Annotated in this window: 38 protein-coding genes, 6 tRNA genes, 1 rRNA gene and 1 riboswitch (2 of these 46 cut by a window edge); of the genes, 3 read left to right on the top strand and 42 right to left on the bottom strand. The window is 33.0% G+C overall.

Going from position 1 to position 45,000, the window contains the following annotated elements; genetic code table 11:
• The 14 genes from tsaD to CCC31_RS12080 all read right to left on the bottom strand — a co-directional run.
• Positions 1–43 carry the 5' end (the start) of a tRNA (adenosine(37)-N6)-threonylcarbamoyltransferase complex transferase subunit TsaD gene (gene tsaD / locus CCC31_RS12145; protein WP_363348601.1) on the bottom strand. Its footprint begins 977 nt before the window's first position, so the window shows 43 of its 1,020 coding nt (coding positions 1–43); it begins with the start codon at positions 41–43; its stop codon lies beyond the left edge, outside the window.
• A 12-nt stretch (positions 44–55) separates the two neighbouring features.
• Positions 56–967, bottom strand: coding sequence for a ribonuclease Z (locus CCC31_RS12140; RefSeq protein ID WP_178515548.1), 912 nt, complete (start codon positions 965–967; stop codon positions 56–58).
• Positions 968–1,078: 111 nt separating this feature from the next.
• Complete coding sequence (locus CCC31_RS12135; RefSeq protein ID WP_117910453.1) at positions 1,079–1,345, bottom strand: hypothetical protein; 267 nt, start codon at positions 1,343–1,345, stop codon at positions 1,079–1,081.
• A 94-nt stretch (positions 1,346–1,439) separates the two neighbouring features.
• A complete protein-coding gene (rimI, locus tag CCC31_RS12130) occupies positions 1,440–1,877 on the bottom strand; it encodes a ribosomal protein S18-alanine N-acetyltransferase (protein ID WP_022089641.1) in 438 nt (145 codons plus the stop codon).
• Between the two features lie 33 nt (positions 1,878–1,910).
• Positions 1,911–2,639 (bottom strand): tRNA (adenosine(37)-N6)-threonylcarbamoyltransferase complex dimerization subunit type 1 TsaB, encoded by a 729-nt coding sequence (gene tsaB, locus CCC31_RS12125; RefSeq protein WP_178515549.1) that lies wholly within the window; start codon positions 2,637–2,639, stop codon positions 1,911–1,913.
• A 2-nt stretch (positions 2,640–2,641) separates the two neighbouring features.
• A complete protein-coding gene (tsaE, locus tag CCC31_RS12120; protein ID WP_117910382.1) occupies positions 2,642–3,061 on the bottom strand; it encodes a tRNA (adenosine(37)-N6)-threonylcarbamoyltransferase complex ATPase subunit type 1 TsaE in 420 nt (139 codons plus the stop codon).
• Positions 3,062–3,259: 198 nt separating this feature from the next.
• The gene (locus tag CCC31_RS12115) at positions 3,260–3,856 is read right to left on the bottom strand and encodes an ECF transporter S component (protein WP_022089644.1); all 597 of its coding nucleotides are present in this window, start codon (positions 3,854–3,856) and stop codon (positions 3,260–3,262) included.
• Between the two features lie 110 nt (positions 3,857–3,966).
• A riboswitch (FMN riboswitch) is annotated at positions 3,967–4,097 on the bottom strand.
• Between the two features lie 59 nt (positions 4,098–4,156).
• Positions 4,157–5,485 (bottom strand): aspartate kinase, encoded by a 1,329-nt coding sequence (locus CCC31_RS12110; RefSeq protein ID WP_022089645.1) that lies wholly within the window; start codon positions 5,483–5,485, stop codon positions 4,157–4,159.
• A 136-nt stretch (positions 5,486–5,621) separates the two neighbouring features.
• On the bottom strand, positions 5,622–6,827 hold the full coding sequence (locus CCC31_RS12105; RefSeq protein ID WP_022089646.1) for a homoserine dehydrogenase: 1,206 nt from the start codon (positions 6,825–6,827) through the stop codon (positions 5,622–5,624).
• A 125-nt stretch (positions 6,828–6,952) separates the two neighbouring features.
• Positions 6,953–8,065, bottom strand: coding sequence for a peptide chain release factor 2 (gene prfB / locus CCC31_RS12100; RefSeq protein ID WP_022089647.1), 1,113 nt, complete (start codon positions 8,063–8,065; stop codon positions 6,953–6,955).
• Positions 8,066–8,258: 193 nt separating this feature from the next.
• Positions 8,259–10,829 (bottom strand): preprotein translocase subunit SecA, encoded by a 2,571-nt coding sequence (gene secA / locus CCC31_RS12095; protein ID WP_147586688.1) that lies wholly within the window; start codon positions 10,827–10,829, stop codon positions 8,259–8,261.
• Positions 10,830–10,973: 144 nt separating this feature from the next.
• Positions 10,974–14,885, bottom strand: a complete 3,912-nt coding sequence (locus CCC31_RS12090) for a glycosyl hydrolase family 18 protein (protein ID WP_290851819.1) — start codon at positions 14,883–14,885, stop codon at positions 10,974–10,976.
• 561 nt (positions 14,886–15,446) lie between these two features.
• Positions 15,447–15,983 (bottom strand): ribosome-associated translation inhibitor RaiA, encoded by a 537-nt coding sequence (gene raiA, locus CCC31_RS12085; RefSeq protein ID WP_022089650.1) that lies wholly within the window; start codon positions 15,981–15,983, stop codon positions 15,447–15,449.
• Between the two features lie 645 nt (positions 15,984–16,628).
• Positions 16,629–18,014 carry an SH3 domain-containing C40 family peptidase gene (locus tag CCC31_RS12080; RefSeq protein WP_022089651.1) on the bottom strand — a complete coding sequence of 462 codons (1,386 nt, stop codon included), beginning with the start codon at positions 18,012–18,014 and terminating at the stop codon, positions 16,629–16,631.
• Between the two features lie 515 nt (positions 18,015–18,529).
• Between CCC31_RS12080 and CCC31_RS12075 the strand changes: the two genes are divergently transcribed.
• Entirely contained in the window at positions 18,530–19,258 is a 729-nt protein-coding gene (locus tag CCC31_RS12075; RefSeq protein WP_022089652.1) for an SDR family NAD(P)-dependent oxidoreductase, read from the top strand.
• A gap of 362 nt (positions 19,259–19,620) precedes the next feature.
• On the opposite strand, the gene CCC31_RS12070 is transcribed toward CCC31_RS12075, so the two are convergent.
• From CCC31_RS12070 to CCC31_RS12035, 8 genes are all read right to left on the bottom strand, one after another.
• Positions 19,621–20,424, bottom strand: coding sequence for an aldo/keto reductase (locus CCC31_RS12070; protein WP_022088078.1), 804 nt, complete (start codon positions 20,422–20,424; stop codon positions 19,621–19,623).
• Between the two features lie 119 nt (positions 20,425–20,543).
• Complete coding sequence (locus CCC31_RS12065; protein WP_022088077.1) at positions 20,544–22,409, bottom strand: hypothetical protein; 1,866 nt, start codon at positions 22,407–22,409, stop codon at positions 20,544–20,546.
• Positions 22,402–25,305, bottom strand: a complete 2,904-nt coding sequence (locus CCC31_RS12060) for a glycosyl hydrolase family 28-related protein (RefSeq protein ID WP_290851813.1) — start codon at positions 25,303–25,305, stop codon at positions 22,402–22,404. Before CCC31_RS12060 ends, CCC31_RS12065 begins: the two co-directional genes overlap by 8 nt.
• Positions 25,306–25,549: 244 nt before the next feature.
• Positions 25,550–27,415, bottom strand: a complete 1,866-nt coding sequence (locus CCC31_RS12055) for an ABC transporter ATP-binding protein (protein ID WP_290851811.1) — start codon at positions 27,413–27,415, stop codon at positions 25,550–25,552.
• Complete coding sequence (locus tag CCC31_RS12050) at positions 27,408–29,672, bottom strand: ABC transporter ATP-binding protein (protein ID WP_290851809.1); 2,265 nt, start codon at positions 29,670–29,672, stop codon at positions 27,408–27,410. The genes CCC31_RS12055 and CCC31_RS12050 overlap by 8 nt, the downstream gene beginning before the upstream one ends.
• Position 29,673: 1 nt before the next feature.
• Complete coding sequence (locus CCC31_RS12045) at positions 29,674–30,144, bottom strand: MarR family transcriptional regulator (protein WP_290851807.1); 471 nt, start codon at positions 30,142–30,144, stop codon at positions 29,674–29,676.
• 149 nt (positions 30,145–30,293) lie between these two features.
• Positions 30,294–30,602 (bottom strand): GIY-YIG nuclease family protein, encoded by a 309-nt coding sequence (locus CCC31_RS12040; protein WP_147586678.1) that lies wholly within the window; start codon positions 30,600–30,602, stop codon positions 30,294–30,296.
• Between the two features lies 1 nt (position 30,603).
• Positions 30,604–31,968, bottom strand: a complete 1,365-nt coding sequence (locus CCC31_RS12035; RefSeq protein WP_147586677.1) for an MATE family efflux transporter — start codon at positions 31,966–31,968, stop codon at positions 30,604–30,606.
• Between the two features lie 385 nt (positions 31,969–32,353).
• On the opposite strand from CCC31_RS12035, the gene CCC31_RS12030 reads away from it, so the two are divergent.
• Positions 32,354–33,877, top strand: a complete 1,524-nt coding sequence (locus CCC31_RS12030) for a 4Fe-4S dicluster domain-containing protein (RefSeq protein WP_147586676.1) — start codon at positions 32,354–32,356, stop codon at positions 33,875–33,877.
• A gap of 166 nt (positions 33,878–34,043) precedes the next feature.
• Positions 34,044–34,349 carry a thioredoxin gene (trxA, locus tag CCC31_RS12025; protein ID WP_022088069.1) on the top strand — a complete coding sequence of 102 codons (306 nt, stop codon included), beginning with the start codon at positions 34,044–34,046 and terminating at the stop codon, positions 34,347–34,349.
• An 83-nt stretch (positions 34,350–34,432) separates the two neighbouring features.
• Here trxA and CCC31_RS12020 read toward each other — a convergent pair whose 3' ends face one another.
• The 20 genes from CCC31_RS12020 to CCC31_RS11920 form a co-directional block, all read right to left on the bottom strand.
• A complete protein-coding gene (locus tag CCC31_RS12020; protein WP_022088068.1) occupies positions 34,433–34,681 on the bottom strand; it encodes a glycoside hydrolase family 30 beta sandwich domain-containing protein in 249 nt (82 codons plus the stop codon).
• Between the two features lie 154 nt (positions 34,682–34,835).
• Positions 34,836–35,825, bottom strand: coding sequence for a 2-hydroxyacid dehydrogenase (locus CCC31_RS12010; RefSeq protein ID WP_117910395.1), 990 nt, complete (start codon positions 35,823–35,825; stop codon positions 34,836–34,838).
• Between the two features lie 340 nt (positions 35,826–36,165).
• On the bottom strand, positions 36,166–36,465 hold the full coding sequence (locus CCC31_RS12005) for a hypothetical protein (RefSeq protein WP_022088241.1): 300 nt from the start codon (positions 36,463–36,465) through the stop codon (positions 36,166–36,168).
• A 13-nt stretch (positions 36,466–36,478) separates the two neighbouring features.
• On the bottom strand, positions 36,479–37,096 hold the full coding sequence (locus CCC31_RS12000) for a hypothetical protein (protein WP_117910396.1): 618 nt from the start codon (positions 37,094–37,096) through the stop codon (positions 36,479–36,481).
• Positions 37,077–37,628 (bottom strand): hypothetical protein, encoded by a 552-nt coding sequence (locus CCC31_RS11995; RefSeq protein ID WP_290851800.1) that lies wholly within the window; start codon positions 37,626–37,628, stop codon positions 37,077–37,079. Before CCC31_RS11995 ends, CCC31_RS12000 begins: the two co-directional genes overlap by 20 nt.
• Positions 37,625–38,143 carry a sigma-70 family RNA polymerase sigma factor gene (locus tag CCC31_RS11990; RefSeq protein WP_290851798.1) on the bottom strand — a complete coding sequence of 173 codons (519 nt, stop codon included), beginning with the start codon at positions 38,141–38,143 and terminating at the stop codon, positions 37,625–37,627. Before CCC31_RS11990 ends, CCC31_RS11995 begins: the two co-directional genes overlap by 4 nt.
• A gap of 380 nt (positions 38,144–38,523) precedes the next feature.
• Entirely contained in the window at positions 38,524–38,934 is a 411-nt protein-coding gene (locus CCC31_RS11985; RefSeq protein WP_260979128.1) for a hypothetical protein, read from the bottom strand.
• A 38-nt stretch (positions 38,935–38,972) separates the two neighbouring features.
• Entirely contained in the window at positions 38,973–39,242 is a 270-nt protein-coding gene (locus CCC31_RS11980) for a winged helix-turn-helix domain-containing protein (RefSeq protein ID WP_260979129.1), read from the bottom strand.
• A 471-nt stretch (positions 39,243–39,713) separates the two neighbouring features.
• The gene (locus CCC31_RS11975; RefSeq protein WP_260979130.1) at positions 39,714–41,054 is read right to left on the bottom strand and encodes an AAA family ATPase; all 1,341 of its coding nucleotides are present in this window, start codon (positions 41,052–41,054) and stop codon (positions 39,714–39,716) included.
• A gap of 185 nt (positions 41,055–41,239) precedes the next feature.
• Positions 41,240–41,413 carry a hypothetical protein gene (locus CCC31_RS11970; RefSeq protein ID WP_158574541.1) on the bottom strand — a complete coding sequence of 58 codons (174 nt, stop codon included), beginning with the start codon at positions 41,411–41,413 and terminating at the stop codon, positions 41,240–41,242.
• A 144-nt stretch (positions 41,414–41,557) separates the two neighbouring features.
• Entirely contained in the window at positions 41,558–41,953 is a 396-nt protein-coding gene (rpsI, locus tag CCC31_RS11965) for a 30S ribosomal protein S9 (protein ID WP_022088247.1), read from the bottom strand.
• A 23-nt stretch (positions 41,954–41,976) separates the two neighbouring features.
• Entirely contained in the window at positions 41,977–42,405 is a 429-nt protein-coding gene (gene rplM / locus CCC31_RS11960) for a 50S ribosomal protein L13 (RefSeq protein WP_022088248.1), read from the bottom strand.
• A 300-nt stretch (positions 42,406–42,705) separates the two neighbouring features.
• A complete protein-coding gene (locus tag CCC31_RS11955; RefSeq protein ID WP_260979131.1) occupies positions 42,706–43,155 on the bottom strand; it encodes a DUF3592 domain-containing protein in 450 nt (149 codons plus the stop codon).
• Between the two features lie 70 nt (positions 43,156–43,225).
• Positions 43,226–43,309: transfer RNA gene (locus CCC31_RS11950), tRNA-Leu, on the bottom strand.
• 22 nt (positions 43,310–43,331) lie between these two features.
• A tRNA-Val gene (locus tag CCC31_RS11945) sits at positions 43,332–43,404 on the bottom strand.
• A 31-nt stretch (positions 43,405–43,435) separates the two neighbouring features.
• Positions 43,436–43,509: transfer RNA gene (locus CCC31_RS11940), tRNA-Ile, on the bottom strand.
• Between the two features lie 5 nt (positions 43,510–43,514).
• Positions 43,515–43,587: transfer RNA gene (locus CCC31_RS11935), tRNA-Thr, on the bottom strand.
• 46 nt (positions 43,588–43,633) lie between these two features.
• Positions 43,634–43,705 (bottom strand) — tRNA-Glu (locus tag CCC31_RS11930).
• Positions 43,706–43,742: 37 nt separating this feature from the next.
• Positions 43,743–43,814 (bottom strand) — tRNA-Asn (locus CCC31_RS11925).
• A gap of 108 nt (positions 43,815–43,922) precedes the next feature.
• Positions 43,923–45,000 (bottom strand): 23S ribosomal RNA (locus CCC31_RS11920); it runs 1,810 nt beyond the window's last position.

Genomic DNA, 45,000 nt, shown 5'->3' with positions numbered 1-45,000 from the left:
CATCACAAGAACTTTCTATAGCTAATATCTTTACTTCTTTCACTTTTATACCTCGTTATTCTTCTTCAAATTTCAAATCGACTGACATTCCATCCTTGCCTGCTTTAGCATTCGGGAATATTTTTGTGACTGTATCCATGTAAAGCTGTGGTTTTACAAGTGACGGACTATAGTGAGTAAGCCACATTTCATTCGGATTTGCTTTTTTTGCAATAGTAGCTGCTTCCTTAAAAGTCATATGCTTATATTCTCTAGCTTTTGCTTCTTTATCAGGTTCTCCATACATGCCTTCACAAATAAACAAATCGGCTCCTGTTGCTGCTTCAACAATCGCTTGAACAGGTCTTGTATCAGTTGTATAAGTAACCTTAAGACCCTTTCTTCTTTCACCCATAACCATATCCGGAGTATATTTTTTATCTTCATAAATTATTGTTTCTCCTTTTTGGAGCAATCCCCAACATTTAACGGGTAAATTAAGTTCTTTTGCTTTTTCCGGATTAAATCTTCCTTTTCTGTCTATTTCAATTGAATATCCAAAACATGTTACATTATGCTTTACCTTAAACGCGTTGATTTTGTATTCTCCAATATCAATTATTTGTCTGTCGCCGCTTAATTCGATAAAATTAATTTCAAATGGCAATTCTTGAGCTATCATTCTCAAAGCCTTAACAACTTTTTCAAGACCTCTTGGTCCTATCATAGTTAATGGTTCTGTTCTTTCTGCATTTCCCATAGTCAGCAGCAATCCCGGCAATCCACTTATATGATCTGCGTGAAAATGTGTTATGCAAATAACATCTATAGGTTTAAACGACCAGCCTTTTTGCTTAATAGCTACCTGTGTGCCTTCCCCACAGTCTATCAATATATTACTTCCATTATATCTGCACATTAAAGCTGTAAGCCATCTTCTTGGAAGCGGCATCATTCCTCCTGTGCCTAACAAACATACATCCAGCATAAATTTCTCCACTTTCTATAAAAGAATTTTTTTAATAATTCTTTTAATACTCTTGTTAACTCTATGTTGTATAATAGCACAAAGACTTTTTTATGAAAAGGATGTAATTTTTTATACCTGTTCTAACGTATAGTAATCATCCTCTACTGAAATATATTCTGTAACGTCAACCGGATATTTAAATAACGTAGTTATCGAATCATAACATTCTTCACATAAATCCATTGTATGCATCTGTAAATCCTTATTAGAAAAATAACCCCATTTTCCCTGTAATCTAATTATTCCTTCCGTAACTATTCCATTTGTCATCTGCATTTTCTTTCCACATTTATGACAAAAAATTTCATATTTACCTTTGCTATTCATCTTTTTCATATTTTTAATCCTTTCTTTTGATGCAATCATCATATTATTTTTTTCGACAAAAAAATAGTGGAAACCTTTGGCATTCCACTATCTAGAAGTATATTTATATTTTTAATAGCATTATAATTGCATCTTCTACCGGATGTTTATAGTATTTTTTTCGTTTTGTAATACTTTGAAATCCAATTTTTTCATATAAAAATATTGCGGCTTCATTACTTTCTCTAACTTCAAGCATTATTTCCTTAATTTGTTCACTTTTAGCATCTTTAATAGCCTCTTTTAGCAACTGCTTAGCCACACCTTTTTTTCTCTTATCTTTTTTTACAGCTACATTCGTAATATCAGCGGAATTCATAACCTTATAAACGCCACAATATCCTATAACCCCTTCTTCCTCTATAGCGACATAAAATGCAGTATTATCTAATTCTAGCGAATCTTTAAATGCTTTTTGTGACCACGGAACAGAAAATATGCTCTCTTCAATCTCCGCTACCTGGGCTATATGCTTTTCGCTCATCTTTTCTATTTTTACCATATTACCCTTATCCTTTATCTCTATAAAACCAAATTATGAAAACTGTTTTATTTTTTCTTCCTTCTTTTGCTTTTCAAGCATTTCCCTTTCAGCCTGTGAAAGTCTCAAATAATCAGGTCTATGTTCACTAGCCTCCTCTATTTTTCCATTTTTATAATATATTTGTGCCAAAGCTGCAAGTGACGATGCTCTTTGTCTGTTCATATGGCATGGGGCATATAAATGCTCAGTTTTCATTTTTTCATCTATAATTTCTCTATATGCAGGCACTCCATCTCCCAAGAACATTACTGTTTTTCCTATCTTATCTAGCTCATCAATCAAATCCTCTACAGAAATTGCGCACTGTTCTTTTAATATTTTCATATGTGTCTGTTCAAAGTAATATATTCCAGTGTATACCTGTTGACGTCTTGCATCCATAATCGGACAAATAATATAATTGCTGGAATAAAAATTATATGCCATAGCATCGATTGTCGGTACATTTATTATCGGCTTATTAAGTGCTAATCCAAATCCTTTTGCTGTAGCGCTTCCTATACGTAGTCCGGTAAATGAACCCGGTCCTCCTGTTATTGCTATAGCGTCTATAGTTTCCATGTCCAATTCTATCATTTTGCTAATTTCATCTATCATTGGCAACAATGTCTGCGAATGTGTCTTTTTAAAATTTATTGTATATTCTGCCGTTAATATATCATCTGTTACCACTGCAACTGATGCCACTAACGAAGAACTGTCTATTGCTAATATTCTCATCTTTATTCCACCGTTATCTTTCTATAATCTAATCCTTTTTCTAAATTCTTTTCTATCAAAACTGTTGATGCATTGTCAGGAATCAGTTCACTTATGAGTTTCGACCATTCTATCAGACATACTCCTTCTCCAAAGAAATAATCCTCATATCCTAATTCATACATTTCCTCAGGGTCACCAATTCTATATACATCAAAATGATACAACGGAATCCTGCCTTCTTCATATATTTGTACAATTGTAAAAGTTGGACTATTTACGCATTCTTTTATGCCAAGTCCGCTTGCAAATCCCTGTGTAAAAACAGTCTTTCCAACACCTAAATCACCATTTAGGCAAATTATTTGTCCTGCTTTCGCAGATTGTCCTAACTTTCTCCCAATCTCAAAAGTTTCATCAGGCGAATTTGTTTCATATATCATAAATTTTATTCCTCTTTTCTTTTATGGCAAAACATATTGTAATGCCAGAGTCAAAAGGTCTAAGCCCATATGAGCTTTTCCTACACAACAAAAACATTTGCATAACAAACAGCAAATATTTGTCAAAACAAAAAGATATTGTTTATAATCACCACATAATTATAAACAATATCTTTTTACATTTCAATTTATTTATTTCTAGAGTTTTTTTATAAATGTGCTTATTCTCTTATATAATATTCCTGTTACAATTCCAACTATTATTCCTTTAAATACATTAAATGGTGCTACTGCAACCCAAACAAAGCTCCATTTATCTTTAATTATCGGATTTACTTTTGCTCCTTCTTCTATAATTGCTTCTAACGGCATAAACTTTTCATAAAACGGTAGCATTACATAATAATTAAGAATTGCGCCTGCAACTGCCATTAACACAATACCAACTACTATCCCTATGAATGCTCCCTTTTTAGATTTCTTAAATTTATATATTATTCCCGCCGGAACAACAAGGCAACATCCTATGCAAAAATTTGCCAATTCTCCAACATAACCTGTTGTTGTCCCTTTAAGTAATATTTTAAGCACAATCTTTATAGCTTCCATAATTATTCCTGATACAGGTCCCATAATAAATGTTCCTATCAAAATAGGTATCTCACTAAAATCAAGCTTATAAAAAGACGGCGCTATAAACACTACCGGAATTTCTATAAGGACCATGAGTATTGCAGCAATAGCCGCGAAAATAGCCATCAACGCTAAATTTTTTGTTGTAAATAATTTTTTCATTTAATTTTACTTCCTTTCTGAAAATTAATATATTATTTATACAGAGCAAAGAAAAAAAGCACCTGGTTCAGGTGCTTTTCATGAGATTATTAATATCATAATTATTAATCTTATTACTTCTCTCATCCAGACTTTACTGTCGGCTATGGAATCACACCATATCATGCCTTTCGGCTCGCTGGCTTATATGCATTGCATAAATACAGCCGGTAGGGAATTTCACCCTGCCCTGAAGAATTATATTTAATATACGGTTAAAAATATTATTAACACGGTTTTATTCCGCATCATATACTCTATTTACTGGTTAATGCCAATGAATCTCTTGTAGATTGCCTTTATTGCTACTTCAAAATCTTCTTCTTCAACACCAACGATAATGTTAAGTTCTGAAGAACCCTGGTCAATCATCTTAATATTTACTCTTGCATCAGCTAATGCTGAGAATAAAATTGCTGCAGTTCCTCTTGCACTCTTCATTCCTCTACCAACTACTGCTATAAGTGCAAGATTACTTTCGATATAAATCTGATCAGGATGTACTCTGCTCTTAATCTCGTCAATAATAGCTGTTTCCTTGCCTGCTAATGCTTCAGTTGCAATTACAACGCTCATTGTATCTACACCTGATGGCATATGTTCAAAACTTACATTACTCTTTTCTAATGCACGTAATACGTTTTTACCAAATCCGATTTCGCTATTCATCTTATCTTTTTCTATATTAATTACAGACATGCCTTTCTTACCTGCAATACCCGTAATAATATGATCGCAATGTTCAGCTGACTCAGAAACAATCATTGTTCCTCTATCTTCCGGCTGATTTGTATTTTTGATGTTTACAGGAATACCTGCTGCTCTAACAGGGAATATAGCATCTTCATGCAATACTGTTGCTCCCATATATGCTAATTCACGTAATTCTCTATATGTGATAGTCTTGATAGGTTCCGGATTGTTAACTATTCTAGGATCACAAATAAGACATCCGCTAACATCTGTCCAGTTTTCGTATAATTTAGCTTTAGTTGCTCTAGCAACTATTGATCCTGTTACATCAGAACCACCTCTTGAAAATGTCTTTATTGTTCCATTTGGCATAGATCCATAAAATCCAGGTATTACTGCCTTGTTTGTCTTAGCAAGCTTTGGTGCCAATTTTGCTTCTGTCTTAGTCCAGTCAAAATTACCCTGATCATCAAAGAAGATATATTTTCCTGCATCGATAAAATCAAATCCTAAATATTTTGCTAATACTTTACTGTTGAGATATTCTCCACGGCTTGCAGCGTAATCACGGCCTGCCATATGAGCAAATGCGCCTTTAATTATCTCAAAATCTTCATCAAGGCTAAAATCTTTTAATCCTAAGTCTGCAATAATATTGTTATATCTGTCTTTAATCATCTGAAAATATTCGTCAAAATTTTCGCTTTCAGATGCTAATTCATAGCACTTATATAACATATCTGTAACTTTAACATCTTCAATAAATCTTTTTCCAGGTGCAGATGCAACTACAAATCTTCTTTCCGGATCAGACAATATTATGTCTGCAACCTTTTTAAACTGTTTTGCATCAGCAAGTGAACTTCCACCAAATTTAACAACCTTTGTTTCTTCCATTTTCTTTCAATCCTCTCACACCGAATTACGGCCTTTATATTATATATGTTTTTTTATTATAAATTGCTATCAATTATTATTTACATAAACATTAATCTGTTAATGCAAATTTAACTTAATTTAATATCCCTTAATATTATTCTTCAATTCTTATTCTTGTAATAATATTCTCTAATTTTTCTGATGCAGCCTTAAATTCATCTTCTGACATCGGTCTTGTAACAAAACCAATTTCATTTTCAATTCCTGCATCTATGTATGTTACATTTTCAAACGCTTCTTCAATCTTATCTTTTTCATCACCTTCAACACGAACAAAGAAAGACTTTCTTGATTTGCCAAATTCTAATAATTCTAACTTTTCTTTATCCCATATAACTGTCACAGGAATATTCAAATGTCTTACAGCATCTACAACGTCTGATACAACTGCACTTGCTGTTGGAAGTTTTCCTGCGCCACTACCGATAAATACTAAATCACCAACCATGTTTCCTCTTACTAAGATTCCATTTACAACGCCTTCAACGTTAAACAATGGATGACTTGGTGATAATAATCTTGGTGTTACAGATGCAACTATTCCGTTTGCCTCTTTTTTACATTTTCCTAATAACTTTATAGATTTTCCCATAGCTGCCGCATATTTAAAATCTATATCTGTAATATTTGTTATTCCTTCTGTATATACATCTTCAAAATCAACTGATTTGCCATAAGCAAGTGATGCTAATATTGCTATCTTTCTAACTGCGTCAAATCCTTCTATATCTGCTGACGGATTACGTTCTGCATATCCTAATTCCTGTGCCTGTGCTAATACTGTCTGGAAATCTGCACCTTCTTTATCCATTTTTGTAAGGATATAATTTGTAGTTCCATTTAAGATACCTGCAATCTCACAAATTTCATCTGCTGTAATATGCTGATTTAACGGTCTTATAATCGGTATTCCACCTCCAACACTTGCTTCAAACAAGAAGTTTCTGTTGTGGTCTTTTGCAATCTGAATTAACTCTGCGCCATATTTAGCTACTAATTCTTTATTTGATGTACAAACACTCTTGCCTGCTAAAAGTGATTTTTTCACAAAATCGTAAGCTGGTTTTAATCCGCCCATAACTTCAATAACAATTTCAACTTCATCATCTTCCAAAATAGTATTAAAATCATGAACCAATACTGATTCACATGGGTCACCAGGGAAATCTCTAAGGTCTAAAACATATTTTACGTTTATCTCCTGTCCTGCTTTTTCCCCAATCAATTTTTTGTTTGTATCTAAAATTTCAAACACTCCGGAGCCTACTGTTCCGTATCCTAAAATTGCTACATTAATCATTATCTCTTCCTCGCTTGTTTCATTATCATTGCTTATTTGCATAACAAATTTATGTATACACTTTCAAAATTTTAACATAGTTAATTTTATACTGCAACTTATTTTTCGTTACTTTGCATACTAATTTATTTTCCCTGTATACTATTTTGCTTTAAATATGCATTTATAAACTGGTCTATATTGCCATCTAAAACACTACTTACATTCCCTGTTTCTTCATTTGTCCTATGGTCTTTTACCATAGTATACGGTTGCATTACATATGATCTTATCTGACTTCCCCAGCCTATTTCTTTTATTTCTCCTCTGATTCCTGATTTCTTTTCCTGTTCTTCCTGCTGTTTTAAAAGATACAATTTAGCTTTGAGCATTTTCATTGCTTTATCTTTATTTTGCAACTGTGAACGTTCATTCTGACATTGAACTACTATGCCTGTTGGTAAATGAGTAATTCTTATTGCCGATGAGGTTTTGTTAATGTGCTGTCCACCTGCTCCACTTGAACGATATGTATCTATTCTGATATCATCATCATTAATTTCAACATCTAAGTCTTCTTCTATATCAGGCATTACATCACATGAAGCAAATGAAGTCTGTCTTTTTCCTGCTGCATTAAAAGGAGATATTCTTACAAGTCTATGAACACCTCTCTCTGATTTTAAATACCCATATGCATTTTCTCCATTAATCTGCACAGTTATGGATTTTATTCCCGCTTCTTCACCCTCTAGAAAATCTAAAACCTGAGTTGTAAATCCTTTACTTTCAGCCCAACGCGTATACATTCTATACAACATACTTGTCCAATCACAGGATTCTGTTCCACCTGCCCCTGCATTTAACTTTAATATTGCATTATATTTATCATATTCACCTGACAAAAGAGTTTTTATCTTTACTTCATCCACTTTAGAAGCAAATTCATCCATTGAACTTTTCGCCTCTTCAGCAATTTCTGCATCTTCACTCTCTTCTCCCATTTCTATTAAGACTAAAATGTCATCATACAAACTCTTTAAATTATTATATGTTTCTATTGAATCCTTTAAATTTTTGAGCTCTTTCATATATTTTTGTGCTTTGTCCATATCATCCCAAAAGCCCGGAGCTTCCATTGTTCTTTCTAGCTCAATGATTCTTTCTTCTTTATTTTGCAAATCCAAAGCATCTTTTATTTCGTCTAATTCTTTTTCATATGGAGTCAATCGATATTTTATTTCATCTAATTCTATCATCACTCTCTCCTATAATATGTATTGCCCCCTCCCTTCGGTCAGTGGCTATTCGTCGGAAACATTTATAGGAAAAAATGAACTTCGTTCATTTTTTTCTCCTATATTTTTAACAGATATAATTTACTGTTTCAATTTATTGCTTTACTTTCTGTTAACACTAGGAAAGGACAGGTGTTGTCCTGTCCTCTTCCTCTTAATGTGTTCTTCCACAGCAATGTTTATATTTCTTACCAGATCCACATGGACAAGGATCATTTGGATATACCTTAGCAACATCTCTGTGCTTTGGCTTTTTAACTCCTTCATCATCCTTATTTGTTCCGGTAACCTGAGCAACTTCTTCTCGCTCAACTTTTTGTTCTACCTGAAGATGCATTAACATTTTTATTGTTTCAAATCTGATATTAAGAATCATATTTTCAAACATTTCGTAACCCTGCATCTTATATTCTACAACAGGATCTTTCTGTCCATAAGCCATAAGGCCTATTCCCTGTTTTAACTGATCCATATCATCGATATGATCCATCCATTTTCTATCAATAACCTTTAGAAGAACAATTCTTTCAATTTCTCTTATCTGTTCGGGTTCAGGGAATTCTGCTTCTTTATCTTCATATAATTTAACTGCTGCCGCCTTAAGTGTCTGCTTAAATTCAGCCTTTGATAAATTAAGGATTTCATCCTTTGTCAATGAAAGCTTTATTGGCATAATTTCAAGAATACTCTGATTCAATCCAGCAAGATCCCATTCAGATGATGGCTGATTATCTCCAATGTAAGTATCAATTTCATTTTCAACTACATCTGTAATCATCTTAACAATGGCATCTCTCATATTATCGCCGTTAAGAACTTTTTCTCTTTCTGAGTAAATAATTTCTCGCTGTTCATTATTTACTTTATCAAATTCTAATAAGTTCTTTCTAATACCAAAGTTATTTCCTTCAATCTTCTTCTGAGCTCTTTCGATTGTTTTGCTTAATGACTTATGCTGAATTTCTTCATTCTCAGGAACTCCTAATGCATTAAACACAGACATAAGTCTTTCTGAACCGAACAATCTCATTATATCATCTTCCAATGAGATGTAGAATTTAGATTCACCCGGATCTCCCTGACGTCCTGAACGACCTCTTAACTGGTTATCAATACGTCTTGATTCATGCCTTTCTGTTCCAAGTACCTTTAATCCACCTGCTGCTCTTGCTTCATCATCAAGTTTAATATCTGTACCTCTACCTGCCATATTTGTAGCAATGGTAACCGCACCGTGACGTCCTGCTTCTGCTACGATTTCAGCTTCTAATTCATGATACTTAGCATTTAAAACTTTATGAGGAATTCCCTCCTTCTTTAATAATGCACTTATTTCTTCAGATGCATCTATGTTAATTGTACCAACCAATACAGGCTGTCCCTTAGCATAGGATTTCTTTATTTCTTCTATAACTGCATGTAATTTTTCTTTCTTTGTTTTAAATACAGCATCATCATGATCAATTCTTGCTACAGGTCTGTTTGTAGGTATTGCTACAACATCCATGCTGTAAATATCTCTAAATTCTTTTTCTTCTGTAAGGGCTGTACCTGTCATACCGGCTTTCTTATCATATTTGTTGAAGAAATTCTGGAATGTAATAGTTGCAAGTGTCTTACTTTCTCTCTTAACTTTTACATGCTCCTTAGCTTCAATCGCCTGATGCAATCCGTCTGAATAACGACGGCCCGGCATAATACGTCCTGTAAATTCATCTACAATGAGAATTTCATCATCTTTTACAACATAATCCTGATCTTTAAACATAAGATTATGCGCTCTTAATGCTAAAATCATATTGTGCTGCAATTCAAGATTCTCTGCATCAGCATAATTGTCAATATGGAAGAATTTTTCAACCTTCTCAATACCCTGAGCAGTTAATGTTACAATCTTGTCCTTTTCGTTTACAAGGAAGTCGCCATCTTCTTCAATGTCAACACCCATAATAGCGTCCATCTTACTTAATTCAGGGCTTGCTGTACCTCTTTCCATCTGTCTGGCAAGAATATCACAAGCTTCGTACAACTTAGTAGACTTACCGCTCTGACCTGAAATAATCAAAGGTGTTCTTGCTTCATCAATTAAAACAGAGTCAACTTCATCGATGATACAATAATGTAATCCTCTCTGTACAAGCTGTTCCTTGTAAACGACCATGTTATCTCTTAAGTAATCAAATCCTAATTCATTATTTGTTATATATGTAATATCACAATCATATGCTGCCTTCTTAGCATCATGATCCATATCAGCAGTAACACATGCAACAGTTAAACCTAAGAATCTGTGAACCTGTCCCATCCATTCAGCATCACGGTTTGCAAGATATTCATTTACTGTAACAATATGAACTCCTTTTCCTTCCAAAGCATTCAAATATGCCGGAAGTAAACATGTCTGTGTCTTACCTTCACCTGTTTTCATTTCTGCAATTCTACCCTGATGAAGAATAATACCACCTAAAAGCTGAACTCTATAGTGTTCTGTATTAAGAACTCTTCTCGCAGCTTCCCTTACTACCGCAAATGCTTCCGGAAGTAAATCATCCAAAGTCTCTCCTTTTGATAATCTATCCTTGAATTCTGTCGTTTTATCTTTAAGCTGTTCATCCGACAATTCCATCATAGCCGGTCTGTAGCTTTCAATCTTATCTAGCGTATGCTGATTTCTTTTAATCTCTCTGTCACTATAAGTGCCAAATACTTTACTAAATGCGCTCATTATATACTCCCAATTATGTATTTCTATGATAATAACGTTTCAATAACCTTATAATCACACTAGCATATTGTATCACTTAAGAGTTTTTTATTCAACATATTATCCCCTGCATACTGTTACTATTTTGTAAAATATTTGTTAACATCACACTTGTTTCCATACTCCCCACTGTCCACAAGTTTCAGGATTCTCACCAACTGTCCACCATTTAGCCTGATATACTTTGCCGTTATAGTAAACTCTGTTTCCATTTGTATATACAGTATTACTATCCCATGTTGGATACCGGCTTACATTTTCTGTTGTTTCAGGTGTCTTTGTTGTAACCTCAGGCGCTTTTGTTGTAGTTGTTGTCTCTGATGCCTTTGTTGTAGTTGTTTCAGGTGCCTTTGTTGTTTCAGGTGCTTTTGTAGTTGTTTCCTGTTCCTTTGTTGTAGTTGTTGTTTCTTCCGGAATAGTCTGTGTTTCTTTTTCAACTGTAAAATCAGCTATGTTACATGCTCCTCCATTTACAACTAAAGTTAATTTATATGTTCCTTTTGCTGCAAAATTAATTGTAACTTTATGACTAATAAAGTTTGTCCATGAATTGCTTGCTGTAATTGCCATTGTTGCCGCATTATTATCATTTAACTTCACAATTATGTTATCTGCATTATATTTGCTATCTCCGGCAGCTAATTTCAAATCAACTGTATAATTACCCTTTGAAGGGACTTTAATATAATAGTCTAAATATGATCCATTTGTTAAATTTCCTGCATATGTTGTATTATCAAATGTATTCATTGTAATTGAACTTGTCTTTCCACCAAACGAATCTACTTTTACAGTTCCCGGTACCTGCGTTACTGTAGCTTTTCCACCTGTACCAACAATAGCCGTAGCTGATTTGTAAATTTGGTTCAACAAACTATATGTAGCATTTTTACTATCCTGGCTAATTTCCCAAATCATGATACCACCAGCATTCTGTGCTGCAAATGTAGCTTTCTTAGCCATTGTATCTAAACCATTATAGTAAACTGTTGTTCCGTTAATAACTGCTGAGTCTTTATATGCATTTACTGAATTATTAGCAACTACATCTGCATATGACGCCCAGTTAGGTCTTTCATAGAAAGGTACACCTAGTACAATTTTAGACGCGTCTACTTTTCTTGTTGAGTTCCAATAGTTAAATGAATTTGTAAGTAAGCTATATGGTGAATGTCCTGCTCCACTATCTCCGTCATATGCCATAACATTAATCCAGTCAACCATGTTAAGAACTTCATCAGTCTGATATGTTCCACTGGTAGCAGCAACTGCTGACGATAATGTCAATCCTCTCTGTGTTAATCCTTCTCTCAAATATCTCATGAATGACGTAAATTGATTTGCCGAACTTGCTGTTGGATATTCCCAGTCAATATCAACACCATCGAATCCATACTTATCAACTACTGATAAAATACTATTTGCAAGGCTTCTGCATTTTGCGTCAGTATTTGTTGCTTTTTCAAATGCATACTGGCACAAACTTCCATCTGAATATGACCAGCCTCCAACTGCCATTTCTACTTTTGTTCCACTATTATGAGCTGCCTCAATCAAACTGTTAATTACATTTGCAGAACCATCTACAGAATCAAGTACACCTGATGCATTTGGCAACGCAAATGAATATATTACTGTAGTTAATTTATCCCACTGAATGCTTGATGTAATATCTCCATACCAGTTTGGATAGTACGCTACTGCTTTAAAATTGTTTCCATATTTGCCCTGTGTGTCAGGTACATCTACATTTACTTCAGGCTCTGAATCATCCTGAGTTTCATTTCCATAAACTTCAACTTCCCATATAGAATATCCATAAGGGAGCGCTCTCTTAACACCCTGCATCTTTACATATCTGGCCTTTACTCCATTAAGAGATACTGTTGTAGTTCCTCCTGTCTGATTATTTAATGTCTTTGCAGTTGTCCAGGAAGCGCCATCATTTGAAATTTCTATTCTGTATTCTGTTGCATAAGCTGCTTCCCATTTAAGCACCATATTATTAATTTCATATGTCTTACCCAAATCAATACATGCCCACGCATTATCTGCAAAGTCTGATGACCATCTTGTTCCATCATCACCATCAACTATATTTTTTCCTGTAAATGTATCATTTTCGTTTCCTGAAACTGTTACTGTTTTGTTCTTTGAAATTAATTTTCCTTCAGTCTGTGGTTTTGTCACAGCTTCAGTTATTGTTTCTGTTACAGGCTGTGTAGTTGTTGTTTCAACTGTTGGCTGTGTAGTTGTTTCTTCAGGTTGGCTATTTCCAGGAATTGCAGATGCATTAGTTGCTTCCAGTGCAAACTTTTCCCATGTTCCAACTGAAGTTCCACAGGCATGTAATATTCCTGATGTTGTATCATTTATATCTGTCTGAACATAATAATTATTTAAATATGTTTTAATCGCATATGTTCCATCACTCTGTTTTTCAACATAAAATTTTTCCCATGTTCCAATTGCATTACTTCTTGGAATTACCGGGTTTTCTTTATCTGTATCATCAAAAACAGCGCATAAATATTTATTATTTGCTCTAGACTGGAAAGATACTGTTCCATCTGAATTATAAATAACTCTAAATTGTTCCCATGCACCGGCAGAATCTCTGTTAGCTACTAAATTAGACTGTCCATAATTATCCGCACAAACATATTTGTTATTTATAGTTGCCTTAATTGAGAAATAATCCACATCTGTTAATGCCTTATCAGCAAAAACAATTGTTCCCGGCATAGCTTTTTTCATTGTATTATACACAATTCCATTACTACTCTTTGAACCTGTGCCAATTGAATCCTTGCTCCATTTAGCCTTAATATCTGCTAAAGAATCCGATGTAGGATTTACCTTCTGCGTTGTCTTTTCCTGATAAATTCCCCATGAACCCGAATTATTTGTTTTATATGCCCATGATGTGTAATTCCATCCTGCCTTGTTAAATTCATCCATAACATATGTCCATGCATCTTCCAATCCAAAACATGTATATTCACCTATATATGTAGGAACTCCATAATTAGCATTATTTATGCTGTTAATAAGATTTTTACATGAATCTTTATGTCCCTGTAAATCACTAATATAATTCCATGTATAGTGATGATATTCATACATTACATTGCTCCATCCATAATCTGATGGTTTTGGAAGATTTGCAGTTCCCCAACATGATTCCATAATGATAATATGGTCAGGGTCAACTGATCTTATTGTTTTATACATCTGATCATAAAATGCCCAATGCTTAGAAGATGTAGTTCCGGCTTTTTCTCCCGGTTCGTTTAAGGTATCATAAGCTGCCACTGCCGGATTTCCTGCATAATGAGCCGCTACTGTCTTCCATAATTCTAATGTTTTATTTTTATAATAGTTATTCGAGAAAAACGTTACGTCAGATACGTTGTCAATTACTTCCCCTGAATGATCCTGTCCGTTTTGTGAACCAAATGCTCCGTGTAAGTCTAAAATTACATAAATTCCTCTCTTACTACATTCTTCAACAAACCAATCAAGTTTTTTAAAAGCATCATCCCTAAGAACCCAATCTGACTTAGAATTGTCATATTTGTATAGATTCATGTAAGTAAACGGAACCCTTATTGCACTCATTCCCATTTCCTTACAATTGTCAAAATCTGATTCTGACCAATAGTTGTTTTCATACAAATCAAGTAATTCATACATAGTATTTTTTCCAAATCTGTTTTCAAGATTTGACATAAGTGTTTTCTGGTCTCGTACATTTGTAGAACACATCCAACTTTCCTGTACAAGCCATCCTCCCGTATTTGTACCTCTTAAGTACACCATGTTTCCTTTACCATAATTATTCTTAATTGATGTACCATCACATTTTAAGAAATCATTGCTGGTAAAACCTGTTGTTGCTGCTTTTACTTCTTTATTGTTCTTGTATGTATATAGACCCGTAAGTAATCCTGCTGTCATTGTTACACACAAAAAAGAAGCAAGCAATTTCTTGCCAATTCTTTTTGCATTTCGCATAATCAAAACCTCCTCAATATATTGCACATATGTGCGCCCAATCGTAGCGTGCAATCTAAACCTCATATAGCAAAACCCCTAACGTTTTACGTTTTACTGCACTGTTTATATTATAAAATTTACCCCACTTTTTTTCTATAAAATAAAACTGCTTTTATTCGTAAACGTAATTTTTGTATATTTCGATATTTGGCAGCCATATTTTTTATGCAAATTGTCTAGTCAGTTTTGCTTTGAATCGTTTTTAACATCTAAATATTTATTATATGTTCATAAAAATATTTTTATATTTATATTACAGTTCTATTGCTTTTGATTCTATTCTTTAATTAATCTCTTGCACCATATTACTTAATAAACATTTAATGCATCCAATGTTTATTATTTGTAATCTTAGTTTTCTGTATGCAAAAGAAAAGTTCGAGGTTGTGAATGTTATTAGCATCCCGGTTATAAACTTGGTTTACTCCATTCTTTACAAAGAGCCAAAAAAGGAACCGCAAATGGCATTTACCATTTGCAGTTCCTTTTTATAATTATCTAAATATTTATTTAACTATCTTAATCAAATTCCGGTTCAATTAATCCGTATGTATTTCCTTTTCTCTTGTAAACAACGTTTACTTCATCCGTTTCTGAGTTAAGGAAAACAAAGAAATTATGTCCAAGCATATCCATCTGAACACAAGCTTCTTCAGGATCCATTGGTTTAATTCCAAATTTCTTACTCTTAACAATCTTTATTGTTTCTTCTTCATCTTCGTAATCTGCATCTATAAATTCTGATGTAAATAACTCTTTATATGATTTCTTCTTGTCAACAAGTTTATTTTTATGTTTAACAAGCTGGCGCTCAATCGTTTCTAATACTAAATCGATTGTAGCGTACATGTCGCTGCTTTCCTCCTCTGCTCTAATAATAGTTCCCTTTACTGGAATTGTTACCTCAATCTTCTGACTGTCCTTTTCAACACTGAGTCTGGCAATAATCTCTGTATCTGGTACAAAATACTTCTCAAGCTTGCTAAGTTTGTCCTCTACTGCCTGTCTTAATCCGTCTGTAATCTCAATGCCTCTACCTATGATTTTAATTTTCATGGTACCACTTCCTTTCCGTTTCTGATGGATTAATTATACCATATAATCATAAGATTTAACAAGCGAAAAGCAAACTTTATTTACAAGTTTTTCACATTTATTTTGTGTTATTTTATTAACAAATTTACACTATTTTTCCATACATCTTTTTCGACATATGTTTTTGTATAAATTGCACAATTTGACACCTTAACTTATTAACATTCATTTTCCTCCATTATTTGAGTTATTAACATATTCTTTTGGCATTTTTCCCTTTAAAACAAGTTATCAATCTAGTTATTAACACTATTAACATTATTTTTTGTTGATTCATGTCGTATTTTGTTTTACGGCGTAAAAGAACGTCTGTTTTGTGTATTAGTAATAAAAATGATTTTCTTTGGTAATTTTCACTATTTTTTTATTGACTTTTTTCCAATATTATGAACCATTTTCTCAGTGCGGATTAATACTTTAAGAATTAATTTCGAAATTCTAAAACAATTTACTTTTTTACTCCCTAATTACCAACATATTTAACTAAAAAGAAACATGGGCTGTTAATGTTATTAACAGCCTGGTATAAACTCGGATTACCCCCACGCTTGACAAAGAGCCAAAAAAATAAGACCGAAAAATTCGGTCTTATTTTATATGTTATTCTTAGTTCATAATTCTTCTTGCTGCACAAGGTGAACCTACACCACTGATAATAATACCAGTTTCTTCTGTAGATGCATGAATAATCTGTCCACCACCTATGTAAATAGCAACATGGCTAATTGAATTGCCACCATATTTATAGAATACCAAGTCACCTGCCTGTAAGTTTCCTGTTGATACACTTGCACCATTGTATACCTGTGTATATGATGATCTATTCAAGCTATATCCAAAATGCTTATATACTGACATTGTAAATCCTGAGCAGTCTGTTCCATTTGTTAAACTTGAGCCACCATAAACATATGGGTTGCCCAAGAACTGTTTAGCATATGCTACAACTGCAGCAGCACTACCTGATGAGCTTGAGCTACTCGAGCTGCTTGATGAACTACTGCTACTTGATGAACTGCTTGAGCTTGAGCTATTACTTGTTGCAGGTTTACTGTAACTTGAGTTACTTGATGAACTACTGCTACTTGATGAACTGCTACTACTTGAACTTGAACTACTTGAATTATAATTAACTGATGTATTACTCTGATTCTGTTGCTCCTGTTGCTGTGCATCTATAGCTGCCTGAGCTGCTTCTGCTTCTCTTTGCTGTTCAGCTAAAATTGCTTCCTGCATAGCCTTTTCTTCTTTTAGTGTAATCGCAGTATCCATATCTATTGTAACATCAACGAAATCTGCTGAAACCCAACCACTCATACTTCCTTCGCCATCAGGTTTCTTCATCTTAATCTTAACCCATGATCCATCTTTACTAAATTTCTTAATAACATAATGTTCATTCTGGTAAACGTTAGTCACAACTTCTGATTCTGTAGTAGGCTTTGTTCTAACACGAATACCTGTGTCATTCATATTAGCAATAACATAACCTGCATCCAATGCATAATCTTCTGCTTCTGAACCTGTTACAAAATAATCAGCTTTTATGTAACCTGTTACGTTTCCGGATCTGACTTTGTACCATCCGTCTTCTGTTGTTTCAAGAATAACTGCGCCACAATTGCTGTATACTTTACCAACAACTTTACTTTCAGTACTAGGTTTCTTTCTTACGTTTACGTAATCATCACCTGTTACAGATGTAATTGCAATATCCTCAAAATATTTGTTTTCCTTATCTTTACTTGCCTGAGCTGCCTGTTGCTGTGCTTCTTCTGCCGACTGCTGTGGAATTAAAGTTGAAATATCTGTAGCCTGTGTTTCTGCTTCTGTTGCAACACCTGCTGTGTAATCATTCAACGCAACTGCAATTCCAGCACCTGCAATCTCAGTGTCTAATGTGTCAGCCGCTACCGTTTTTCCACCTGCAAAAATTGCTGTTCCTGCTAATACTCCAAACGCTAACGCTGTCATATTTCTATAGTGCTTCATGTAAACCTCCGTGTACTTTCACTATTTATTACAAAATTATTACGTTGTACATTATAACAACACTGTCTATTATTGTCAACAAAGATACTTTGACAATTCATGCCACTATTACACTATCAATAGTGCATTAAATAAGTGTCATTTTCATAATGCTTCCTACAACAATTTTATATATTACCAGTTATCTATTTGCTTTTTGTGAACAAATTAAATCAATTTTGTGGCAAATTATTTCATTGTATTTTAATATCTAAATATTAATTTATATTATTCTAAATTTACTATATCTATATTAATTTATATTAAATATGTGTTATTATTGTGTTGATAATAGTTTTTAGGAAGGATTTTATCAACTATGGAAAAGTTTTAATGTTTTGAAATACTTTAACATAAAAAATTTTATAAATACAAACTTTTTATACTTCTGTGTAAAAACTTTTTATACGTTTATATTTTTCAATACATTGAAGTTTTAATATAACTAATTTTTCATTACTGATATTATATTAATTATGAATAAAACAGTTTTAATAACGGGAGCCTCCCGTGGAATCGGCAAACAAATTGCAATTATCTTTGCTCAAAATGGTTTTAATATCGTAGCAACCTGTCACAATAATATTGACACCCTAAGTTCTTTAAAAAATGAGCTTTCAAAATATAATGTTAATATTTTCCTGTTTCAGGGTGATTTATCAAAGCAGTCAACTATATCTAATTTAATTAAATTTTTAAAGAATAATAATATTTCAGTTGACGTTCTTATTAACAATGCAGGAATATCTGTTGTTGGATTAATTCAGGATTTATCAATTGACGATTGGAATTATATTTGGAATACAAATGTAACAGCGCCTATATTTTTGTCAAAAGAACTGGTTCCTCATTTTTTGCATAACCATTCAGGTAAAATAATTAACATTTCTTCTGTATGGGGAAATGTCGGTGCTTCATGTGAAGTCGCATACTCAGCAACTAAAGGTGCAATTAATTCTTTTACAAAAGCTTTAGCTAAAGAACTCGCGCCTTCAAATATTCAGGTTAATGCCATTTCATGTGGAATTATTGATACTGATATGAACAGCCACCTTTCTTCAGATGATATCAATGAAATTGTAACCGATATTCCTGCCGGACGTATTGGAACTCCTAAAGACATTGCATTGACTGCACTCTCTTTAGTAAATGGCAGTGATTATTTAACCGGTCAGATTATCACTGTTGATGGTGGATGGATATAAAAAACTCCTATGATGCACTTTAAAGTTACGTTGATTTTCTAATTATTAGATTTCTTAATTGTGAGGGTTTGTGATATTAACTTAATAACGCTCGCGCTGCTTGTCACTCGCAGCAGTTCTAAATCTCCAGCTATATTTTGCTGTTAGAACCTTTGGTTCTAAGCAAAATCCGCTGTCAATTTGAACCGGCGGTGACAAATGCCTTTAGTTAATATCACAAACCCTCACGTAAGACCATCAAATAGATTGACAAACCATCAAAAACTTCGATTACCCAATTTTAGTTCTAACTCTTTTAGGTTCAGTTAATTAACCTTAAGTGTATCATAGGATTTTTCTATGATTTTGTGTTATTTCTATATTTATTTTTTGTCTAAATATTCCATATCTTCTTTTGTTAATTCAAAATCTACTTTTGAATTTTCTATTATACGTTCTTTCTTTGTAGATTTAGGAATTACAACATTGCCTTTTTGTAACGAATATCTTATACACACCTGTGGTATTGTAACACCATATTTTCTTGCAATTACTTCTATATATTTGTCATTTACAATATTTCCTGTTGCAAGCGGAGAATATGACATTATCTGCATATTATATTTATTGCAAAATTCAATCGTCTCTTCCTGTCTGTTACCTATATGGAAGCAGATTTGATTTACCATTGGTACTATCTTAGCAATTTCTAACACCGGCTCTAAATGCTGTTTTGCAAAATTTGATACTCCGATACTCTTAGCTTCGTTTGCTTCATAAATTTCTTCCATAGCCTGCCAGCTTGCTATGTTTCCTTCTGTACAGTCTTTTCCCCACTCATCCCACGGCCAAGGTGCATGTATTAGATACAAATCAATATATCCTAAATTAAGTGTTTCCATTGATTTGTTAAAGCATTCTTTAGCAATATCATAGCCTTTACATTCGGCAGGAAGTTTTGTAGTTATAAATATTTCTTCTCTTGGTATTCCTGAATTTCTTACTGCTTTGCCAACACTTTCTTCATTGCCATATGCTGCTGCGGTATCAATATGTCTATATCCTGTTTCTAAAGCATATGAAACAGCATCGTATGTGTCTTTTCCATTTGGTATCTGCCATGTACCTAATCCTAATTTAGGAATCTTTACTCCATTTTGCAGTACATAACATTCATCAAGTATCATTTCTTTTCCTCCTTTATTTATTAATAATCTCTCGGAGTCTCTAAGCCAGTAAAATCAAGACTTCCCGATTCCCTTTTTATTAAAGCCTCCACTTTAATTCCATTATTTTGCTGGTATGATTACTCAAGATTCCGAGAGACCATATTATTCTGTTCTCCATTTTCATATTCCACTATTCTTGCTGTTGCGCCGGATGATTTTACTCCGTATCCACTGTTATTGATTACATGTTCTATTCCCGGATGTCCATTTAACATAACGGTTACCGTGTTATGTAATTTTACTCCTTCAATATCAGGGACCTCTACTGCTCTATCTATTGTAATAGTAGCATCTCTATTGTAACTATATACACCTACGCCATAACTTTCAAATGTTAATACATTATCTCCCACTTTTAATGACGCAAATCCATTTACTTTACCATTATTGCTCATAAATTCACTTTGATTTGGAACATCATAAGGTATCTCACTTTGATAGAAGTATAATCTTCCACCATTTCCATCCCATATTGTCTGGTATTCCTGAAAATGTTCTACAAACAATCCGTACATAATTACATTATCACCATGAATTACAGCACCATTTTTTGCTGTATTTTTGTCCCATGCCACATTATCTCCATGATCTGCTCTCCATACCCATAAATTGTCGCCAATAACGTCATTACTGTTTACTGTAATACAATTTTCAACTTTTCCTTCGTAGCTTGAGCCTCCAACTCTAAAGTATACATCACTTAAAGTTGTAGGGTTTGCTCCATGAGAAACATCGCTCTTTTTTGCACCTACTTCAAGCAATGTATCTGACTCTTTTTCACCTGCTTCAAATAACACTCCTGCTATTTTCACCCCGTCAACATCTGCTATTTTCATTGCTTTATTTCCATTGACAGATACAATTGTTGCCATTCCCATTCCATATACTATTGTATCGCTATTTTTAACATTTAACGGTTTATTTATTTCATAAATTCCAGGCGTTAGTAATAAATTTTTGCCTGCTGCTAAAGCCTCATTAATTGTATCTGCATCATCCGTATTTGGATTTGCGATGTAGAATTTATTTAAGCTGACAAATTTACCCTTTGTTCCACTTTCCCATGATACTCCAACAGCATCTGTCCTAAGTTCAGGAACAATAACTCCGTATCCATATTCTTCATCATATGTAAGGTATGGCTTTTCCTGAATAACAGGTGTAGTCTGCACTTTTGTATATGGCGAATACGGCCATGTTCCTGCCGGAGTTCTTACAGTATCAATCCCAACAAAAACCATATTCCAAACTCCGCCATCCCACAATCTCCAAAAATCATTTCTTGTAAGATACTGCTGCTGTGAACCTGATGAAACTGTTCCATTTGAATAGCAGTCAGCCATAAATCCACCACTTGACCACCCTTCTCCATCACTGAGAACCATTCCATCATTAAACTTCATTCTTCTAAGTGAAACCGCCTGTGAATTTGCCCACATACAATATTCATTTACTGAAAAATTCTCTGCACTTCTCCAGAAATTGCATGTTGCATTATGATACATCCAGTCAGCGTTGACCCACAACTTGTTAATATTTGTATCTGTAGGTAAAACTCCAAGTCCTGATACCTGTGTGTAATAACCAACATTTACAGATAATGCTGTATCATATGCACCCGGTTTAAATAAAATTGCATATCTCTCTTTTCCGAACTGATTTGTTTCCTGTTTTTTATAAATTTCATCTACTTTAGACTGAATTTCATTTTTATCATCTTCCGGAGAAAATACATATGTATTTTCTCCAAATACTGTAGCATCTTTTACAGGTTCACCATCACTTTCATAGTCAATCACATTTTCTATTTTTTCTTCTGTCTGTGCCTCAGTAACATTTTGTGTTGCATTCTTTTTAGCTGTTTTGTTTTCACTTTCTCCACATCCCCACAATAACATCGATGCAAGTGCTGCTGTTACTGCAATATAAACCTTTCTATTCATCATTCTCCTCCAAATCAATTTTTGCCACATAAATTCCATCCCTTGCAGTTATAAATAAAACGTCTTTATTTTCTCCACCTATATCAAATGTAGACGTTCTTGATTCTACATGGATAGATTTTATAAATTTACCATCTCTATATATTTTTACGTCGTCATCACCAACTAAAATATTATTCTTATTTTTTCTAACGCAATAATCTCCCTCTTCAATTATAACTTCAGGATTTTTAAGATAACCATTTTTATCAACTGTACACTCAAATACTCTTTTATACATCTCATCAATTGAATACATTTTTTCTCCACATGATGAAATTGATAAATTATTGCTTCTTATTAAGTCATAGTGATTTGGTATTATTGTCTTTTTGTCCATTGCTATCCAAGCTTTTTCAGGCTTATATCCTAAAACTTCTTTATAATCTGAACCATCTCTCCATCTATTACCCGGATATATAACTCTATCAGGTTCTATTTTGCCCATTTCCACCATATCTAATGGTTGCATTTCTCCATTATCATCTAACGTAAATACTATTGTATAAGCATCTCTGTTGTACCAAAATCCATATGAAGTACCATATGAGTCCGAAGGCAAAATATTTTCCTGTTTTTTTCCATCTACTGTAGCATTCTTTGGAATCACATATTCTCCAACAATTATTATTCTGTCATTTGTATCAAATCCTACAGAATTAATTTTATAAGGTGATTCAAATATTTCAGTAAGTTTATAATCTTTTCCATCTACACAATAAATTTTCTTATCAAGACTGTCTACAAAATAGAAATCACCTTTTTGATTACAAATCCCTCCGTCAGGGAATCTGAATCCACTATATAATTTTTGTGGTTCATTAGTTTTAGTTATTCTAATATTTCTGCCAATATTTCCCTTTATATCAATCTTTGTTGCCTGCCATGTTCTTATTTCTACATTTGAGTTTACATCCAAAAGATAATTATCGATTGTGTATTTCATTTGTGAGAAATTATGTGCATTTATAAATGAAATATTTTTGCAGTCAAATGTTTTTACACAATAATCGTAAGGCTTATTTACAAATATTGTTCTAAAATGATATGTCATTGCAAATGTAATATCTTCACAATTATGTAGTTCTATTGGTCTTGCAAATTCGCCTTCTGCCACTTCCTCTTCTGTCTGTATTCCATAGATTGTCCAGTTCTTAACATTATTCATCAACAATTCATGTCTACAATGATGCTCAAGTGACATACAATAAATCTTTCCCGGTGTATCAGTATTTTCGATAGTTATTCCTGCTGTTACATAAGGACTTGCAGACCACACATCCTTAATTACTCCGCCACCATTAACGACTATTGATGGATACTGATAATCCCACATACGCTCAGGATTACTGTCTGCAGTTCTTGTTGAGTTATAAGGCATTTCAAACGCTCCTGTACCTTTAACAAGATTTCCATGTCCACCAAACATTTTTACATCATTAATATATGAATCAATATCGCCGTTCCACTTAAGTCCTATTGCTCTTGGATTTTTTCCACCTGTTTCTATTCCTATACCAAATAATATGTTGCTTTTTCCACTTTCAATAAATGCTATACCTTTTCCATATCCGGTAAATCTTTCTGCATTATCTTTAAGTATAAATTTAGTAGAAACAGGATTAAGTCCAATAATAACTGTATCATCTTTTAATTTGATAGTATCTGTAAGCAAATATTCTCCCTGTGGGAAATAAAGATATGTATACTTTTCAATTAACTCCTTAAGAACCTTTGTATCATCCGTAACTCCATCTCCAATAAGACCATTTTTCTTAACATTTATCCACTGTTTTACTTCAGGTAAAGTCTTTAAATCTGTATCTAAAACACTATAGTTAATTTGCTTTTCTTCTATATATAATATATCTTTAATTTGTTTTTCAGGATACTCATCACTTGCTGTTATTCCATGTATATATTCATTTATATGTGCACAATCATATTTATTATCTATTGTATTTTCTGTATCCTTATAACTTACGATAACATTGCATTTTTCTAAATAGCAATTCTTTACATAAATACTTGTTAACGAATTATTTTCTAATGCAATATTCAATAATTTATCCACATTTTTAAATATAGAATCTTCTACATATAATTTTTCAAAAAATCCATCCTGTACCTCTACAAACTGTGGCACATTTTTCACATCAGTTCTTACTATTGTAAGACCTGCCTCTCTTGTAAAAATAGCTGCTTTTTTCTGATTTTCAAATTTTGTATCTACCATTACAAATGGCCATCCCGGAGAACACTTTGTAGTGATTATTCCATAATTTCCACCTACAATTTCTATATCCTCCATTTCATTTCCCACATCATATATTCCTGCCATTCCTGAATTGACGTTAATTGTAATGTGAGCTAAAAAAGCATGTTGTGCATAATGTGTCCTAAAAGCTACCGCATAATCATTTTCTCTACCTAAGTTAATATTAACATTAGACATTGCACTATAGAAAGTTCCCGGATTAGCATCATTTGCATTCACATTTGTCCCTTCCGTTACAACTCTGTCCACAAACCAGAACAAATATCTAAAATGACCTTTATCATCTTCCTTTGATATATTAAAATTTAATGCATTATCCTTTAATATAAATTCAGGTCTTTTTTCTCCATATCCGATTATTCTTACTGCCTTTGGAATATAAATTGTCTTACTTAACAGATATTTTCCTTCAGGAACAAATACAATTCCATAACCGTATTCTTCTACAACCATATTAACTGCTTTTTGCAGTTCATCTGATACATCCACTATTCCATCATTACTAATATTAAAATGGTCTGCGTCAAAATATATCGCAGACTCATCCTCTATTTTCCCCGTATAAAAACTTGTTTTCATAACAAATACCTCATATTTCTCAATAATATATGTATTCTTGTTAAAATACTTTATTCTTTTTTATTGAAACAATTTTATCAGATATTTTTGTTAAAATCAACATTAATTGATTAAATCAAAGCATTATTTTTGTGCATTTTTATCATATTTTTATTTAACATTTTTGTAGGCATAAATAGAAGAGCACCACTTTTTTATGATGCTCTTTCATTAAAATTATTCTCTCTTTATCAATCTTCTAAAACTAAGCTGTTTCTTCCTGCTGTGCCCATTGTGAATTGTATAGTTTAGCATAGAATCCATCTTTTTCCATTAATTCGTTATGATTTCCCTGCTCGATTATATCTCCATCTTTCATTACAAGAATTAAATCGGCATTCTTTATAGTTGAAAGTCTGTGGGCAATTACAAAACTTGTTCTGCCTTTAAGCATATTATTCATACCACGCTGAATTCTTTGTTCTGTTCTTGTATCTACTGAAGATGTTGCTTCATCTAATATCATAATCGGATTATCTGCGAGTATAGCTCTTGCAATTGTAATAAGCTGTTTCTGTCCCTGTGATATGTTACTTGCTTCTTCATTTAATTCCATTTTATATCCATCCGGAAGAGTTCTGATGAAATGGTCTGCGTGAGCTTTCTTAGCTGCTGCAATTACTTCTTCATCTGTTGCGTCTAATCTGCCATAACGGATATTTTCCATAATTGTTCCTTTAAATAACCATGTATCCTGAAGAACCATTCCAAATTCCTGTCTAAGTTCGCCTCGGTTAAAATCTTTGACATTATGTCCGTCAATAAGAATCTGCCCCTTATTTACATCATAGAATCTCATTAATAATTTAACAATTGTAGTCTTTCCTGCTCCGGTAGGACCAACTATTGCTATCTGTTGTCCTTCCTTAATATCAGCACTAAAATCATTAATTATAGTCTGATTTTCATTGTATCCAAAGTTTACATGATCAAATGTAACATTTCCTTTAACAGTGTTTATATCTACAGGATTTGCTACGAATTGGTCTTCTTCTTCCTCGTCTAAGAATTCAAATACTCTCTCAGCTGCTGCTGCCATACTCTGCATCATATTTGAAACCTGTGCCACCTGCTGAATTGGCTGTGTAAAATTCTTTACGTATTGGATAAACGCCTGAATATCACCAATTTCAATTTTTCCATTTATAGCAAGATAAGCACCCGAAATTGCAACACCAACATAACCTAAATTTCCAACAAACTGCATTATAGGCATCATTAATCCTGAGAAAAACTGAGATTTCCAAGCTGATTTATAAAGGATTTCATTTGTATCATGAAATTCTTTCTTTACAGTTTCTTCTTTATTAAACGCCTTTACAATATGATGACCACTATATACTTCTTCTACCTGACCATTTATATGACCTAAATATTCCTGCTGACTCTTAAAGTATTTCTGTGAATGTTTAATTACAAAACTAATTAATAAGATACTTACAGGTAATGTAGTAAGTGTAATAAGTGTCATCGGTACACTTATTGTTATCATCATAATAAATACACCGATTAATGTACTTATAGATGTAATTAACTGTGTTATACTTTGATTTAATCCATTTCCTAATGTATCTACATCATTTGTAATTCTTGATAAAACTTCACCGTATGTTCTACTTTCAAAATATTTGAGTGGCATTCTATTTATTTTTTCTGAAATTTCTTTTCTCATACGGTAACAGATTTTCTGTGTTATACCCGTCATTACAAATCCCTGAATAAGATTGAATACACAACTAACTCCATATAATAACAAAACAATTATAAGTATCTTTCCAACATATCCAAAATCAATTCCACCTTTTCCGGATATCTTGTTCATAATTCCTTCTGAAAGTGCTGTTGTCGCTTTACCTAATACCTTAGGTCCTGCAACAGTAAATACAACACTAAACATTGCACAAACCATTACTGCAAATACGCCATATTTATAATTTCCAATATATCGTATTAATTTTCCAATCGTGCCTTTAAAATCTTTAGCCTTTTCACCTGACCCCATTCGGCCGCCGCCCATAGGTCCTCTCATTCTTCTTGGTGGATTTATATTTGTTCTATTTTCATTACTCATCTTTATCCACCTCCTCATTTAAACTTGCTGCCAATTCGGCTTCTGACATCTGAGATGATGCTATCTGCTTATATACCTCACAATTCTTCATTAATTCCTTGTGTGTTCCTTTTCCAACCATCTTTCCATCATCTAAAACAATAATCTGCTTTGCCTGTAATACAGTGCTTATTCTTTGAGCTACAATAATTACTGTACTTTCTTTTACCTTAGGACTCAATGCTTTTCTTAATGCTGCATCAGTCTTAAAGTCTAATGCTGAGAAACTGTCATCAAAAATATATATTCTAGGATTTTTTGCAATTGCTCTTGCAATTGATAAACGCTGTTTCTGTCCTCCTGAAACATTAGTTCCACCCTGTGAAATAGGACTATCATATTTTTCTTCTTTACAATCAATAAATTCTGTTGCCTGAGCAATTGTTGCAGCCTCTAACATTTGTTCATCGGATGCATTCTCTGCTCCATATTTTATATTAGATGCAATTGTTCCTGAAAACAAAATTCCCTTTTGCGGTACATATCCAATATTATCCCTTATTGATTTCTGTGATAACTCTTTTACATCAATTCCATCAATTGTAATCTGTCCCTCTGTTACATCGTAAAATCTAGGAATAAGCTTTGCTACAGTACTCTTACCACTACCTGTACTACCTATAATAGCAGTAGTTTCACCAGGTTTAGCAATAAAATCTATTCCCTCTAAAACATTTGTATCTCCATCAGGATATTTAAAATCAACATTTTTAAATTCTACAATTCCCTTTGGTGCATCTAACATCTTAGCTTCTTTTTTATCTTTTATAGAAACATCTGTATCTAAAACGTCATCTATTCTTTCTGCTGCAACTGTTGCTCTAGGAAGCATAATTGATACCATTGTTATCATAAGGAAAGACATAACTATCTGCATTGTATAGGTAATAAATGCAGTCATAGACCCAACTTCTAAAGCACCCTGATTAATTCTGTGGCTTGCAACCCATTCAATCAATATTGTAATTCCATACATAACCATCATCATAAGTGGCATCATAAATGTCATTACTCTATTTGTAAATAACATTACCTTTGTCAAAGATTTATTTGCAACATCAAATCTTTCTTCTTCTTTCTTTTCTCTGCTAAATGCTCTTATTACAGGAATTCCTGTTAAAATTTCTCTCGAAACAAGGTTTACTCTGTCAACTAAATCCTGCATAATTTTAAACTTAGGCATAGCTAAAGCCATCAATATTGCTACCAAACATAAAAGAGCAGCAACAGCAACTACGATAATCCACTCCATACCTGAGTGTGTTTTTATAACCATTATTATGCCGCCCACAGCAAGAATAGGTGCATAAGCAACCATTCTAAGAAGCATTACACATACCATTTGAATCTGTTGAACATCATTTGTGCTTCTTGTAATTAATGATGCTGTAGAGAACTTATTAATTTCTGCATCAGAAAATTCCAATACTTTATTAAATACTTTTTCTCTTAACTCTTTACCGATTGAAGCTGATACTTTAGATGCGAGGAAACCAACAATAATCGCACTTACAGTCATTAAAAGTGCCATTGCAAGCATTTTTGCTCCTGTACTCCACAAATAACTAACTTGCTTTGTTTCAACATCTACTCCGATTTTTTTGTATTCCTTTTTTACAAATGAAATAGCTGAAGACTGAACAAGAGAATCTCCCATAGAATCAATTGCTGACCCCATTTTATCTCTTACTGTATCTCTTATTAAATCGAAATGAGCTGCCATAAACTGTTCCTGTGTCATAGTTCCATTTTGAACTGCTGCTAAGTCCATCTTAGCCTGATTATCAAGAGAATCCATATCAATTTCTTTCATGTACTCACTCATATCCTGACCAGTATTTTCATTATTGTTCTTCTTGTCCTGTGCCTGAGAAATCATTGAATATACAAGAATTGGTTCTGAAAAAGTCTTATCTAACTTTTCCATGTTTTCTTTTGATTTATCTTTTAACTTATAATTTCCATTACTTTGTTTCTTATATGCAGACTCCCATTTACTTTTTTCTTTATCAGTCATCCACATTGCAATTCCCTGATAACTTTCTTCTGAAATTTTCTCCGGTGTTGCATATTCAATTCCTGAATTATTAATACCTGTATCAATTAATGATGCTGTATAATCAGGTAAAGACAGGTCGCACATAGCCTGTATAAACAAAAATGCTATTATTGTAAATACCATTGGCATATGCCCCTTGAAATTTTTAAAAAATCTCATCTTAATTCTCCTTTTCTTTTTTTAATGTCTTGCCTTCTTCAAGTATAGCTGCATAAAATTTTTCCTGAAAATTCAAATATTGCTGTAATTCTTCTTCAGTAAAATGTGAAAATACTCTTTCAAAATATCCTTCCACATCCTTTTTTTTCTTTTCTACAAGTTCATTGCCTTTTTTTGACAATTTTATTAATGTATTCCTTCTATTATCAGAATCTACTTCTCTTACTATATATCCTTTATTTTCCAAACTTTTTAGTGTTCTTGAAATAGACTGCATTGACACATGCAATCCTTCTGCAAGTTCTGATACATTGACTGATTTATTTTCCATTTTTTCTGATTTAACAAGCCAAAATATTATACTGCCTTCCATTCTTGAAATATCATCAGATAATTTTGGATGATGAAACTTTCTGAATTTCATCATTCCTTTTATGGCCTTTTCTACAAGTTCCTTATTGTACTCGCTCATTTCATCCTGTCACCTCCAAGCTTAATTAGACTTTAGCAATAAAAAAATAAACGCCGTTTACATTTAACAATGTTAACTATAAACAGTGTTTATTATTTTACTCATATTTTTTAATCTGTCAACAACTTAATTCAAAATTTAACTAATTGTTAATATTTCTTACTATATTTTTTTACATCGATTCTATCACCCATAATAGAATCCATTCTCGTATCATCTTTTATAAGAATCTCTTTTTGTGCTTTGCTTAGTTGTTTAATCCAATATTCTAATTTAGATGCAAGTGCTTTATTTTCTGTCTGCCAAGCAGCTTCAAGTTTTAAAGCCACATGACTTCTTGTATATTTTGCACTTTTTTCTCCTGCTCCAAAATGTTCTTTCATTCTTCTATCTAAATCCGTAGTTATCCCTGTGTAAATCGAATCGTCTTTACATCTTAACATATAAATATAGTACATTTTATTCTCCCATTTTTCTAAATATTCCTCGTATAACAATTATTGATATAACTGCTGCCCCACCATCTGCTATAGGTGCCGCATACATAATGCCATTTATTCCAAATATCATCGGTAAAACTACTATTAAAGGTAGTAGAAAAATAATCTGTCTTGTAAGTGCAAGAAAAGTTCCCTTCATTGCTTTTCCAATTGCCGTACAAAAAGTTGAAGTTATTGGCTGTATCGCATTTGCAAATGTCATAAACAAAAATATTCTAAAATAATTTGTTGCAAACTGATAATATTCTTTTGTACCATTTCCAAATATACTAATGATATTTCTTGGGAAAACCTGAAACATTATAAAGGCTATCACTGATACTATTGTACCACTTATAACAGCTAGTTTATATGTTTCTTTCACTCTGCTATAATTTTTTGCGCCTATATTAAAACTTGCAATTGGCTGTATTCCCTGCGATAGTCCAATTATCACAGCAAAATAAATTTGATTAACTTTCATTATTATGCCTGCACACGCTAACGGAATTGAATCCCCATAATTTGATAACGCCCCATAGTATGTCAACGATTTATTTAATGTAATTTGAACAATCATTATTGCTATCTGATTGGAAAATGGTGTAACACCTAATGATGCAATTCTTCCAATATATTTTAAAGATGGAATGAAATGTTCTTTCTTTAATCGTACTGTCTTATAGTTTCTTAAATAATTTATTACTAATGCAAATGAAACAAATTGTCCAATAATTGTTGCTAACGCTGCCCCTTTCATTTGCCAATCAAATACCATAACAAACAAATAATCAAGAATTATATTAATTACTGCACCTACAAGATTGCATATCATAGAAAAATCAGGGCTTCCGTCCGCCCTTATAATATGTCCTCCCCCAAGTCCCATTATAAGAAATGGTATTCCAATTGCCGTAACACCAACGTAATCTTTAGCATATCCTAAAACATTGTCAGGTGCTCCAAAAAATTTTAATAAAGGTGTTAAAAACAATAATATTCCTATAGCTATTATAGTTCCAAGTATCATTATTCCTGTAACAACATTACCTATATAAAATGGGGCTTTTTCTTTATTTCCTTTTCCCATTTCAATATTAAATGCTGCCGCACCACCAATTCCAAATAGTAAACCTAATGCTACACATATTGTACTTACAGGAAAAGCTACATTTGTAGCTGCATTTCCCAACGTCCCAACAGTTCTTCCTATGAAAAACTGATCGACTATATTATAAAAAGAGCTTACAAGCATAGCTACTATACTTGGTATCGCGAATTTACGTAACAACTTACTTATCGGTTCAATCCCTAACGGATTTCTGATTTCACTATTTTCTTCCATTTCTTTATCTCTCTTTTATATTTACTTATATTTTTTCTTTTGTCTTAAAACTATTCGTACAATTTTATCACATATACAAATAACTTTTCCACCATAAAATTATATATATTTCTATGCCTTACCAACTTATTAATATTATTTGTTCAATTTATATATGTTTTTAATGAATTAAGGAATCGTTTTCTACCTATATTTAACTTGTTTTAAATAATTACACTATGTTATAATTTTAGTATGTATTGCTATTGTTTACTAAAGTTCAACATACATAGCAATGTATATATTTAAATCAGACATCATTGCATAAATGATAAAGTTTTTAACTGTAGAGTTTGTCAGATTTAATTAGAATTATTTTAATAAATTACCACGAAAGGATAAAAATATGAGAGGTATATACTCAAATAAAACTGAGATTAGGCATAAAGTATTTACGGAAGTTGCCCGAATGGCATATGAAGGTGGAGATTTCTCACGTATGGAAGAACTACCATATAAGATTATGCCAGGTGAAATTGGTAGCTACTATGACAATATTTTTCTTGAGAGAGCAATTATAGGAGAAAGATTGCGTGCTACTATCGGACTCCCTATAAGAAAAGTATCTGAACATGCTCCTCTTTCGGAAGGTATTGATAAAAGTGCTATTGATGAAAAATACTATGATCCACCACTTATTAATATAATTAAATTTGCATGCCATGCATGTCCTGAAAAACGAATTTTAATAACTAACGGATGTCAGGGTTGTTTAGAACATCCTTGTATTGAAGTATGTCCTAAAAAAGCTATTCATATGGAAAACGGTCGTTCTATTATTGATCAGGATAAATGTATTAAATGTGGTAAATGTGTTTCAGCATGTCCTTATAATGCCATTATTAAACAGGAACGTCCTTGTGCAAAAGCATGTGGAATGAACGCTATCAAATCAGATGAATATGGACGTGCAGATATTGATTATGAACAATGTGTATCTTGTGGAATGTGTCTTGTAAGTTGCCCATTTAGTGCAATTGTCGATAAAAGCCAGATATTCCAGACTGTTCTTGCACTTAAGAGTGACACGCCAATATATGCAGCAATAGCCCCATCATTTGTAAATCAGTTTGGCGGTGCTGTTACATCTGCACAGGTACGCGCTGCTTTAAAAGCTGTTGGATTTGAAGATATGATTGAAGTTGCTGTTGGTGCAGACTTATGTGCAATTCAGGAAGCTGAAGATTTCCTTGAAGAAGTACCTGAAAAGATTCCTTTTATGGGAACAAGTTGTTGTCCGGCATGGTCTGTAATGGCGAAAAAGACTTTCCCTGAATATGCAAATTGTATTTCAATGGCACTTACACCAATGGTTTTAACAGGTCGTATGATTAAAAAAGACCATCCGGATTGTAAGGTTGTTTTTATAGGGCCATGTGCTGCTAAAAAACTTGAAGCAAGCAGACGAAGTGTTAGAAGTGATGTTGATTTTGTTCTTACATTTGAAGAACTTATGGGAATATTTGATGCTAAATCAATTGAATTTTCTGAATTAGAAGTTGAAGAGGAACTCCAGACATCTTCTGCTGATGGTAAAGGATTTGCTGCTAGTGGCGGTGTTGCTAATGCTGTAAAAAATGTTATTAAGAAAATTGATCCTGATAAAGAAGTCAATGTTGTCAGTGCACAAGGACTTGCAGAGTGTAAAAAAATGCTTACTTTAGCAAAAGCAGGAAAATACAATGGATATTTATTAGAAGGAATGGCATGTCCCGGTGGTTGTGTAGGCGGTGCCGGAGTTTTAAGTGATGCTAAAAGAGCTGAAATAAAATTAAAGCAGGAAATGGCTAACTCACAATTAAAAAATTCTTCTGAAACATATTATGTTGATTATTTGAAATTAATTACTGAAGAAGATGCTGATAAATAATTATCATGTTATTTTATATATTATCTTAATACAATTTTTATTTTATATACTAATAATTTTAACAAAAATGTGTATAATCATTATATGATGAAAGGCTAAAATAGATAACACATCTAATTATCTTTCTATCATCATTATGCAAACTTTAGATAAAGGAGGCTTTAATATGGAATTAGAAATTACAACTGAAAACTTTGATGAATTAGTATTAAACAGTGACAAAACTGTACTTGTAGATTTTTGGGCTGACTGGTGTGGTCCATGTAAGATGCTCTCACCTGTAATTAAACAGATTGCTGAAGAACGAAATGATATAGTTGTTGGAAAGGTAAATGTTGACGAGCAACCCGGCTTAGGAGTTAAATACAAAATAGCTTCTATTCCAACAGTAATAGTATTTAAAAATGGTGAAATAACAAATAAAAGCATTGGTCTGGTTTCAAAAGCAGAATTATTGTCATTGCTAGATTAATTACAAATTTTCAAAAATACAAAATTAATTTGACCCTCAATCGTTAGATTTTTTCTAACTATCGAGGGTCTTTATTGGATATTCTAATTAATTACTCCTGTCATAATTGACATTGGTGGCATATTTAATTGTGCTACCGTGTCATTAACTCTAATACCGGCAGGTCTACTTTCATTTGTTTTATTTAACACGACTACTACAATGTCTCCATTAGGGTTTTCAAATGATGTAACATCTACATCGTCTGAATATCTGCTAAATGCCACTCTTTTAGCTCCCGGTTTTATGTAATGACTAAAATGATTAATATATGAAAGAGTATTTCTTTCCATTAATTTGTCATCTTTTGTATCGTATAAATACGGTGCATCACAATAATTTCCGACATGATTTGGACCACCCTGTTCATCTAATCCACGTCACTTACATAAATATATCGTTTCTATTAAATTATGCGATATTGGATAAAAAGAAAAATAACATTAATTACATAACTACATTATTTTCTATTAAATTGCCATTCAAATATGACATTGCATTTTCAAATGTAGTAATACTTATCGATTCTAAAGCTTCATTAGTCAAAAATCCCTGATGCGAGGTAACTATAACATTTGGAAAAGATAATAGTCTTGCAGTAATAGAAGTTTCTAAAATATCATCTTCTCTGTTTTCAAATACATTATTTGTTTCTTCTTCATATACATCTAATCCTACACTGAAAAACTTTTTGTCTCTAATTCCATGTATTAAATCTTCTGTTTTAATTAAGGCTCCTCTTGATGTGTTTACAAGAATAACTCCATCCTTCATTTTTGCTATACTACTTTTATTTATCATATGATAAGACTCTTCTGTAAGTGGACAGTGCAATGAAATTAAGTCGCTGTCATTTAATAACTTATCTAATTCCAGATATTCTACAAAATCTAATTCGGGATTTTTATACAAATCATATGCAATAACTTTCATTCCAAATCCTCTGCATATTCTGCACATCGTTGCTCCTATTTTTCCTGTTCCTATTATTCCTGCTATCTTTCCATGCAAATTTGTTCCTGTAAGTCCTGTAAGACTAAAATTATTTTCTCTAACCTTTATATAACTTTTATGAATTCTTCTGCTCGAAGCTAAAGCCAAAGCCATTGCATGTTCCGCAACTGCTTCAGGTGAATATCCCGGGACTCTCATAACTGTTATATTTTTCTTTTTTGCTTCTTCTAAATCTACATTATTAAATCCCGCACATCTTAATAAAACAAGTTCAACGCCATTTTTACTTAGACAATCTATTGTTTCTTTTCCTACATCCGAACTTACAAATGCACAGATTGCCTTATACCCTTTTGCTAAATTTGCAGTTTTTGAATTAATATCTGTATCTGTATATTCAATTTCTATTTCCGGATATTTTTCCGTAACTTTTTCAAATGAATCCCTATCATATTTTTTTGTATCATAAAATAATATTCTCATAATTATCTCATGTCTCCTTCTTAATTGATTTTATTATCTAGTATTTTCATTTTTTTTCATAATATACAACACTAAAAAGACAAGCATCCAAATTACTTATGCTACAACAAAAGACTTACTTAAACTTTACCAGCTATTAAACCTGACAATTAATTTGTAAATTAATCTGAAAATTAATTATTTGCTTATTAGCAAAATAACTAAATATAGCCGGTCGTTTGCATCCCCGACCGGTTATATTTAAAATTTACTTTTATTTACCTTTTACAATACATTTAAAATATCTTATACTAAAACACTTCTTTATATTTAACCTATTAGCCTCAAATAATATTACACATTACAACTGAATATATTGAGGATAATTGTCCATCAAAAATTCCACACCTGCCATCCCCATCGCAAATAGGATAAGAAAACATATCATAAACATTCCACCAATATCATACTTGAAATGTTTGTCATTAAATCTTAAAGTATAATATATAATTTCTCCTCCTAACATAATCAGCATAATTGGCCACATATGAAAAATAAATGCATAATTAAAACTTTTAAATATTGTTTTAATTAAAAATAACACACCAAAAAGTATCAGGCTTATTCCAAATGTAAATGTACCTACTCTTCTTTCCTTCATTTCTTATTCCCCCTTAATCGCTTAATATTTCATCATTTGCTTCTTTTTCATTTTCAATAAAATTATCTTCAATAATTTCTGAATCGCCATCTAACTTTGTATTATCTATACTTACATTTTCTTCGTATATTGATTTTCTTTTTCCTTTAATTAAATAAATTCCAGCTCCAATTATTAACACTGAAAATACTAATTTAGGTAACGCATATCTAATTAATCCAAATACAGTATTATCTAAATCTATTCCTAACTGATAGCAAAAACTAATCGCACCATTATACAAGGAATTTATTCCTATAAGTATTAATATCACTGCTGCTATAATTCTTACTTTTTTAACATTAAATTTAAGTTCATCCGTGTTCTTGATTATTAACCAATCATCCTCTAATTTTGAAAACTCATCCGCTGACAATGAATTTTTATTTAATGCATCAAAAAAAGCATAAAACCATATAACAGGAAGTGCAAATGCAATTGCATCAACTCCAATCAAAGAAATAATAGCACAACATCCCATAAATATGGACATTAAACTAATTCCCTGTTTAAAAAATCCTAAATACATCTGACCTGCTCCAGGTATACATGCCAGGCAAAAATTACAAAATTTACTTCTTTGCTTTTTCATCTTTATACACTCCTTTATCAAATTCTAAATTTTCGGCTATTCCTCCGGATATATTTTTCATTCCGGCTCCTATCTTTTCCGTAGACTGCTGTAACATTCTCGATATCGAAAATTTGTTATTTAACTGTTTCATTGTTTCTATTTTAGTTCCGACTAAATTTGGCTTAATTGAATCCATATTAAGCACCATAAGTACAGCAATTCCGACAGCAGCAACAACCTTTGAGCTATACAAAATAAGTTCTGTTTTCCTATTTTTATATTTGTTTAACGGAATAATATTTGCTTTTGTCTTATGTATTTCACCGTTTGTTTTTATAATTTTCTGATTTTTTTCATCATTTATTTTTTCTTTTATTTCATATTTTAAATTATCAGTTGGTGAAATTAACTCCTCAACAGGAAAAAGATTTGCAAATTTTTCTGCACATACCAAGCACTGTGACACGTGATTTAACAAATTGATTTCTTCATTTTGTTCTAATTTGTGATTATAATATGAAATTATTTCTTCATCTTTTAAATGATTCATCGCAGTTCCTCCTTATCCCATTGTGTTCTAAGAACTTTTCTTACTCTCCTTATCTGAGTTTGCACCGTATGTACATTAGCATTTATATGTTCTGCTATTTCCTTAGCCGTTTTCCCTTTATAAAAATATTCATAGGCAACGGTTTTATATGGTTCTTTAAGTCTATTACAGCATTTTTCTAATTGTTCCATAACAACTATTTCCATAACTTGCTTCTCTGCTGAATCAACCGGTGGGCTTCCTCTTTCAAGTTCTTCATCCTCACTTGGCATTGTTCTTCTCTCAGCTCTTTTCAAATGGTCCAGACACTTATTTGTAGCTATCCTTGTAATGTATGCTTTTTCATTTTTCTCATCAAAGGATTCCATAACTTTGTAAACTGAAATAAAGGTTTCCTGTGTTAAATCCTGAGCATCAAAATAATTATTCGTCATTCGATAGCATATTGAAAAAACCAATTTCTCATATTTAGTTAATAAATCTTCAAAATAACTATTTTGATATATCTCTTCCAAAATTTAGCACTCCTTTCCTTATTTACCCCTCTATAATATATAACGATTTAGCAAAACAAAAGTATTCAATTTTTTTATTTTTATTTAAATAAACTTTAGTTGAAATTTTATTTTGAGTTGAATGGGTTAAATTATTTTACAAATATTAAAATCTGCGAACAAAAAATGTCTGATATTTGATATATACCATTTTAACTGATTGCTTAGTAATGATGATATACTTCCTTGTTCTCAGACATCTTTTTATAAATAACTTTATACTATTAAAAATATTAAATTGTAATCCTTTTAAATAATTTTCCTTCTTTATTATTTCATTCAATCTGCTTAACATGTCTTTCTATGACGTATAATCCACGCAATACTAGGCATACATATTTTCACTTTTGCTCTTTAATATAAGCATCCGCTAATAACAAATATTCATCCAATCTTCCAGTTTTATTTTCTGTAATAGGATTAATATCTACTTCAATATTACCAATCTTCATTTTAGATTCATTAAGAATATTAAACAAAGTGTCTTCTCGTATACTCCCTATGTACTCTAAAATCACATCCAAATCTGAGTTACTATTTTCTATTCCTTTACAACGGCTTCCATAGATTGTAACACTAACGATATTCACATCCAGACTATTTTTATTAATTTTTTCCTGAATATAATCTGATACAACATTCTCAATTTCTTCTGCGCTCATTCCATCAATATAATGAAACTTTTCATTTGTCCTAGCCTTAAACTTTGTTACTACCTCTGATGTTGCCACCTCAATTTCATTTCTATACATTCTGCAATACATCTCTTTCTCTACAATACTATCTTATATTAAAAATTATTAAATAGATTACATATGGAAGTTGCATTTTCTTGTTGAATTTCAAAACGTTGCAAAACATTTTCTTTACAACTTGTCAATGCCCACAATCCTGGTTTTAATCTAAAAAACTCCGTATTATCCTGAACGATTCTTCGAATTGTAGCATCAGGTGTTTTTGTTCTCCAATCAGAAGTGTCTACAATTCTATTTAATTGTTGAAATGTTGCATACCCACCATTTCTCTCCATTGCTAAATAAACCTGTTCTTTTTGTGTCATAATTACACCTCTACTACATTATATTTGTAAATGCTATTTACTAATTTTTTAATAATTGGTTCTTTCTAATAATACACCTAATAACTACAAAGTTTGTATAATTTTTATTATTATCTCATACTTGCCTAAAAATCATTATACTATATCATTAACACAACTATCAAATAAAAACACCCTAGGACAAAGTCCTGAGGTGTAATATACTTTTCTGAAACACCTTGAGGCGTTCTTGATTGTAAAATTGATTATCTATTTGAGAGCGTTTGTAGAGCGTGAAAAGCCCTTAGATTGGGGATTTGTGTCTGGAAGTGTTACATATCTGTTGTATGCGTAACACTACACACACATTTCCAGAACTGCTTATTACTCTACGGCTTTAACCATTTGCTACTTGATGAGTATATATTTTTTTCTGTATTGTTTCAGTAAGACAAATAGAAATTAATACGTTTCTACAAAAAATAAAACTCTTTATAAAAACGGTACCATATACACCGGGATATAATAAATTCCGTTTTCCCATTTGTAATCCTTTGTATGGACAACATATTTGTTGCATATACGATTACTAAACTTGTTGCAAAATACATCAAGTGATTTATGTGTTCTATAATTGCCGGATTTCACCTCTAATGGACATATCTTATCTTTAACCGAAGTTAAAAAATCAATCTCATACAAATGATTTGAAGTTTTACTTTCCATCGTGTAATAAAATAAATTATTACCTTTTGCTATTAGCATCTGTGCCACAACATTTTCATAGACATATCCTAAATTTACATCCAGTTTATCCGAAAGTAACTTATTATAAATAATATTCTCCGTATATTTTTTATCCTTAAATGCCAAAGTTATAAATAGACCGACATCAGAATTAAACAATTTATATCGTCCTGCATCCTTTTCCAATGCCATTCCCACATCAGGATTATTAGCATGATATGCAATATTTACAGTGTACGAACTGAGCATATCAGGAATCAGCTCTCTTACCTTCTCAGAGCGAACCCCCTCTCTTGCACTTGACAGAATATATCTTGATGCATTACCACTAAGATTAGCAGGTATGGCATCATAAATATCTCCAGCAAGACCGGTTCCATCTATCTTTACAAAATCTTCTTCATATAAGTCTACAATTTCTCTTTTAGTTTCATCAACCAATTGCAAATTATTTTTCTCTATATACGTTTCTATGGCCTGTGGCATTCCACCAACAAGCATATACAATCTGAATATCCGCATCAGGTTTCTATGCATTGCATTCCCAGCAGGCTTTTTGTTCTTTATAAGATGCCTTATTGTTTCCGCTGATACCTCATCTCCTATTGCCCATAAGAACTCCTCAAAATCCATAGGAAACATAGATATTTTATGTTCTTCGCTTGGAATCAAAATATCCTTTGTATTCTTTTTTATTGATAATAAAGAGCCTGTTTCAATATACTTATATCTTCCATCCGCAACGAGATATTTAATTGCCTGTCTAGCCTTTGGAAATAACTGAACTTCATCAAAAATAATTACCGACTCTTTCTCATATAACCTGATTCCCATTAACTGCTGCAATTGCAAAAAGAAAAAATCCAGATCATACGTGTCATCAAATAGGTCAATAATTGCCTTACTTGTATGAGCAAAGTCAATGAGAATATATGATTTAAACTCTTTTTTTGCAAATTCCTCTGCAATAGTTGATTTACCGACTCGTCTTGCCCCCTTTATCAAGAGTGCGTATTTATCGCTTCTGTTCTCTTTCCACTCATATATTTCATCGTATATTTTTCTTTTAAAAACTGGTTTATCCATGCATAAATCCACCTTTCCACCACAAGTATAACGCAAATCCCCATTCATGTAAACCAAAATTACGGTCAAATCCCCATTAATTTTCTCGCATTTTTTACCCATATCCCCTTTCGTTTTCTTAACTATTAGATTTTAGTCTATTTCTTCATTTTCTTATTATGCACAGGTAAAGTTCTTTCTAATCGTTATATATACCGGTATACTCTGTACTTTGCCATCACAACCAGATATCCGTTATCCCACTCAACTACTTTCGTATATCTTTCCAATTTGTCAGAAGTGATAAAACAAATTCTTTGGTTATTAAATTCAAAAATTGTATACTTTCCATAATTAGTAAGCATTGCATAATCTTTCATTTAAATCACTACTATCAAATAATCTCTTTTAACATTATATTTTATATAATACCACAGTTATCATAAAAAACACCCCAGGACAAAGTCCTGAGGTGTAATATACTTTTCTGAAACGCCCTGAGGCGTTCTTGATTGTAAAATTGACTATCTCTTTGAGAACTGTGGTGCTCTACGAGCTGCTTTGAGACCTGGTTTCTTTCTTTCTTTCATTCTTGGATCTCTTGTTAAGAATCCAGCTTTCTTAAGAATTGGTCTGTAAGCATCTGAATCAACTTCTAATAAAGCTCTTGAGATACCGTGTCTGATGGCACCAGCCTGTCCTGTGTATCCACCACCGTGTACACTTACGATTACGTCAAACTTATCTAAAGCATCAATAGCGTTTAATGGCTGACGTACGATAACTTTTAATGTATCTAAACCGAAGTATTCATCGATACTTCTCTTGTTGATTGTGATATTTCCTTTACCAGGCATTAAATATACTCTAGCAACACTGCTCTTTCTTCTACCTGTTCCATAATACTTTTCTACTGCCATTGTTTATTTCCTCCTTTCAGTCACTAAAATGTTAATACTTCTGGCTTCTGAGCTGCATGTGGATGCTCATTTCCAGCGTAAACATAAAGTTTTTTGTACATTTCTCTTCCTAAAGGTCCCTTTGGAAGCATGCCTTTAACTGCGAGTTCAATAACTGTTTCAGGTTTCTTTTCTAATTTTTCCTTAAGAGTAACTTCCTTCATTCCTCCTACATAATCTGAATGATGGTAGTACATCTTCTGTTCTAATTTCTTACCTGTTACTGCAATCTTTTCTGCATTTATAACTATTACATAATCACCAGTATCAATGTGTGGTGTGAACTGTGGTTTGTTCTTACCTCTTAATACTTTAGCGATTTCTGATGATAAACGACCTAATGTATATCCTGTAGCATCAACTACATACCATTTTCTTTCAATTGTTGATGGACTTGCCATATATGTTTTCATTGGTTTACCTCCTGAAATATTCTTCATTCTTATTAAATAAATATATGTTAAATGCTTCACCGGGGCTAATGGCTGAGCATTAAACCTACGCATTACACGCCATACTAAAATAGTATAGCGTAACAATATTTTACTGTCAACACATTTTTTAATTTATCTATGTATTTATCTGCTATTTATCTGCGTACTCTATGAATCATTTTTACTAATTTATCTGCGTGCCAACCTAATTTTTAATATCTTAATTTAATTCATATAACCTTATGTTTTATATCATCTTTCTATGGCACATTAAATAATTTACTTGTAAAGTATAAATATTAAAACTGTAGATACTAAAGCAATACCTATTAAAAATGCTCCGACTATGGTAAACACTTTTGCTAAAATATGGGGTAACTTATCATCTTTTATATAATATTCACTACATTTTTGTGGATTATAATATATTTCCACGTTCTGCCCTTTTTTATATCTTGGTTTACCACTACCATAAGCTGATTCTTTTGTAATTGTAACATCACCTACATGATATTCAAATACAGGATAATAACCTGAACCTTTAACACTATCACTATTATAACTTTTATGTTTAACAACGTCCTTTACAATACCATATGTTTTTAAAATACATCTTTTTTCTTTTTTATTTATGTGCCTAAACATTAATAGCCCTATTAGAAAAAATATAAAACCTATTAAACTAAATATCCCGGAAAAGAGAATTATACTTAACCATTTATTATTCATATAACCACCCATACATTTCTTTACTTTAATTTTCTATATAAAAAAACAAGCAACCTAAGTTGCTTGTCTATGCCGGCGACCGGAATCGAACCGGTACGATATTGCTACCACAGGATTTTAAGTCCTGCGCGTCTGCCAGTTCCGCCACGCCGGCTTCCTCAGGCTTTTCGCCTTGATGGGACCTACAGGGCTCGAACCTGTGACCCCCTGCTTGTAAGGCAGGTGCTCTCCCAGCTGAGCTAAGATCCCTTGCTGTTTTCTTCTTTTCTTTTGAGTTCAATGGACCTGCGGGGACTCGAACCCAGGACCGACCGGTTATGAGCCGGTTGCTCTAACCAACTGAGCTACAGGTCCAAAAAAGCCGATGAACGGACTCGAACCGTTAACCTGCTGATTACAAATCAGCTGCTCTGCCAATTGAGCCACATCGGCATGTCTTTGCTTTCTTGTTTCCTTTTTCTGTTTCTTCTATCTTTAATGACTCCAAGGGGATTTGAACCCCTGTTACCGCCGTGAAAGGGCGGTGTCTTAACCGCTTGACCATGGAGCCTCATTTCTTCTCTGTTTACTTCCTTATACAATAAAAACTCCCCGAGTAGGGCTCGAACCTACAACCCCTCGGTTAACAGCCGAGTGCTCTACCATTGAGCTATCGAGGATTATTTCTTTTTTCTTTTTCTGTTTTGATTATACATTCAAAACTGCACACCAACTAATCTTCCAATCTCTTTCCTTCCTTGGATAACTTTTCCTCAAATTCCTTCCTTATGGTTAAGCCCTCGACCTATTAGTATCAGTCAGCTGCACGTGTTACCACGCTTCCACCTCTGACCTATCAACCTTGTAGTCTTCAAGGGGTCTTACTACTTTCGTATGGGATATCTCATCTTGAGGGGGGCTTCACGCTTAGATGCCTTCAGCGTTTATCCCTTCCAAACTTGGCTACTCTGCCATGCATTTGGTAATGCAACAGATACACCAGAGGTTCGTCCATCCCGGTCCTCTCGTACTAAGGACAGCTCCTCTCAAATATCCTACGCCCACGCCGGATAGGGACCGAACTGTCTCACGACGTTCTGAACCCAGCTCGCGTACCGCTTTAATGGGCGAACAGCCCAACCCTTGGGACCTACTACAGCCCCAGGATGCGATGAGCCGACATCGAGGTGCCAAACCACTCCGTCGATGTGAACTCTTGGGAGTGATAAGCCTGTTATCCCCAGGGTAGCTTTTATCCGTTGAGCGATGGCAATCCCACTTTATACCACCGGATCACTAAGTCCTACTTTCGTACCTGCTCCACCCGTCGGTGTCGCAGTCAAGCTCCCTTATGCCTTTGCACTCTGCGAATGGTTTCCGACCATTCTGAGGGAACCTTTGAGCGCCTCCGATACCCTTTCGGAGGCGACCGCCCCAGTCAAACTCCCCACCTGACATTGTCCACCAGCCGGTTCACGGCTGCATGTTAGAAACCCAATACTGCAAGGGTGGTATCCCAAGGGCGACTCCTCGCAAACTGGCGTTCACGTCTCCTAGTCTCCCACCTATCCTGTACATGCAATATCGAATCCCAGTATCAAGCTAGAGTAAAGCTCCATGGGGTCTTTCCGTCCTGACGCAGGTAACCAGCATCTTCACTGGTACTTCAATTTCACCGGATGCATTGTCGAGACAGTGCCCAAATCATTACGCCTTTCGTGCGGGTCGGAACTTACCCGACAAGGAATTTCGCTACCTTAGGACCGTTATAGTTACGGCCGCCGTTTACTGGGGCTTAAATTCAAAGCTTCGCTTATGCTAACCTCTCCTCTTAACCTTCCAGCACCGGGCAGGCGTCAGCCCATA

Source organism: Eubacterium sp. LMAG:50 (genome assembly GCF_008680265.1).
In the GTDB taxonomy this organism is placed as follows: domain Bacteria; phylum Bacillota; class Clostridia; order Lachnospirales; family Lachnospiraceae; genus Eubacterium_U; species Eubacterium_U album.
This window is presented reverse-complemented; position numbering and strand designations above follow the sequence as displayed.

Excerpts from the sequence above, each read along its gene's own strand:
- CCC31_RS12140 (WP_178515548.1), bottom strand. The coding sequence starts at position 967 with ATGCTGGATGTATGTTTGTTAGGCACAGGAGGAATGATGCCGCTTCCA.
- CCC31_RS12135 (WP_117910453.1), bottom strand. The coding sequence starts at position 1,345 with ATGAAAAAGATGAATAGCAAAGGTAAATATGAAATTTTTTGTCATAAA.
- rimI (WP_022089641.1), bottom strand. The coding sequence starts at position 1,877 with ATGGTAAAAATAGAAAAGATGAGCGAAAAGCATATAGCCCAGGTAGCG.
- tsaB (WP_178515549.1), bottom strand. The coding sequence starts at position 2,639 with ATGAGAATATTAGCAATAGACAGTTCTTCGTTAGTGGCATCAGTTGCA.
- tsaE (WP_117910382.1), bottom strand. The coding sequence starts at position 3,061 with ATGATATATGAAACAAATTCGCCTGATGAAACTTTTGAGATTGGGAGA.
- CCC31_RS12115 (WP_022089644.1), bottom strand. The coding sequence starts at position 3,856 with ATGAAAAAATTATTTACAACAAAAAATTTAGCGTTGATGGCTATTTTC.
- CCC31_RS12110 (WP_022089645.1), bottom strand. The coding sequence starts at position 5,485 with ATGGAAGAAACAAAGGTTGTTAAATTTGGTGGAAGTTCACTTGCTGAT.
- CCC31_RS12105 (WP_022089646.1), bottom strand. The coding sequence starts at position 6,827 with ATGATTAATGTAGCAATTTTAGGATACGGAACAGTAGGCTCCGGAGTG.
- prfB (WP_022089647.1), bottom strand. The coding sequence starts at position 8,065 with ATGATAGAATTAGATGAAATAAAATATCGATTGACTCCATATGAAAAA.
- secA (WP_147586688.1), bottom strand. The coding sequence starts at position 10,829 with ATGAGCGCATTTAGTAAAGTATTTGGCACTTATAGTGACAGAGAGATT.
- CCC31_RS12090 (WP_290851819.1), bottom strand. The coding sequence starts at position 14,885 with ATGCGAAATGCAAAAAGAATTGGCAAGAAATTGCTTGCTTCTTTTTTG.
- raiA (WP_022089650.1), bottom strand. The coding sequence starts at position 15,983 with ATGAAAATTAAAATCATAGGTAGAGGCATTGAGATTACAGACGGATTA.
- CCC31_RS12080 (WP_022089651.1), bottom strand. The coding sequence starts at position 18,014 with ATGAAGCACTATAGAAATATGACAGCGTTAGCGTTTGGAGTATTAGCA.
- CCC31_RS12075 (WP_022089652.1), top strand. The coding sequence starts at position 18,530 with ATGAATAAAACAGTTTTAATAACGGGAGCCTCCCGTGGAATCGGCAAA.
- CCC31_RS12070 (WP_022088078.1), bottom strand. The coding sequence starts at position 20,424 with ATGATACTTGATGAATGTTATGTACTGCAAAATGGAGTAAAGATTCCT.
- CCC31_RS12065 (WP_022088077.1), bottom strand. The coding sequence starts at position 22,409 with ATGAATAGAAAGGTTTATATTGCAGTAACAGCAGCACTTGCATCGATG.
- CCC31_RS12060 (WP_290851813.1), bottom strand. The coding sequence starts at position 25,305 with ATGAAAACAAGTTTTTATACGGGGAAAATAGAGGATGAGTCTGCGATA.
- CCC31_RS12055 (WP_290851811.1), bottom strand. The coding sequence starts at position 27,415 with ATGAGTAATGAAAATAGAACAAATATAAATCCACCAAGAAGAATGAGA.
- CCC31_RS12050 (WP_290851809.1), bottom strand. The coding sequence starts at position 29,672 with ATGAGATTTTTTAAAAATTTCAAGGGGCATATGCCAATGGTATTTACA.
- CCC31_RS12045 (WP_290851807.1), bottom strand. The coding sequence starts at position 30,144 with ATGAGCGAGTACAATAAGGAACTTGTAGAAAAGGCCATAAAAGGAATG.
- CCC31_RS12040 (WP_147586678.1), bottom strand. The coding sequence starts at position 30,602 with ATGTACTATATTTATATGTTAAGATGTAAAGACGATTCGATTTACACA.
- CCC31_RS12035 (WP_147586677.1), bottom strand. The coding sequence starts at position 31,968 with ATGGAAGAAAATAGTGAAATCAGAAATCCGTTAGGGATTGAACCGATA.
- CCC31_RS12030 (WP_147586676.1), top strand. The coding sequence starts at position 32,354 with ATGAGAGGTATATACTCAAATAAAACTGAGATTAGGCATAAAGTATTT.
- trxA (WP_022088069.1), top strand. The coding sequence starts at position 34,044 with ATGGAATTAGAAATTACAACTGAAAACTTTGATGAATTAGTATTAAAC.
- CCC31_RS12020 (WP_022088068.1), bottom strand. The coding sequence starts at position 34,681 with ATGGAAAGAAATACTCTTTCATATATTAATCATTTTAGTCATTACATA.
- CCC31_RS12010 (WP_117910395.1), bottom strand. The coding sequence starts at position 35,825 with ATGAGAATATTATTTTATGATACAAAAAAATATGATAGGGATTCATTT.
- CCC31_RS12005 (WP_022088241.1), bottom strand. The coding sequence starts at position 36,465 with ATGAAGGAAAGAAGAGTAGGTACATTTACATTTGGAATAAGCCTGATA.
- CCC31_RS12000 (WP_117910396.1), bottom strand. The coding sequence starts at position 37,096 with ATGAAAAAGCAAAGAAGTAAATTTTGTAATTTTTGCCTGGCATGTATA.
- CCC31_RS11995 (WP_290851800.1), bottom strand. The coding sequence starts at position 37,628 with ATGAATCATTTAAAAGATGAAGAAATAATTTCATATTATAATCACAAA.
- CCC31_RS11985 (WP_260979128.1), bottom strand. The coding sequence starts at position 38,934 with ATGTATAGAAATGAAATTGAGGTGGCAACATCAGAGGTAGTAACAAAG.
- CCC31_RS11980 (WP_260979129.1), bottom strand. The coding sequence starts at position 39,242 with ATGACACAAAAAGAACAGGTTTATTTAGCAATGGAGAGAAATGGTGGG.
- CCC31_RS11975 (WP_260979130.1), bottom strand. The coding sequence starts at position 41,054 with ATGGATAAACCAGTTTTTAAAAGAAAAATATACGATGAAATATATGAG.
- CCC31_RS11970 (WP_158574541.1), bottom strand. The coding sequence starts at position 41,413 with ATGAAAGATTATGCAATGCTTACTAATTATGGAAAGTATACAATTTTT.
- rpsI (WP_022088247.1), bottom strand. The coding sequence starts at position 41,953 with ATGGCAGTAGAAAAGTATTATGGAACAGGTAGAAGAAAGAGCAGTGTT.
- rplM (WP_022088248.1), bottom strand. The coding sequence starts at position 42,405 with ATGAAAACATATATGGCAAGTCCATCAACAATTGAAAGAAAATGGTAT.
- CCC31_RS11955 (WP_260979131.1), bottom strand. The coding sequence starts at position 43,155 with ATGAATAATAAATGGTTAAGTATAATTCTCTTTTCCGGGATATTTAGT.